Here is a 54743-nt window from a genome sequence, read left to right as displayed (position 1 = left end):
GGCACGGTGCTGGTCACCGGCGGCACCGGTGCCCTCGGCGCGCTGACCGCCCGCCACCTGGTCACCCGGTACGGGGCCCGGCACCTGCTGCTGACCAGCCGGCGCGGCGCCGACGCGGACGGCGCAGCCGACCTGGTCAGGCGTGTTCGCAGTCGACGTAACCGAACCGGGCTCGCGATCAACCGGGGAAAGTACTGGTGGAGCCCAGGGGACTCGAACCCCTAACCCCTGCCTTGCAAAGGCAGTGCTCTGCCAGTTGAGCTAGGGCCCCGTGTCGGCGCTCAGCGCAGGTCGGGCGCGGTGGTCGCCTCGTGCCACAGGGCGCGCTCGTCGTTCGACGCCTTGACCTTCTTGGCCACGACGGCTGCCACACCGACGATGCCGGCCAGGATCAGGAGCTTCTTGAACATGTGCTTGACCCCTCGTGCTCGACTGCCGTCGGACGATGTGCGGTGGGGCTAGCTGGAATCGAACCAGCGACCTCAGAGTTATCAGCTCTGCGCTCTAACCGACTGAGCTATAGCCCCGCGTGGCGACGAGCAAGGTTAACCCATCGCCTCCACCGCGCCCAAATCGGGGGTCCGTGGCGGAAGCACCCGTGCCACCCCGAACCTACCCGGACGCACGACGCCGGGGCGACCGCTTTACGCGGTGCCCCGGCGTCGAGTGGATCAGTCCCGCTCGGCGAGCGTCAGCTCGATCCCGCCGACCAGGTCGGCGCAGACGTTGTAGACGAACGCGCTGAGCGTGGCCAGCGCGGTGAACAGCACGACGTTGACCAGGCCGATCAGCGCCGACGTCAGGATCACGCCCTTGGCGGTGATGCGGAAGCCGCCGCCGCCCTGGCCCCCGCCGGCGTTCACCAGGTCGGTCAGGCTGTCGTTGACGCTCTTGAACACGCCCATCGCGTCCAGCGCGAGGTAGAGCACCGAGGTCGCCACGACGACCACGATGAAGAGCACCACGGACACCGCGAACGCGAACTTCATCACGGACCAGGGGTCGATCCGCTTCAGGTTCAGCCGGGCCCGTCGCGGCCCGCGGGACGCGGCCGAGCTGACCGAGGTACGCGCGGCGCGTACCGCCTCACCCACGCGCGCGGCGCCGACAGCCGCCGCGCCGCTGATGCCCGGTGGCAGACCCCCGCCGTTCGCGGGCCGGGACTGGCCGGTGGCGCCGCCTGTGGTCGGGCGGGCACCGTCGGGCGATGCCTTGGGCGCCGTGCCCAGGCCGCCGCCGATGCGCGGCTGCGTGCCGGTCGTCCCTGTAGAGGCCCGGCCGGCGGCCGCCGACGGCGTCTTCATCGGCTGTGCGCTCGTGGCGTTCGCGGGCTTGGCGGCCGGCGCGGCCAGACCGTTGGCCGACGTCGGCGCGTCGACCTTGGTCTCGGCCGACGAGTCCCGGGAACCCGAGTCCTCGGACGGCTTGTCCGGAGGCGGCGTCATGCCGGGGGCCCGGGTGAACTTCGGGGCAGGCGCGTCGGCGGGAACCGTGGCCCGGCCCACAGCCGCGCGGCCGGTCGCTGGTGTACCGCCCTGCGCGGCCTCCTCCTCGACCGGAGTGGCCGAGGTCACCTTGTTCCCCGACTTCGCCTGTGTCTCCGTCATCAACTAGTCCTGTTCGTCAGGCTCGTCGGCATTGCGAGCAATCGCCACGATAGTCACGCCGTCCGGGAGGTCCATCAGCTTGACCCCCATTGTGTTCCGGTCACGCGTACGGCGTACAGGCTTCACCGGAGTCCGGATGACGCCGCCGTTGCTCGTGATGGCGAACAGCTCGTCCTCCGGATCGATCACGACCGCGCCGACCAGGCCACCGCGTCGCTCGGTGATCTTCGCGGTCAGCACGCCCTTACCTCCCCGGCCCTGGACCGGGTATTCCTCGATCGGGGTACGTTTCGCGTAACCCCCGTTCGTCGCGACCAGAACGTCCAGACCCTCCCGGACCACCTCGACGGCGAGCAACTCGTCCTCGCCGCTGAAGCGCATGCCGATCACGCCGGACGTGGCGCGGCCCATCGGACGCAGCGCCTCGTCGGTGGCGTTGAAGCGGATCGCCTGGGCGTTCTTCGACACCAGCAACAGGTCGTCCTCCGGAGCGGCAAGGACCGCACCGACCAGCTCGTCCTCATCGCGCAGGTTGATCGCGATGATGCCGCCGGAACGGTTGGAGTCGAACTCCTCAAGCCGCGTCTTCTTCACCAGGCCGTTCTTCGTGGCCAGTACCAGGTAGGGCGCCACCTGGTAGTTCGGAATTTCGATGATCTGCGCGATCTGCTCGTCGGGCTGGAACGCGAGCAGGTTGGCCACGTGCTGGCCCTTGGCCACCCTACTGGCCTCGGGAAGCTCGTACGCCTTCGCCCGGTAGACCCGGCCCTTGTTCGTGAAGAACAGGATCCAGTCGTGGGTAGAGCATACGAAGAAGTGGCTGACAATGTCGTCCTGGCGGAGCGTCGCCCCGCTGACGCCCTTGCCGCCGCGCCGCTGCGACCGGTAGAGGTCGACCTTCGTCCGCTTCGCGTACCCGGTGCGGGTGATCGTCACGACCACGTCCTCGCGGGCGATGAGGTCCTCCATCGAGACCTCGCCGTCGAACGGGACGATCTTCGTACGCCGGTCGTCGCCCCACTTCGCGACGATCTCGCCCAGCTCCTCCGAGACGATCCGCCGCTGCCGCTCCGGCTTGGCCAGGATGTCCTTGAGGTCGGCGATCTCCAGTTCGAGCTTCGCCAGGTCGTCCAGGATGCGCTGCCGCTCCAGGGCGGCCAGCCGGCGCAGCTGCATGTCCAGGATCGCCGTCGCCTGGACCTCGTCGATCTCCAGCAGCCGGATCAGACCCTGCCGGGCGTCCTCCACAGTGGGCGAACGCCGGATCAGGGCGATGACCTCGTCCAGCGCGTCCAGCGCCTTGGACAGACCGCGCAGGATGTGCGCCCGCTCCTCGGCCTTGCGCAGCCGGAACGCGGTCCGCCGCCGGATCACCTCGATCTGGTGCTCGACGTAGTAGCGGAGGAACTGGGCCAGGTTGAGCGTGCGCGGCACACCGTCGACGAGCGCCAGCATGTTGGCGCCGAACGTCTCCTGGAGCTGGGTGTGCTTGTAGAGGTTGTTCAGCACCACCTTGGCGACCGCGTCGCGCTTGAGGACGAGCACGATCCGCATGCCGGTACGCCCGGAGGACTCGTCGCGGATGTCGGCGATGCCGGCGAGCTTGCCCTCCTTGATCAGCTCGGCGATGCGCTCGGCGAGGTTGTCCGGGTTGACCTGGTACGGCAGCTCGCTGACCACGAGCGCCGGCCGGCCGCGCTTGTCCTCCTCGACCTCGACCACGGCCCGCATCCGGATCGAGCCGCGCCCGGTCCGGTACGCGTCCTGGATGCCCGCCTGCCCGACGATCAGGCCGTGGGTCGGGAAGTCCGGACCCTTGACGATCTCCAGCAGGGCTTCCAGCGTGGTCGCCTCGTCGGTCTCCGGGTTCTCCAGGCACCACTGGACCGCCGCGCCGATCTCCCGCAGGTTGTGCGGCGGGATCTTGGTGGCCATGCCGACCGCGATGCCCTCGGAACCGTTGACGAGCAGGTTCGGGATCCGCGACGGCAGGATGGTGGGCTCCTTGGCCCGGCCGTCGTAGTTGTCCTGCAGGTCGACGGTGTCCTCGTCGATGTCCCGCAGCATCTCCATCGCCAGCGGGTCGAGCTTGCACTCTGTGTTGTGGCTGACGAAGCCGTCGGAGACGAACGAGTGGTCCTCGGTGTCCACCCGGATGCTGTAGACCGGCCGCACACCGGCGTCGGTGATCTCGGTCACCTGGGCGTAGTAGAAGCGCCCGTCGACCAGCGGCTCGACCACGTCGAGGATGCCCGGCTCGGTGATCCGGGCCGCGATCTCGTCGCGGTCCCGCTCCCAGCGCTCGATCCGGTCCACGTTGTGCCGGCGCAGCCAGTCGCGCTCGGTCCAGCGGCTCGCGCCGTGCTCGCGGACGAAGTCGCCGACGAAGGGCACGTGATCGCCGGAGAGCGCGGTGCTGCTCGCCGGGACCTGGGCCAGCTCGGATTCCAGCTTGGCCTGCTTGCGGCCGAGGAAGCCGACGTGGGCGGCGAAGATCCGCGCGTCCCGCCGGTTGGTGACGACAACCTTGATCTCGCCGTTGTCGTACCGGCACTGCCGGCTGACCACGCCGAACTCCAGCAGCAGCTGCTGCACCTCGCGGGCCAGCCGCTCGCTGCGGGTCGAGTAGGAGACCTGGATCGTGTGGCGGGGCAGCAGCGACGACGAACCGTCGCCCTCGAACAGCGCCTGGAGGAAGGCCCGCTTGACCGCGGCCGGGCCGCGCCAGACGAACTCCGGCACGAACTTGTCGGCGCTGCGCGCGCCCACCATCTCGCCGAGCACGCTCGCCCGGAGCGCGGTGAGATCCTGTACGTCGAGCTCGTGCAGCGTGCTGCCGGAGGCGATGACCCGCTCGGCGACGTACCGAGGGCCGCCGACCGCGAGGTCGTAGGCGGTGAGGACCTGGACGAAGAACTCCCGGTCCACGTTGTTGAAGCCCGCCCGGTTCTCCGACACCCAGCCCTCGGAGACGAACGCCCCGGCGAGCACGGCTGCCTCGACGTGCTCCAGCATCGGGTAGCCGATCTCGTCCGGCACGCTGCGCTGCAGGACCACCCGGTCGCCCGGGGCGATCTCGGCGAGCAGCTTCCACAGCAGGGTCGGCACGCCGGCCACGTTCACCAGGCAGAGCACCGGGTGGTTGTGGGTGCCGGTCAGCTCGTACCCCTCGCGGGTGCGCAGCCGCAGCGTGGGGTGCTCGCCGGAGTGGAAGAACCTGCTGGCGCGGACCAGGTCACCGTTGCGGTCACGGACCTTCAGGTCGACGTCGGTCTCGCTGCTCGGCGCGGCGTCCGGCACGACGTCGCCGATCCGGACGGTGCCGTCGACGGTACGAATCCGGACATCTGCCGTGACGCAGTACCTCATGGCGGCAGCGGGATCATTACCCGGCGAGCCGAAGTTGCCGTTGCCGTCGACCAGCGGGTAGCGCAGCGACCACGGCTGCGCCATCCGGACCAGGGCGTCGTAGATGGCCGAGTCGCCGTGCGGGTGGAACTGGCCCATCACGTCACCGACGACGCGGGAGCACTTCACGTACCCGCGGTCCGGCCGGTAGCCGGAGTCGAACATGGCGTAGAGGATCTTGCGGTGGACCGGCTTGAGCCCGTCCCGGACGTCCGGCAGGGCCCGCCCGACGATGACGCTCATCGCGTAGTCGAGGTACGAGCGCTGCATCTCGACCTCGAGGCCGACCGGCTCGATCCGGTCGTGCTGGACGACCGCGGCCAGTGTCTCCGGGGTCTCCGGCTCGTTCGGGGTGGACTCGGGAGTATCGGTCACTGTTAACCCTTATCAGACTCTTCAGTCGTGGTCTCGCTGTGGATAACGGCTGTGGAAAGCGTTCAGGCTGTGGATAACTCTGTGGACTCCCGGGCCGGCCGGTGGATCTCCGGCCGGCCCGGCGCGTCCGTCAGATGTCCAGGAACCGCACGTCCTTGGCGTTGCGCTGGATGAACGACCGGCGTGCCTCGACGTCCTCACCCATCAGGACGCTGAACAGCTCGTCCGCGGTTGCGGCGTCGTCGAGCGTGACCCGCCGCAACGTGCGCGTCCCCGGGTTCATCGTGGTCTCCCACAGCTCCGGGTAGTTCATCTCACCGAGACCCTTGAACCGCTGGATGTCGTCCGGGCGGGCGTTGGGCTTCTTCTGCTGGCGCAGGGCGATCAGCCCGTCGCGCTCCCGGTCCGAGTACGCGTACTGGGCGTCGTCGCCCTTCTTGTTCCACTTGATCTTGTAGAGCGGCGGGGCGGCCAGGTAGACGTGCCCCAGCTCCACGAGCGGCCGCATGAACCGGAACAGCAGCGTGAGCAGCAGCGTCTGGATGTGCTGGCCGTCGACGTCGGCGTCGGCCATCAGCACGATCTTGTGATAGCGCAGCTTCTCGATGTCGAAGTCGTCGTGGATGCCGGTGCCGAGCGCGGTGATCAGCGCCTGCACCTCGTTGTTCTTCAGCACCCGGTCGATGCGGGCCTTCTCCACGTTGAGGATCTTGCCGCGGATCGGCAGGATCGCCTGCGTACGCGGGTCGCGGCCCTGCTTGGCCGAGCCGCCGGCCGAGTCGCCCTCGACGATGAAGACCTCGGACTCGCGCGGGTCGGTGGACTGGCAGTCGGCCAGCTTGCCGGGCATCGAGCCGGACTCCAGCAGCGACTTGCGCCGGGCGAGCTTGCGCGCCTGCTGGGCGGCGATGCGGGCCCGGGCCGCCTGGGAGGCCTTCTGAATGATGATCTTCGCCTCGGCCGGGTTGCGGTCGAACCAGTCGACCAGCGACTCGTTGCAGACGCGCTGCACGAAGCCCTTGACCGGGGTGTTGCCCAGCTTGGTCTTGGTCTGGCCCTCGAACTGCGGGTCGGTGAGCTTGACCGAGATGATCGCGGCCAGGCCCTCGCGGATGTCCTCGCCGGAGAGCCGCTCGTCGCCCTTGAGCAGCTTCTTCTCGGCGCCGTAGCGGTTGACGACGCTCGTCAGCGCGGCCCGGAAGCCCTCCTCGTGGGTGCCGCCCTCGTGGGTGTTGATGTTGTTGGCGAACGTGTAGACCGACTCGCCGTACGACTCGTTCCACTGCATGGCGATCTCGACCGACATGCCGGTCTCCTCGGCGCCGAACTCGACCACCGTCTTGTGGATCGGGTTCTTCGAGGCGTTGAGGTGCCGGACGAAGTCGGCGATGCCGCCGTCGTACCGGAAGGTGACCTCGCGGGTCTTGCCCTCCTCGTCCTCCGGCACCCGCTCGTCGAGCAGGTGGATGGTGAGCCCCCGGGTGAGGAAGGCCATCTCCTGCAGGCGGCGGTAGATCGTCTGGAAGTCGAAGTCGACGGTCTCGAACACGTCGGGGTCGGGCCAGAAGGAGACCGCGGAACCGGTCCGGTCGGTCGTCTCACCCTTCTCCAGCGGGGTCGGCTTGGAGTGGTCGTAGCGCTGCCGCCAGACGAAGCCGTCCTTGTGGATCTCCACGGCCATCCTGGTGGAGAGCGCGTTGACCACGGAGACGCCCACGCCGTGCAGGCCGCCGGAGACCGCGTACGCCTTGCCGTCGAACTTGCCGCCCGCGTGCAGCACGGTCAGGGCGACCTCGACACCCGGCTTCTTCAGCTTGGGGTGCAGGTCGACCGGGAAGCCACGGCCGTTGTCGGTCACCCGGACGCCGCCGTCGGCCAGCAGCACCACGTCGATGGTGTCGCAGTGCCCGGCCAGCGCCTCGTCCACCGCGTTGTCGACGACCTCCCACACCAGGTGGTGCAGACCGCGCTCGCCGGTGGACCCGATGTACATACCGGGCCGCTTCCGGACCGCCTCCAGGCCCTCGAGAACGGTGATGGACTCGGCACCGTACTTCTTGTTGTCCTCCGCTGCCACGCTCGGCCACTTTCTCGCACCGGCCGCGCGTGGGCGCGGGGCGCGGGTTCGGCGGACAGGACGCGACGTCGGCGCGCACGGACCGCCCCTGGGGTCGCCAGGCACGGATCGTGTACGCCGGGCGCCGCGGTTGCCCGCGGATCGCGATCGGCTCGGACCCGAGGCGGGACTATGATCGAGGGCCCGGAGGCCCCTGCCCGTCGCTCCGTCTCGGGTCTTTCGTCTCGCTCCCAATCTTACTGTGCGGAGCCGACCAAACCGCCACTCGGCACCCTCTCCGAGGCGGCTGAGAATGCCGTAGCCGGACGAACCGCGCCTCCCGCGACTCCCCCTACACGCCAACGGGGCACTGCCGCGCCACCGGCCACCGTGAGCCACGACCGTCATCCGACCGGTGATCGGCGGCTGCCCCGACCGGGGGTCGCGGCCGGGCCCGGCGTGCCGTAGCTTTTGCGGCGCTGCCGTTGCGGTCTTGATCTTTTGCGCCCGGAACCGGGACGATCGTCGGAGAAGGCCCGAAAACGCTTGGTGAGAGGTGACGCCCGATGGGGCTGGACAACGTCGCGGTGCACTGGCCGCGGACCGGCCGCTTCTACGACCCGGTTGCGCCGGCCGAGTTCGTGGACTTCGGCGAGATCGTGGACGTGCCCCGGATCTCCGCGCCGACCGCCGCGCTCGCCGAGTTGATCGCCAAGACCGGCACGGTACGGGCGACCGCGTACACCGAACTGGTCGACCTGATCCTCGGGCTGGAAAATGTGCTCTACGCCACGGAGAACTCGGCCGAGGACGAGGACCCGGTGATCGACCCGGACGGCTGCTCCTGGATCGCCGAGGGCGTGGAGAAGTTCATCGCCCGGCACCGGCCGTACGGCGAGGCGGTCACGTTCGAGTCGGTCAGCGAGGTGCTGCGCGCGCTGCTGGGCGACGGACGGCTCGCCGAGCAGCAGCTCCGTTGGCTGGACAGCCGGCTGGACCGGCTGCGGGACGAGAGCGGCGACCCGCCGCAGTGGAACTTCACCTGCGCCGAGCTGAGCGTTCTGGCGGCCTTCTACCGGCGCTGCGCGGAGCGCGGCTTCGCGGTCTACGCCGACGTCTGACCGGGCCTCGACGCCTGACCGGGCCCTGACGCCTGATCGGGCGCCGCGCCGACAGCGGCGGCCCGGTTGGCTGCTGCGATCACCTCGGTCAGCGCCGTGTGCAGGTGCCGCAGGTCGGCCAGCGGCAGGCCGAGCCGCTGCACGATGGCCGGCGGAATCCGCTCGGCCTGTGCCCGGAGCGCCTGCCCGGCGGCGGTGAGCGTGACCGCCAGGCTGCGCTCGTCGGCGGCGTCCCGTTCCCGCCGCACGTAGCCGGCCGCCTCCAGCCGCTTCAGCAGCGGTGACAGCGTGCCCGGGTCGAGCTGGAGCAGCCGGCTCAGGTCCCGGACCGACAGCGGCGCGTGCTGCCAGAGCGCCAGCATGACCAGGTACTGCGGGTGGGTGAGCCCCATCGGCTCCAGCAGCGGACGGTAGACGGCGACCACGCCGCGGGCGGCGACGGAGAGCGCGAAGCAGACCTGCTGCTCCAACGCCAGGGGGTCCTCCTCGATCGGGTCGCTCACCCTCGTCCTCCTCGTCGTCGTTGCGAGCGTAGCAACGATTGGTGTACCAATTGTTTGTACACCAAGCAGGGAGAGGGCGGCGGATGAGCGACGACGAGCAGGTGGGCGACGCCTCCGGCAAGGGCGGCCGCCTGTTGGGCTGGGTGTTCCGCAACCTCGCCGGCCCCTCCCAGGTTCAGGGCGCGGTGCAGGGCGGCTCCCGGCTGGCCCGCGAGGCGTGGAAGCAGGACCTGGAACGCCGCAAGCAGTGGAGCCGCGAGCAGCGTGAACTCAAGCGCGCCCGGCGGGAGGCCCGGCGCTCGGGAGGCGACGGTCAGCCGTAGGTGTCGCGGGGCCCGCGCCCGCGTACCCGCCGGGGGCCGCGCGACCACGACGGCGCGGCCGGGCCGTGGATGTGCAGCTTGCGCACCACGTTGTGGCCGACCTCGCGGGCGATCTGCTTCAACAGCGAGCCCGCCAGCAGGCGCAACTGCGTCGCCCATGCCGTCGAGCGGGCCTCCACGGTCAGCTCGCCGTCCTCCAGCTTGACCGGGCGGCTGTGCTGGGCGACCTCCGCGCCGACCACCTTCTCCCACGCGCCGAACACCGTCGCCTCGGCCGCCGGCTGCTGCCAGCCCCGCGCCTTGACCAGCTTGTCCAGCACCGCGCCGAGCGGCTGCGGGTCGCGCGGGTCCGGCCCCGGGCCGGAGTAGCCGCGCAGCCGCTTCTCGCCGTCGCCGCGTACCGCGCCGCGCCGCCGGGGAGCCGCCGCCTGACGCCGGGCCTTCGCCGCGTCCAGCACCGCCCGGGCCAGTTCCGGCCCGGGCGCGCCCTCCGGCACGTTCGCGCCCGGCTCACCGTCCGCGGGCTTTCCCGGGGTACGCGCGTCGCGTCCCGGCCCGAGCCGCGCGGGCGGGAGCTGCACCTCGTCGTCAGACACGTCGCACCGTCCCGTCGCCCACCGCGTACCGGGTGCCGCGCAGGGTCGCCGGCACGTCGTCGTCCACCGCGCAGGTGACGAGCAGCTGGTTCGCGCCGCCCACCAGCTCGGCCAGCCGCTCCCGCCGACCGGTGTCCAGCTCCGCGAAGACGTCGTCGAGCACCAGCACCGGTTCGATCCCGTCGGCGCGCAGCAGGTCGTACCCGGCCAGCCGCAGCGCCAGCGCGTAGGACCACGACTCGCCGTGGCTCGCGTACCCCTTGGCGGGCAGCGGGCCGAGCGTCAGCGCCAGGTCGTCGCGGTGCGGACCGACGAGCGTCGTGCCGCGCTCGATCTCGGCGGCGCGGTTCGCGGTCAGCGCGGCCGCCAACGCCTCCGCCAGCGCCGCCCGGTCGGCGCCGGGCTCGGGCAGCTCGACCGAGGGCCGGTACGCGATGCCCGCCGCGCCGCGGCCGGCGGCCACCGCGTCGTACGCCTTCGCGACGTGCGGGGTGAGCGCCGCCACCAACTCCAGGCGCCCGGCCAGCAGTTCCGCCCCGTGCTGGGCCAGATGCGCGTCCCACACGGCCAACGTCGACAGGTCGCCGCCGCGCGAACCGCCGGTCTTGCGAGCCAGGTACGAGGTACGCAGCAGCGCGTTGCGTTGCTTGACCACCCGCTCGTAGTCGGCGCGTACCCCGGCGTAGCGGGGCTGGCGGGTAACCAGCAGGTCGTCCAGGTAACGGCGACGTTCCGAGGGGTCGCCGCGGACCAGTTCCAGGTCCTCCGGCGCGAACAGCACCAGGCGCAGCGCGCCGAGGACGTCCCGGGCGCGCCGGGCCGGGGACCGGCCGAGGCGTGCCCGGTTGGCCTTGCCCGGGACGATCTCCAGCTCGACGAGCAGTTCCCGGCCCTCGTGCACCACGGCGCAGCGGATCACCGCCGAGGTTGCGCCCATCCGGACCAGCGGGGCGTCGGTGGCGACCCGGTGCGAGTCCAGGGTCGCCACGTAACCGAGCGCCTCGACCAGGTTCGTCTTGCCGACGCCGTTGGCGCCGACGAGCACGTTCGGCCCCGGCTCAAGGTCGACGCCGACGCGCTCGTACGAGCGGAAGTCGACCAGTTCGAGCCGGCGGACGTACACAGGCTGTGGATACCGGTCAGCGCTTGTGGACGGCGTGGCCGCCGAACTGCTGGCGCAGCGCGGCGACGGCCTTCATGGCGGGCGAGTCGTCCTGCCGGGAGGCGAACCGGGCGAACAGCGACGCGGTGATGACGTTGAGCGGTACGGCGAGCCGGACCGCCTCGTCGACGGTCCAGCGGCCCTCGCCGGTGTCCTCGGTGTAGCCGCTCAGCTCGGCCAGCTCCGGGTCCTCGTCCAGCGCCCGGTCCAGCAGGTCGAGCAGCCAGGACCGGACCACGGTGCCCTCGCGCCACGACTTGAACACGCCGGGGACGTTCGTGACCAGATCGGAGGCGGTCAGCAGCTCGTAGCCCTCGGCGTAGGCGTGCATCAGGCCGTACTCGATGCCGTTGTGCACCATCTTGGCGTAGTGGCCGGCGCCGACCGGGCCGGCGTGCACGAAGCCGAACTCGCCAGCGGGCTTGAGCGCCTCGAAGATCGGCATCAGGCGCTCGACGTGCTCCTGCGCGCCGCCGACCATCAGCCCGTACCCGTTCTGCCGGCCCCAGACGCCGCCGGAGACGCCGACGTCGATGTAGCCGATGCCCTGCTCGTTCAGCCGCTCGGCGCGCGGCGCGTCGTCGCTGAACCGGGAGTTGCCGCCGTCGATGATGATGTCGCCCTCGCCGAGCACCTCGGCGAGCTCGTCGATGGTGGCGTCGGTGACGCCGGCGGGAACCATGACCCACACCGCGCGGGGCGACTGGAGCTTCTCGGCCAGCTGAGTCAGGCTCGCGGCGTCGCTGATGTCCGGGTTGTGGTCGAAGCCGACCACCTCGTGCCCGGCGGCGCGCAGCCGCTCCCGCATGTTGCCGCCCATCCGGCCGAGTCCTACCAGGCCGAGCTGCATCTGCTCCTACCTCCGTACGTCAGGGTCGTGCTGCCTGCGATCAGCGGGACACGCGGATCGGCATGATGAGGTACCGGTACCCCGGGATGACCTCGCCATCCTCGCCGGCCGGGGAAATGACCGCGGGCTTGAACGCGTCGACGAACCGGAGCAGGGCGTGCTGGGCGCCCAGGTTTGCCAGGCCGTCGATGAGGTACTGCGGGTTGAAGCCGATGGTGAGCGGCTCACCGGTGAAGGTGGCCTCCATCGCCTCGCTGGCCCGCGCCTCCTCGGTGCCGCCCGCCTCCACCACGAGGCCGTCGGCGCTGAAGCTGAGCAGGACGGGAGTGGTGCGCTCGGCGACGAGAGCGACCCGCTTGACCACCTCGATGAGCGTGGCGACGGCGATGCGGGCCTCGGCGTTGTGGTCGGCCGGGAACAGCGAGCGCACCGGCGGGTAGTTGGCGCCGTCGAGCAGGCGGCTGGTGGTCCGGCGGGTGCCGCCGGAGAAGCCGATCATGCCCTCGCCGGCGCCGCCGGAGGACAGCGCCATGGTGACGTGGCCGCCGAGCGGACCGAGCGCCTTGGCGGTGTCGTGCAGCGTACGGGCCGGCACCAGCGCGTTGAGGCTGATCTCCGGGTCGTCCGGGTTCCACTCCATTTCGCGCAGCGCGAGGCGGTAGCGGTCGGTCGCCAGCATGGCCATCGTGCTGCCGGTCAGCTCGATGCGTACACCGGTCATCATCGGCAGCGTCTCGTCGCGGCCGGCGGCCACCGCCACCTGGGCCACGGCGGCGGCGAAGGCGGCGGCGTCGACGGTGCCGGCGCTCTCCGGCATCTCCGGCAGCGTCGGGTAGTCCTCCACCGGCATGGTGGGCAGCGTGAAGCGGGCGCTGCCGCAGACCAGCTCCAGGTGGGCGCCGACGGCGGCGATGTCCACCGGCTTGGCCGGCAGAGCCTTGGTGATCTCGGCGAGCAGCCGGCCGGAGACCAGGGCCGCGCCGTCCGCGTCACCCTGCACCTCGACGGTCACCTGGCTGGAGACCTCGTAGTCGAAGCCGGAGACCTGGAGGTTGCCGTCGGTCACCCGGAGCATCACCCCGGCCAGCACCGGTACGGAGGGCCGGCTGGGCAGGCTCTTGGCGGTCCACGCGACCGCCTCGGCGAGCGCGTCGCGCTCCACTCGGAACTTCATCAATGCCTCCGCGTCGACGTCAGCGACAACTCTCTCATGCCGACCGCTGCCACCCGTCCCGCCCGACCGTGCGGGTACCCATCGCACCTTAGGGCGCGTGGGCATCGGCTGTGCGCCCGACCCCGTTGATCCAGGTGCCGGGGTGACTGCCGACGGCAGCGCTCCGGCCCGATCCACAGGAAGTCCAACGGTGATGATTGGTTTTTGTTGTTTAGAAGAGATAACTCATCGTCTTCATCGCACCTGTGCAAACTGTGGAGAACTCGCGAAGGCGCAGGTCAGACACGTTATCCACCGGTGGTTTCGCTGTGGAGAACCGGGGGTACAACTCGTGTCCCGGTCCACAGCCCTCGCCGGCCGCCGGGTTTTCCACGGCTGTCCACCGGTTGTCCACCGGTAATCCACCGGTTTTCTCCCCAGCTCTGTGGACAGCGCCGACAGCGTCGAACGCCGTCGTCCCCAGAACCTTCAACAGCCCGCCCACAGGTGGACCGTCGTCTGGGGACAACGTGAGCGTCATCCCCAGGCGTCCACAGCGTCGTCCCCAGGAGTTGTCCACAGTCTGTGGGTAACCGGCCGGGTGCGGACGGTGTTTGTCCACCGCCTGTGACACAGGGGCTGTGGACAACGGGTACGAGTTGTGGACGAACACAGCACCGATCCTGGGCCCTCCACCGGGTCGAGGGTCAACCGTGCCCCGCTGTCGGCTAGTTGCCACCCGCCACGACCGGCCCGTCGGCCGCCTCCGGGGTCGCCTTGATCACGCCGGCCGTCCCTCGGCACCGCCCGGTTCCTGTCTCAGCCCTCCGGTTCCTGTCCCGTCCCGACCCTGCTCCACTCGTGTCGATCATGAAGTTGACGGCAGTTGGTGTCCGGTTTGCCACCGCTAACCTCATGATCGACGGGAGGGGCCGGCGGGCGAGGGCGGACCGGGTCGCCCCGACCCGCCCGGCTAGCCCGATCGCCCCGACCGCCTGCGATCACGCCGTGCGGACGGCTTGACACTCGGCTCCGGAGAGATCTTGGTAGGAAACGCCCCTATGAGGGCGCCAAGCTTCCAAGATCTGCGGGAAGTCGCTGGCAGACGCTGGCCGAGGGCGGGGGCGCAATGGCGCTCGGCTCGACCGAACTCCTACCCGGAAGACGGACGAAGCGACCGAGCGCCCACGGCGACAGGGCGTCGATCATGGAGTGGCGCTCCAGCGGGGACGCCGCGCAGTTCGAGCCGGCGACGTCCGTAGCCGCCATCTCGTTGTTGACCAAGGAGTTTGGCGCAAGAATGACGTGCCTTTCCGACACAAACTCCTTGATCACCGCCGGGGCCGCGGGAGCGGCGGCGGCGGGCGGGGAGGGGCAGCGCGGGAGCGGAGGTCAGGTCGTCTGCTTGATGCGGTTGGTCAGCTCGGCGATCTGGTTGTAGAGCGAGCGCCGCTCCGCCATCTGCTGGCGGATCTTGCGGTCCGCGTGCATCACGGTGGTGTGGTCCCGGCCGCCGAACGCCTGCCCGATGCGGGGCAGCGACAGGTCGGTCAGCTCACGGCACAGGTACATGGCCACCTGGCGGGCGTTGACGAGCACCCGGGACCGGGAGTGGCCGCGCAGGTCCTCCAGGCTCACCCCGAAGTAGTCGGCGGTGGACACCATGATCTGGTCCGCGGTGATCTCCGGTCCGGCGCCGTCCGGGATGAAGTCCCGCAGCACCTCCTCGGCCAGCGACAGCTCGACCGAGGAGCGGGTGAGGCTGGCGAAGGCGGTGACGCGGATCAGCGCCCCCTCCAGTTCGCGGATCGAGTTCGACACCCGGGATGCGATGAACTCCAGCACGTCCGGCGGCGCGTACAGCCGCTCCTGGGCCGCCTTCTTCTGCAGGATCGCGATCCGCGTCTCCAGGTCCGGCGGCTGGATGTCGGCGAGCAGGCCCCACTCGAAGCGCGTACGCAGCCGGTCCTCCAGCGTCGCGAGCTGCTTCGGTGAGCGGTCCGAGGTGATGACGATCTGCTTGTTGGCGTTGTGCAGCGTGTTGAAGGTGTGGAAGAACTCCTCCTGCGTCCGTTCCCGGTTCTCCAGGAACTGGATGTCGTCGATCAGGAGGATGTCCACGTCCCGGTAGCGGCGCTGGAACGCGCTCGTCTTGTCGTCGCGCAGCGAGTTGATGAAGTCGTTCGTGAATTCCTCGGTCGAGACGTACCGGACCGAGCGGGCGTTGCCGAGCGTCGTCGCGTAGTGCCCGATGGCGTGCAGCAGATGGGTCTTGCCCAGCCCCGAGCTGCCGTAGATGAACAGCGGGTTGTACGCCTTGGCCGGCGACTCGGCCACCGCCACGCTCGCCGCGTGCGCGAACCGGTTGGACGAGCCGATGACGAACGTCTCGAACATGTACTTCGGGTTGAGCCGGTTGCCGCCGCTCTCCGTACCGCCCGGCAGCCGGCGGTCGGCCTGGCCGCCCGGGCGGTGGTGGTCGGCGCCGCCGCGGCCGGGGCCACCACGACCGGGGCCGCTGTCAGTGGCGCCGTCGCGGGGCAGGCCGCGCATCGGCGCGGGATCGGCGGAGCCGGGGCTCTCCCGGTAGCGGGGCTCGTACCCCCCGGAGTCAGGGGCGGAGGGTTCGACCCGGCGCTCGTCGAAAGGGCGGCGCTCGGGCGCGGCGCGCAGCGGCTCGGCGAACGCGGCGCTGAAGAGCGTGTCCTGCGCGTCCCGCCCGGACGGGATCAGATGGGGGCGGCCGCCGTCCGCGGTCCGCTGCCGCGGCGCCGGTTCGTCCGCCTGCTGCTCCATGCGGGGATCCGCGTAGCCGGAGTCGGCGTACCCAGGCTCGGGGTAGCCGGACTCGGCGTACCCGGACTCGGCATAGCCGGACTCCGGGCGAGGCGACGGGAAGGGCGGGTTGGCAGTGGGCGGGCCGGGCTGGTCGAAGCCGGGCAGCGGGGCCGCGCCGTCGTGCTCGGGGAGCGGTTCCGGAGCGCTGCGGTAGACAGTGCCGGCCGGGCGTCCTCCGGGGTCCTCGGTGACCCGTACGGTGACGGCCACCTGTATCGGCCGTCCGAGCCGGCGGCTCAGCGCCTCGGTGATGGCCGGGCGCAGCCGCGACTCGATCACGTCCCGGGTGAAGGCGTCCGGTACGGAGAGCAACGCGGTGTCCTCGACGATCGCCCGCAGCCGGGTGAGCCGGAGGTACGCCCGTTGCTGCGCGGAGATGATCTCGTCGGCGAGTTCGTCGGTGGTCGCCGTCCACACCGCGGCCAGGTCGGTCGCTCCGGTCACCGTCGTGCCACCCCCTCGCCTGCTCCTCACGCCCGCCCGGACGGCTGACCGGTCGTCATCCACAAGTTATCCACAGCCTGTGTACCGACCGATTGTGACCGCCCACCGGACGCGGGTCGGACCTGCCCCCCTCGATTCGCGGAGGCGCTGAAGCGGGTTCACCGTGCCGAACGATTCAACAGCGTGTCCGGTCTTGCCGATCGGCGACAAACCCCGGACCCCCGACGTCGACCGCAATCGGGCACGCTAACAGCGCGGACCCCACGCCATCAACCGGCGACACCCTGACGACCTTGGCAACATCAGTGAAAACCGCCCCTTCGGTCGGGGTTCCGACGCAGGTGGCACGCCGCAGTGTGATGTTTGACGGTCATTGCGCCCCTGCGTAGGCTGGAGCGGCTGCTCTCTCGCCCTCTGCTAGGGTGATTGATGCTTGCTGTCCGTGGCTGTCACCTCGCATCGCCGGGGAGCGCGTCACGGCAGCGCCGATCGGAGGTCACCGACAAGGTGACCTGGACCAGCACACGACCCCGGGCGATCCGCCGCGCGGGGCGTACGACAACGGAGAGCCTGACGTGAGCAAGCGCACCTACCAGCCGAACAACCGCCGGCGCGCGAAGACCCACGGCTTCCGGCTGCGCATGCGCACCCGTGCCGGCCGCGCCATCATCGCTACCCGTCGTTCCAAGGGCCGCGCCCGCCTGTCGGCCTGAGGCCGACAGGTCCGGTCCGGGGACGTGGGCAGTCGTGCTGGCCGCCGCGCAACGACTGCGGCGCAGTAGCGACTTCGCCGCAGCGGTTCGCGGTGGCCGACGCGTCGGCCGTGGCGCCGTCGTGGTCCACCTGACCACCCCCGAGCCGATCGGCACCACCGCGACACCTTCGCCGGAGCCGGCGCGGACCAGCGGTGCGGAGACCTCCGCACCACGCCGCGCCGGCTTCGTCGTGTCCAAGGCCGTCGGCGGCGCGGTGGTCCGGAACAAGGTCCGCCGGCGGCTCCGGCACCTGGTCCGCGAGCGGCTGGCCGAGCTGCCCGCCGGCACGACCCTCGTGGTACGCGCGCTGCCGGCAGCCGCCGACGCGACGTACGCCCGGCTCGGGGCCGACCTCGACGCCGCTCTCGCCGCCGCGCGGTCCCCAAAGGGACGGCGGTCGCGGTGACCGGCCCGAGCGCGACTTCGTCGCCCACAACCGGTGCCCGCATGCTGCTGGCGCCTATCATCGCGTACCGTCGGTGGATAAGTCCGGCACTGCCGGCCCGCTGCCGGTTCTACCCGTCGTGCAGTGCCTACGCCGTGGAGGCGGTGTCCCGGCACGGTGCGCTGCGGGGCGCCTGGCTGACGGTCCGTCGGCTGTCGCGCTGCCATCCCTTCCACCCAGGTGGACACGACCCGGTTCCGGAGCCGGGCGACCGCCGCCGTGCCGACGTGACTGGAGCCTGAGTGTTTAGTCTCGACTGGATCTACTACGCGATCTCGTGGATCCTGCTGACCTGGCACTCGGCCTGGGACGCCATCGGAGTTCCGGTCGGGGCCGTGATCGGTACGAACTGGGCCTGGATCCTCGCCATCATCTTCCTGGTGGTGACGGTCCGGGTGATCCTGTTCCCGGTCTTCGTCAAGCAGATCAAGTCGCAGCGTGCCATGCAGGCGCTCCAGCCGAAGGTGAAGGAGCTCCAGGAGAAGCACAAGGGTGACCGGGAGACGCTCCAGAAAGAGATGATGGAGCTCTACCGGAAGGAAAAGGCCAACCCGCTCATGGGCTGCCTTCCGATGTTCCTCCAGATCCCGGTCTTCCTGGGCCTGTTCCACACGTTGCGTCGCCTCAGCCCGGACAACCAGGGCAAGACCCTGTACGGCTGGACTGTCGACCAGTTCAACAGCGCCTCGAACGCGACGCTCTTCACCGCGCCGATCTCCGGCAAGTTCGGCTCCACCGCCGAGGAGCTCAGCCGGCTGGGCGCGAACACCGGCACGGTCAAGGTCGTCGCCGGCATCCTGGTGATCATCATGATCGCCACCACCTACCTGACCAGCCGTCAGATGATCCTCAAGACCGGATGGGCCGAGGATCCGCAGCAGCGCATGGTGCAGCGCCTGATGCTCTACGGCATCCCGCTGTCCCTGCTGATCTCGGGCGCGATCTTCCCCATCGGTGTGATCATCTACTGGGTCACCAACAACCTCTTCACGCTCGGTCAGCAGCAGTGGGTGCTGCGGAAGTTCCCGCCGCCGCCCACGGCGAAGAGCACCACCGCCGCCAAGAGCACCGGTGGCAAGAACCCGGTGCAGCCGGCCAAGGTCGGTGGCCTGTTCGGCCGCAAGGCGGCCCAGCCGGCGGCGAAGGCCCCGGCCGCGGCGCCGAAGGTGGCCGGACCGAAGCCGGGCGCCAAGCCGGTCAACCCGAAGAAGGGCGGCAGCCGGCCCGCCAAGCGACAGGGCTGAGTTTCACCGGGCCACCGCCGCGACACCGGCGGTGGCCCGTTCCGGCCACGTGCTGCCATCCGAGGAGTCGGCGCCGGGCCGGAATCGCCGCGCGAAGCGCGGCCGCGGGCGAAACTGGCCCGTACAGACGTGCCCGAGGGCAACCGGCGAACCTCCCGCCGGCCCCGGGAGACCAGCGGACCCCCGAACGGTCCGGCCGAGCGAGTACGGAGATGAGACCCGTGACCGAGACCAGCATCCCCAGCGCCGACCAGTCCCTGGACGAGGAGACCCCCGTTACCGCCGCCACCGAGACCGAGGACGCCTCGGGCGAGTCCCGGGAGAAGAAGGCCCCGGCCGACAGCGACCTGTTCCGGCAGAGCGAGATCGCCGCCGACTACGTCGAGGGCCTGCTGGACATCCTCGACTACGACGGCGACATCGACGAGCTGGTCTCCGGCGGCCGCCCGGTCGTCGAGGTGGTCGGCGGACGGCTGCAGAACCTGGTCGGCCAGCGCGGCGCGACCCTGGAGGCGCTCCAGGAGCTGGCCCGGCTGGCCGTGTTCCGCCAGACCGGCACGCCGAGCCGCCTGCTGCTGGACGTCGGCGGCTACCGGGCCGCGCGGCGCAAGGAACTGGCCGCCGTGGCGAAGAACGCGGTCGAGAAGGTCAAGGAGCACGGCGAGCCGGTGCGCCTGGAGCCGATGTCCGCGTTCGAGCGCAAGTGCGTGCACGACGTGGTGAACGCGATGAGCGGCGTGGAGAGCGAGTCCGAGGGCGTCGAGCCCGACCGCCGCATCGTCGTGCGTCCGGTGACGGACTGAGGTCCGTGATCTCCGACGAGACGACGGCAGGCGCCGTGGCCGGCCCGGGTGGTACGCCGCCCGGGCCGTCGGCTGTGCGCCCCGACAACACAATCGACCCGGTCTTCTCCGACGACGCCGGGCCGGCCGACCCGGCGTACCCGGGAACGGCCCCGACCGACCCGGGCGAGCCCGCCTTCTCGGCCGAGCCGGCGCTGGTGACCGGGATCGAGCCCGCCGACCCGGCTGCGGACGTGACACCCGCCTTCTCCGGTGAGCAGGCGGCGGATGTGACGCCGACCGACCCGGCCGCGGTGGCCGACCCGGTCTTCGCGGAGCCGTCGGAGGACGCACCGTCCCTCATGGACGGTGACGCCGCGCCCGACCCGGCGTCGGCGACGCTGCCGCCCGAACTGGCGGAGGCCGCCCGCGCGCTCTTCGGCGACCGGCTCGACCTGGCCGCCGCGTACGCGGAACTGCTTGCCACCGAAGGCGTGGTGCGCGGCCTGATCGGCCCGCGCGAGGCGCCGCGGCTCTGGGACCGGCACCTGCTCAACTGCGCTGTGGTGGCCGAGCGGATCCCGGAGGGGGCGAGCGTGATCGACGTCGGCTCCGGCGCCGGGCTGCCCGGTCTGGTCCTGGCGATCGCGCGTCCCGATCTCACGGTGACGCTCGTGGAGCCGCTCGCGCGGCGTACCTCCTTCCTGATCGAGGCGGTGCAACGCCTCGGCCTGACCCGCGACGTCCGCGTCTTCCGCGGGCGGGCCGAGGAGGCGGCAGCCGGGTCGCGGGACCGGGAAGCGCTGTCCGCCGACATCGTGACCGCCCGCGCGGTGGCCCCGCTGGACCGGCTCGCCGGTTGGTGCCTGCCGCTGCTGGTCTCCGGCGGTCGTTTGGTGGCGCTCAAGGGCGCCTCGGCAGCCGACGAGATCGCCGAGCACACCGAAGCGGTGGTACGCCTCGGTGGCGCTACGCCGGAGCTGCACCGTTGCGGGGAGGGGATGGTCGAGTCCCCGGCGACGGTGATCGAGGTGGTCCGGGAGCGCGTGGTGAGCCCGCGCCGGGCCAAGAAGCCGAAGCGGTCGCGTGGCGGCCGCCGTCGTGGCGACCGCTGACCGAAACGGCTGTCCGGACGCCCACCCGGTCGTTGGACCGGGTGGGCGTGACGCGATCGATCACAACCCGACATGGACCCACTGCGCCCGTCGGCCGTAGGCTGACCGCGCGTCGATAGTGTGGAACGGCGGTGCCGGGCGGCACCCGAACCCGACGGTTCCCGCCGAGCCGACCACGCCGGGCGAGGCGCGGACTCGATTCGACGGGTGCGGACCGACCATCCGGAGCGGGTAGGGATGACAGGTGCATGACGACGGCAGGTACGACGATCCACGGTTGACCGGGTCCGGAGGGAACTCCCCTGGCCCCGTTTCACGTGAAACCAACTACCGGGAGTGGACGGTGAACGAGCCCCGCGATCCGTCCGCCTCGTACCAGCCGACCGAGCCGCCGCCCTCCGGTGCCGTGCGGCCCGTGTCGTCGGTGCCCGCGAACGTCCCGCCGGCTAGGGACCCGCTCGACCCGGCCGACGGCCCGGCGAACGCCCCGACCCCGCGACCCCCGGCGGTGCGGGCGAACGCCGTGGTGCCCGCTCGCTTCGAACCCCAGCCGCCCGTCTCGGCCGTGCCGCACCAGGCCGCTCCCGAGGTCGCCGTGGCGCCGTCCGACACGCCACAGGCGAGCGGGTACGGCGAAGAGGTAGACGCCAGCACGTACGTTTCACGTGAAACCCCGACGCGCGAAGAGGATGATCCACCGTTGGCTATGGAGGCGATGCGCGCCGTGCAGATCCTGAATCCCAGTGGCGAGGTCACCATGCCCCGCCCGGACCGGACCCGGGTGATGTGCGTCGCCAACCAGAAGGGCGGCGTGGGCAAGACGACCACCACCGTGAACCTCGCAGTGGCGCTCGCGCTGCACGGCAACCGGGTGCTCGTGGTCGACCTTGATCCCCAGGGCAACGCCTCCACCGGTCTGAACGTCCCGCACCACACCGGCGTGCCCGACGTCTACGACTGCCTGATCGACAGCGTGCCGCTCGAAGAGGTGGCCCAGGCCGTCGAGGGCATCCCCAACCTGTGGTGCGTACCGGCCACTATCGACCTGGCCGGCGCCGAGATCGAACTGGTCTCGGTCGTCGCCCGGGAGTCCCGCCTGGCGCGGGCCATCGCCGCGTACCCGGGGCACTTCGACTACGTCTTCATAGACTGCCCGCCGTCGCTCGGCCTGCTCACCGTCAACGCGCTTGTCGCCGCGCAGGAGGTGCTGATCCCGATCCAGTGCGAGTACTACGCGCTGGAAGGGCTCAACCAGTTGATCAACAACATCAACCTGGTACGCCAGCACCTCAACCCGAAGCTCGAGGTCTCCACCATCCTGCTCACCATGTACGACAGGCGTACCCGGCTGGCGGACGCGGTGGAGCAGGACGTCCGGAACCACTTCGGCGACAAGGTGCTCCAGGCCGTCATCCCGCGCAACGTGCGTGTCTCCGAGGCACCGAGCTACGGCCAGTCGGTGATGACCTACGATCCCGGTTCGCGGGGAGCCACGAGTTACTTCGAGGCCGCCCAGGAGATCGCGGAGCGAGGCGTCAAGGAGCCGGTGAGCCGGAATGCGTAGTGCGGAGATGTCGCTGGGAGGCGTCGCATGAAGAACCGTCCCCGCGGCGGGCTGGGCCGAGGGCTCGGCGCCCTCATCCCCACCGGACCGGTACCGGGTGCCGACCCGGCGGCCATCGAGCCGGAGTCGCCGACGGCGGTGGGCCCCACGTCGGCTCCCGTAGCCGGCGCGACGGCCGCGATCACCGGCGCAGTAGGGAGCGTTCCGCCCTCGGCCGCCGAGCCCGAGTCGCACCTGAGCCCGGTGCCCGGCGCCCGCTTCGCCGAGATACCGGTCGACGCCATCGTGCCGAACCCGAAGCAGCCCCGGCACGTCTTCGACGAGGAGGCGCTGGAGGAGCTGAAGACCTCGATCCAGGAGGTCGGCTTCCTCCAGCCGATCGTGGTCCGCCAGCTCGACGCCGAGAAGTACGAACTCGTCATGGGTGAGCGGCGCTGGCGCGCCGCCCAGGCGGTCGGCCGGGAAACCATTCCCGCGATCGTCCGGGACACCAAGGACGACGCGATGCTCCGGGACGCGCTGCTGGAGAACATCCACCGCGCCAACCTGAACCCGCTGGAAGAGGCGGCGGCCTACCAGCAGCTGCTGGAGGAGTTCGGCGCCACGCACGAGGAGCTGGCCCGGCGGATCGGCCGCAGCCGCCCGCAGATCTCCAACACCATCCGGCTGATGAACCTGCCGGGGGCGGTGCAGCGCCGGGTCGCCGCCGGGGTGCTCTCCGCCGGTCACGCCCGGGCGCTGCTCAGCCTCGACGACGCCGAGGCACAGGAGCAGCTCGCCAAGCGGATCGTCGCCGAAGGCATCTCGGTACGCGGTGCCGAGGAACTCGTGCACCTGGCGCTCGCCGAGGAACCGGCGAAGGCGTCTGCCGCGAAGCGCCGGCCGAAGCCGCACGCCCCGGCGCTCACCGATCTCGCGGACCGGCTCTCGGACCGGTTCGACACCCGCGTGAAGGTCGACATCGGCCGGAGCAAGGGGAAGATCACGATCGAGTTCGCCACCGTTGACGACCTGGAACGGATTGTCGGGCTCATCGGCGTGGGCGAGGAGGAGCGGCCCGAGGCGTAGCCGCGAGGGCTTGTACGGCCGGCCGCACCGCCCGCGAGGGGGTGCGGCCGGTTCGTTTCTCCCGGCCGCTGTTCCCGGGGCGGTCCGGCTCCTGTGATTCGCGCTGCTGTGGCGGATGCGGGACCGTCGTCGGTCTGTCCGCCTTGTTTCACGTGAAACGAGGACGGCGGTGCGGGGCGGGCTGAGGCGGCGGGCGGAACTCAAGGAGTCGGCCGTTCTGCTCCCCGTCGCGGGGCTGGCCTCCGCGATCGAAGGGTGGGCGAGGCACCGGGTGCCGGATGTGCACCCGGGTAGCCCGCCGCGCTCGCGCCTACGAAACTCGGAGGCCGGTGGCCGTAGTGACTGACTGCCGAGGCCGGGTCGGGGTCATGACCCCGCGCCAACTTGTGGGGCCGGCCGTCGACGTCGGGGCTGCGTGTCTCCGTCGAGTTCGGCTGCTTGATGATCGGGCACTGCCGGGTGCCCCGTCTTCCGCTCCATGCTGACAGTGCGCTTCGGCGGGCAGAGGAGTGGGCGCTGTGACGACGTCGGCGTGGGTGACGGCGACAAGGAGGTGTGCCGGCACCCAGCCGATTCAGTTGCCAAGAAGATTGGCGGCTGCACGGCCTCCACGGGGTGAGCGATAGCCGGAAGGGGGCCAGCTGATCCGCGGCGGAGTGGGGAGAGAGCTTGCGCTTGAGAAGACATGCGCCGCCTGGAGCCGGGTGAAGGGTCGAGCCTCGCAGCGATAGGGCATCCCGTTTCACGTGAAACGGGATGGCCCCCGCCCAGCCCTGGAGGGCCTCGGTCCAGTCGATGAATGACGCCTTCGCGTCGAGGCTGGCCCGCGTCGCCGATGCTCCGAGACGAGCCCACCGCCGTCGTTAGATGTGCGCCGTCGCTGCGCGCTAACCGCCCACGCGGAAGTCCCTGAAGCGGTGCTGAAGCTGGGTGGAGCACCATGGGTGTCAAAACGCCTCGGAGGCACCCACGCCGTTCCACTCACGCCCGGTGGGGCAGCGGGTGCCGGCGACCGTGGACCGGGAGCGTCCGTCTAGGGGCCTGCTCCCGGATCTTCCGCCTCCTTGACGGTCACCAACGTCCGCGCCCGTCCCGCGCCGGATGAGGGCTAGCGCCGCGAGTCGCCCCGTTGCACAGCGATCCCACCAACGGCAGGATCCTCGCCGGAGCCCGGAGCCCGGAGCCCGGAGCCCGGAGCCCGGAGCCCGGAGCCCGGAGCCCGGAGCCCGGAGCCCGGAGCCCGGAGCCCGGAGCCCGGAGCCCGGAGCCCGGAGCCGCCAGACCAAGGCGACCAACTGGCTGCCCGGCCCGAGCCACCGGCCCAAGCCGCCGCCAGCATCACCGAAGACCAGCGGTCGCGACCGACCGGGATCGTCCGGGCCGCCGCCGTTTCACGTGGAACCGATCGCAAGAAGCGCGTCCCGAACCCGGTACGGATCGAGCGCCCGGATCGTTGGAAGAGCGGATCCACACGCCCTCCGAGTTATCCACAGCAGTTGTCCACAGGCTCGTCTCGTTTCACGTGAAACAAAGCGCGGAAACCCTTGCTGAGCAGTGGATGACGCACCGTACTGGTGATCTCGGCACCCTGTGGACAACGTGGTGGACAACCTGTGCGCGGGCAGTGGAACGGGTAGGGACAGGCGTCGCCAACTCGGTTAGGGTCAGCGTCGTGCCGGACACCCCTCCCTCAGTTCCAGACTTCACCCAGTGGCCGTCCTTTCCCTTCGAGGGCGATCTCCGCGTCAAGCCGCTCGACGAGCCCGTACCGTTCGAACCTCCCCGCCGTGGCGAGGCGGATCGGGAGTGCACCGCCTGCAACGCGCCCGACGAGGCGTACATCTGGGTCGGTGAGCGGTGGCGGGTCCGCGCCATGGACCGGCCCACCGGGCTGCCGATGGTCCTGATCCTGGAGTCCCGGTCCCACCTGGATCTGGGCGACCTGCCGAATCTGCTCGCCGCCGAGCTGGGCGTGATGACCGTGCGCCTGGAGCGGGCCATCCGGTCGCTCGACGGCGTGGCTCGGGTCCACGTGAACCGTTGGGGCGACGGCTCCGCGCACCTGCACCTGTGGTTCCTCGCCCGGCCGTACGGGCGACTGCAGCTGCGGGGCACGTTCCTGTCGCTGTGGGACTCGATCCTGCCCCCGATCTCCGAGGACAGGTGGCGGGAGAATCTGGCCATGGTGGCCGCATGGCTCGCCGAGTTCGGGGGCCGGCCGCTCGCCGAGCCGCCGCGCATCCAGTGGCAGGCCCCGTCGAGCTTCTCTCCGGCCTCGGCCGTGGACGCCGCTGAGGAGCCCGAGGAGGAGCCCGCATCCGTGATCGAGGCTGCGGATGAGATCCCGGAGTCCGAGGCGGCACAGGACGTCTCAGACCCCTCGGCGGGCCCGTCGGCCGACGACCCGGCGCCGGAGGGCGGACCCGAAGCGTCCGAGGAGCAGGAGGAGACCGAGGGCGCCGCTACCGCGGGCGAGGCCGAGGGCGACGAGCCGCGGGCGGCGCGTACCCGGGAGGGCTGACGTCAGCGACGGCGGGCGGCGGCCCGGGTCACCAGCGTGCCGAGCACCCGGCCGAAGTCCAGCCCGGCCGCCTGGATCGCCAGCGGCAGCAGCGAGGTCTCGGTCATCCCCGGGGAGACGTTGACCTCCAGCACGTGCGGCTGGCCCTCGGCGTCGACGATCAGGTCGACCCGGGACACGTCGCGCAGGCCGAGCGCGGTGTGCGCGGCGAGCGCCACCTCGGTCACCCGGGCGGTCGTCGCGGCGTCGAGCCGGGCGGGCGCGTGCCACGTGGTGCGGCCGGCGGTGTAGCGGGCCGCGTAGTCGTAGACGCCGTTGCGCGGCACGATCTCGACCGGGGGCAGGGCCTGCGGGCCCTTGCCGAGGTCGAGCACGGAGACCGCCACGTCCATCCCGGGCACGTAGCGCTCCACGAGCGCGGTCTGGTCGTACGCGAAACAGCCGACCATGGCGGCCGGCAGCGACGCCGCCTCCCGGACCACGGCGGCGCCCAGTCCGGAGCCGCCCTGCGCCGGCTTGACCATCAGCGGCAGCCCGAGCCGGTCCACGATCCGGTCCAGGACGGCGACCGCCCCCAGTTCGGAGAAGCGGTCGTGCGGCAGCGCCACCCAGTCGGGCGTCGGGATGCCCGCCTCGCGCAGCACCGCCTTGGCGGACGGCTTGTCCCACGCGAGCCGGGAGGACCGGGCGTCGCAGCCGACGTAGGGCACGTCCCAGAGGTCGAGCACGCCGCGCAGTGAGCCGTCCTCGCCGGTGGCGCCGTGCAGGGCGATCACCACCGCGTCCGGCGGGTCGGCGGTCAGGGCGGGCAGCAACGCCACGTCGGCGTCGCGCAGTTCCGCCTGTACGCCGACCGCGCGCAGCGCGTCGAGCACCCGGCGGCCCGATCGCAACGAGACGTCCCGCTCGTAGGAGAGGCCACCGGCGAGCACGAGCACGTGCAGCTCGTCGACGGCGGATCCGGTCACGGGAGGCGGTGCGGCAGGGCTGTCGGACATGCGGGCATCATGCCAAGTCGGGACCGGGCGCGTCCGCGCCGCCCTGGCGACGGCGAGGTCCGGCACCGCCGACCGCGCCGAAGACCTTGCGCATGGCGATCTCCTGCTCCATCACGCCGGCCAGCCGGCGGACGCCCTCGCGGATCCGCTCCGGCGACGGGAAGGAGAAGTTCAGCCGCATGTTCCCGGCGCCGGTGCCGTCGGCGTAGAAGCCGGTACCCGGCACGTAGGCGACGCGGGCGGCCACGGCCCGCGGCATCATCGCCTTGGAGTCGAGCCCGTCGGGCAGCGTCGCCCAGACGAACAGGCCACCGCGCGGTGTGGTCCAGGTGGTGCCCTCGGGCATCAGGTCGGCCATCGCGTCGAGCAGCGCGTCCCGGCGCTCGCGGTAGATCTCGCGGTAGACCTTGAGCTGCTGCCGCCAGGGCATGGTGCCGAGGTACGTCGAGACGGCCGACTGCGCGTACGCGCTCGGGCAGAGGATCTGAGCCTCGCTCGCGATGACCAGCTTGTCGCGGACCGCGTGCGGGGCGAGGATCCAGCCCACCCGCAGGCCCGGCGCGAAGGTCTTGGAGAACGTGCTCAGGTAGAAGACCCCGTCGCGCCGCCGGGCCCGCAGCGGCCTGGGCGCCTCACCCTCGAAACCGAGCTGACCGTACGGGTCGTCCTCCACCACCAGCAGCCCGGCGCGCTCGCAGATGTCGAGCACCCGCTCGCGCCGCTCCTCGCTCAGCGTCACGCCGGCGGGGTTCTGGTAGGTGGGGATGGTGTAGAGGAACTTCACTCGCCGGCCGGCCCGGGCCAGGTCGGCGATGGCCACCTCCAGCGCCTCCGGGATGAGGCCCTCGTCGTCCATCGGCACGTGGGCGACCTGGGCCTGGGCGGCCTGGAACACCCCGAGCGCGCCGACGTACGTCGGGCCCTCGGCGAGCACCACGTCACCCGGGTCCAGGAAGAGCCGGGCCACCAGGTCGAGGGCCTGCTGGCCGCCGACCGTGACGACCACGTCCTCCGGGGAGGCACCGCAGGAGGCGTCGATCCCGGAGAGGGACATCACCTCGCAGATCCGCTCGCGCAGCTCCGGGGTGCCCTGGCCGATGCCGTACTGGAGGGTGGTGGCCCCGTGCTCGGCGCCGAGCCGGCCGAGCATCTCGCCGACCGCGTCCAGTGGCAGCGCCGCGATGTAGGGTGCCCCACCGGCGAGCGAGACGACCTCCGGCCGGCTGGCCACCGCGAAGAGCGCCCGGATCTCCGAGGCGGTCATCCCGCGGACGCGCCGGGCGTACCTGTCGGTGTAGTCGTCGAGCGTCGTGCCGGTCATGACATCACCTCGATCGGGTGTCGGCGGGGCTGCCGCCCGGTGTGGTACCCGCGATGCCGACAGACATTGGCGGCTAGGGCCGGTTGGTCGATCGTAGTCCGTGGTGACGGTAGCGGTACCCGCCGTGTGGACACGTCCACATCCCGGACCGGACGTCCGCCTTCCGGGCAGGGGTTCGCGCGTCCACTCCCGTAGCGCCGGGCGGAAGCGTACGATCGCTCGTCGGGAGCAGGAGGGCGCGGGACACACCGGCGCTCCGAGCCTATTGGTGGGGTGCGCTCATGTCGCGACGTCTGGTCAGCCTGACCCTGGACACGCTGGAGGACCTGCCTCGATCGTGCCGGCGCTGCGTCTACTGGGAGCTGGATCCGGTCTCCGCGGAGCGGGCCTGCGCGGCCGGTGACCCGGGCCTGGAGAAGGAGGCGTGGGTCTCCCAGACGCTGCTGGAGTGGGGCTCCTGCGGCAAGCTCGTCTACGTCGACGGGATGCCGGCCGGGTTCGTCATGTACGCGCCGCCGGCGTACGTCCCGCGCTCGATGGCGTTTCCCACCTCGCCGGTCTCGGCGGACGCGGCGCTGCTGATGACGGCGCACGTGGTGCCCGCCTTCGCCGACGGCGGCCTGGGCCGGATGCTGGTCCAGGGCGTGGCCCGCGACCTGACCAAGCGCGGCATCAAGGCGATCGAGGCGTTCGGCGACGCGAAGTTCGGCGACGACGCGGACGACCCGGCCCGCGCCTGCGTGGCGCCGGCCGACTTCTTCCTGTCGGTGGGCTTCAAGACGGTCCGGCCGCACCCGCGCTACCCGCGCCTGCGGCTGGAGCTGCGTACGGCTCTGAGCTGGAAGTCGGACGTGGAGTACGCGCTGGAGAAGCTGCTCGGCTCGATGAGCCCGGAGACGCTGCTGCGGCCGGTCCGCCCGGCGCCGGCCACCCGTTCGACCAGCTGAGCGGGGGCAGCCGGCCAGCTGAGCGGGCTCAGTCGACGACGGTGCCGGCGGCGAGGACCGCCCGCAGTTCGGTCACGTCGATCGAGCCGGTCGGCACGTCCCGCTCGATCGGCAGGTACATCCGCTGCACCGCGGCGACGATGGCCTCGGCCACCCGGTCCCGGAACCGGGGGTCGACCAGCCGGGCCCGGTCCTCCGGCGAGGTCAGGTAGCCGACCTCGACGCGTACCGCGGGCATCCGGGTGAGCCGGAGCAGTTCCCACGCCTTGGCGTGGGTGTGGCAGTCGCGCAGCCCGGTACGGGCCACGATCTCCCGCTGCACCAGCCCGGCCAGGCGCTCGCCGGTCGCCGACGTGACGCCGTTATCGGTGCCGTAGTGGTAGGTGGCGACGCCTTCGGCGGCCGGGTTGGCGTGGTGGTCGGTGTGCAGCGAGATGAACACGTCGGCGCCGAGGGAGTTGGCGAGCTGGGCCCGGTCGGCGTCGGGCAGGCAGCTCGCGGGCGAGGGTCCCCGGGTCAGCTGCACGCGTACGCCGGCCGCGGCGAGCCGCCCCTCCAGCCGGCTGGCGAGGTCGTGCACGAGGTCCGCCTCGGTCCAGCGCAGCGTGCCGTCGGGCACCACCACGCCCGGGTCGGTGCCCCCGTGCCCCGGGTCGATCACCACGGTCCGCCCGACGAGTTCCGGTCCGGCCTGCCGGATGGCGTCGGACTCGCGCAGCCACTGGGGGCGCCCGCCGACCACCTTGCGGCCGAGGCGGCGCAGCGCGTTGACGGTGTGCGGCCCGCACGACCCGTCCGGTTTCAGCCCCATCTCCCGCTGGAACTGGGCCACCGCGCGGGAGGTGCGGATGCCGTAGATGGCGTCGGCGCGTCCCACGTCGTACCCCATCTCCAGCAAGCGTTCCTGGAGCGAGCGGACGTCCTCGCCGGTGATCGGCTCGGGTACGGCGTGGAAGAGCGCGCGGGCCCCGAACCGCCAGCGGGCCGCGTCCAGCGCCCGCCAGGTCTCGGCGCCGACGCGCCCGTCGACGCTGAGGCCGCGGGACTGCTGGAACGCCCGGACCGCGCGTTCGGTCTCGGCGTCGTAGTCGTCGCCCCCGCTGTCGGCGGGAAGAAGCTCCAGGCCGACGAGCACGGTACGGATCTCGGCCACCGCCGGTCCCTGGTCACCGGGTCGGATCGGATGCACGACGACCCCCTATGCACGGACGTTGGCAGGACCGGAACTCCGACGGACGCTTACGGAGCGTACCGTGACCGGTACCCAGCGGGTTCGTGTTCATGCAGGTCAGGAAAGCCGGAACCCCCGTCACCCGGGCTGGGTGACGGGGGTTCCGGCGCTGTCGGTACGGCTCAGAGCGCCGACTCGATGAGCTTGAGCAACTCGCCCTTCGGCTTGGCGCCGGCGATCGACTGCACGGGCTGGCCGTTCTTGAAGATCGTCAGCGTCGGCACCGACATCACCCGGTAGGCGCGTGCCGTCTCCGGGTTCTCGTCGATGTTGAGCTTGACGATGGTGACCTGGTCCTTCATTTCGCCGGCGATCTCCTCCAGCAGCGGCGAGACCTTGCGGCACGGGCCGCACCACTCCGCCCAGAAGTCGACCAGGACCGGCTTGTCCGACTGCAGCACGTCGCTGACGAAACTCGCGTCAGTGACCGCCTTGGTTGCTCCCACTATGAACTCTCCTCCTCCGAACCTTGCTCGTCGAACTCTCAGCCCTGGATGGTGGCGATGAAGCGCTCGGCGTCCAGCGCGGCGGCGCAGCCGGTGCCGGCCGCCGTGATGGCCTGCCGGTAGGTGTGGTCGACCACGTCACCGGCCGCGAACACGCCCGGCACGCTGGTACGGGTGCTCGGCGCCTCGACCTTCACGTACCCCTCGTCGTCCATCTCCACCTGGCCGCGGAACAGCTCGCTGCGCGGGTCGTGACCGATCGCCACGAAGACGCCGGTGACGTCGAGGACCTTGCTCTCGCCGGTGTGCACGTTGCGTACCCGTACGCCGTTGACCTTGCCGTCGTCGCCGAGGATCTCCTCGACCACGGAGTTCCACTCGACCTTGATCTTCTCGTTGCCCAGCGCCCGGTCCGCCATGATCTTGCTGGCGCGGAACGAGTCGCGGCGGTGGATGATGGTCACCGACTCGGCGAACCGGGTGAGGAAGCTGGCCTCCTCCATCGCCGAGTCGCCGCCGCCGACCACCACGATGTGCTGGTTGCGGAAGAAGAAGCCGTCACAGGTGGCGCAGGACGACACCCCGTGACCGAGGTACTCCTGCTCGCCGGGCACACCGAGCGGCCGCCAGGCGGAGCCGGTGGAGAGGATGACGGCGCGGGCGCGGTACGCGGTCTCGCCCACCCACACGGTGCTCACCGCGTCGGAGCCGATCTCGCCGGTGTCCTTCAGCTCGACGCGGGTCACGTCGTCGGTGAGGAACTCGGCGCCGAAACGCTCGGCCTGCTTGCGCATGTTGTCCATCAGCTCGGGGCCGAGGATGCCGTCCGCGAAACCGGGGAAGTTCTCCACCTCGGTGGTGGTCATCAGCGCGCCACCCGACTGCACGCCCTCGATCACCAGCGGCTTCAGGTTGGCGCGTGCGGCGTAGACCGCAGCCGTGTAGCCGGCCGGACCGGAGCCGATGATGATCAGGTTGCGGACCTCGTCCACTGCCGTCTCCCGATGTGTGTGTTCGTCACCGGCCGCACCGATGTCGATCCCGAGTGCCGACGGCTCAGCGGCGCCGGCGCCTGACTTGCAGAACGTCATCGTACGAAGCGGGGATTCCCGAGCCGGTCATCCGGTGGGTCAGGTCACGTGGCGGGACACGCGTGATGACCGCGTTTTCACCCTACCCGCGTACGGAAGCGCGTGTCCGCGCCGGACCCGGGTACGCCGCACTCCGGCCCGCTCGCCCAGCCCCAGCGGGCACCGCTCGCGTCCGCGAACGTCACCACGAGCGCCGGAGCGCCCTGGTACCGGGCGTAGTCGATCATGTTGACGGTGAGCGGGGTCGCGCCGTGCTCCGCGCCGATCGCGGTGAGGCACGCGGCGAGCGTCTCCGGCCGGGCCAGCCTGTCCAGTTCGAGCGCGCTGACGCGGTACTTGTCGCTGGACAGGGGCCTCTCCGGGCCGTTCTCCCGCCCCGCGCCGGACGGACCGGCCATGTCCTGCGGCATCGACTTCGCCCCGTTGGGCACCCGGTCGGCGGCGAGGCGTTCCGGCGTCCAGTCGGTGCCGCTGCGCAGGGCCGGTCCGGTGGTCCGGTACGGCGCGGCGGCCATCGGCGCCGCCTCCCCGGCCGCCCGGTCGGCCGTACCGCCGTCGCCCGGGTCGGCCAGCCGGCCGACGCCGAGCCCGACCGCCGCGACCGAGGCCGCGGCCAGGGCCACCGGGCCGGCGATCCGGGCCCAGCGCCGGGAACGACGACCGGGGCCGCTGTGCCGTTCGGGACGCGACGCGGTGCCGGGCGGGCGGGACGCGCCACCGGCCTGAGCCGGTACGACGGGCGTACCGTCGCGCAGCGCGGCCGGACCGGGCGCGGGCCCGGCCCCGGCGAGCGCCGCCGTGATCCGGTCGGCCACCGCCACGGGCATCTCCGGCGCGGGCGCCGCCGCCCAGCCGGCCAGGTCGGTGTGCACCAGGTCGAGGGCCTCGGCGAGATCGTCGTACGCGACCCGCCACGCCGGGTCCTGCTCGACCAGCCGGGCCACTGCCGCCTGCTCGGGGGTGCCGTCCAGCGCCCCGCCGAGGTAGTCGGCGAGCAGGTCGTGGTCGACCTCGCTGAACTCCCGGGAAGTCACGGCTCCTCCTGGCTGACGGCCTGACGGGACGCTCCCGACGAGGATCCGACGCCCTCGGGGCCCCGTCGGTTCCCGGAGGTGACCCGCGGCACGTCGGCCGCGGGGGAGTCGGAGCCGGTCCGCAGGTGCCCGAGCAGGACGGCGAGCCGCGCCCGGCCCCGGGCGCACCGGCTCTTCACAGTCCCCTCGGCGACGCCGAGCATCAGTGCCACCTCGGCCACCGGATAGCCCTGGACGTCCACCAGGACCAGCGCGGCCCGCTGTTCCGCCGGCAACGCCGCGAGGGCCTGCCGGACCACGAGCGCGGTGTCGTGGTCGCGGGACGGCGCGGCCGGTTCCCGCCCGCCGGTGTGCCGGCCCGGTTCGCCGTCCGTGTGCACCCCGTCCGGCAGCGGGACGGTGGCGTGGGTCTGCCGCCGCCGGATCCGGTCCAGGCAGGCGTTCACCACGATCCGGTGCAGCCAGGTGGTGACCGCCGAGTCGCCCCGGAACCGGGCGGCGGCGCGGTGGGCGGAGAGCATGGCGTCCTGGAGTGCGTCGGCGGCGTCCTCACGGTCGCCGATCGTGCGCAGCGCGACCGCCCAGAGCCGGTCCCGGTGCCGCTGGAACAGGTCCGTGAACGCGTCCCGGTCGCCTTCCACGTGTGCCCGGAGCAGGTCCAGGTCGGAGCGGCCGGGCTGCGGGCCGACGCCGGTCGCCGCGTCCGGGGTACGCCCGCCGCGATCCGCCATCACCACATCCGGCGGAGGTGGCGCGGCGGGTGCGGCCGACGGGTCACGAGCCCTGGACCACGATCTCCTGGACGCCGAGCTTCCAGGTGGTGCCGTTGTCCTTCACCGGCAGCTTGGTGATCCAGAAGAGGAGGTACTGATACTTGTCCCCCTCCTGGAAGCCGTCGAAGATCATCTTCGTGCCGCCGTTCTCGTTCGGCGTCCCGATCACCGTCGAGTAGGCGTTCACCAGCTGCTTGTCACCGGCGGAGCTGGACGGGAAGTCGCCGCGGGCGCCGGCGCGCAGCTCGACAGTGGCGCCGGTGGCCGACAGCGTCGCCTCCAGCTGCTTGATCGTGTGCGGGGCACCCAGGTCGATCCAGACGCCCATGCCCTTCTTGATGCCGCCGAACTTGGCGTTCGTCCGGTAAGTGTTGGTCTCCCAGCCCTCGTCGTCGTCGCCGTCGATGACCTTCTCGGCGTTGCGCACCTCCGCGCGGTCGCCGTCCGGGTCGATGATCCGTACGTCCTGGATGGTCAGCTTGCGGACCTGCGCGACGGGCTCGTCGCCACCACCGGGGCTGGCCGGGGCGCTGTTCGACGGCTGGGCGACCGGCTCCTTGTCGCCGTCGTCGCCGCCACCGAGCGCGTTGATGCCGATGAGCAGCCCGACCAGGGCCACAGCCAGCATGCCGGCGATGCCAATGGCGACCTTGCGCCCGCCGGCCGCGGCCAGCGGCGAGGGCTCCTCGCCGGGCTCGGCGGTGAAACGCAGCGGCCCGGCCTGCTCCAGGAACTGCTCGTCGGCCGGAATGTCGAGCCGGCTCAGCTCGGCGGCCAGCACGTCCGACGCCGGCGGGTCGATCTCCTGGTCGAGCAGGTCCATGGTCAGGTCGTCGAGGTACGCCGGAACCCCGGCACGTACCTGCCGGGGCGCGGCGATGGCGCCGGCGGCGTCCCGGACCGCGTCCGGCAGGGCGGCGCGGCCGTGCCCGGCGGTGGCGCCGTGCAGCGGGGCCTCGCCGTGCGGCCAGTGCCCGGTCAGCGCGAAGTAGAGCACCCCGCCGACCGCACGCAGGTCGTTCTGCTGGCTGTCCGCCCCGTCGGTACGCGCGTCGGCAAGGACCACCCGGCCGTCGTCGCTGATCATCACGGTGCCGGGGTGCACGTTGCCGTGCACCATGCCGGTGGCGTGCACGGCGGCGAGGGCGCTCGCGACGGCGTTGCCGATCGCCGTGGCCCGGGCCGGGTCGAACGGCCCGTCGGCGGCGACCAGCTCGCGCAGCGACTGCCCGTCGACCCACTCGCGGACCACGTAGGCACGGTCGTCCTCGTCGATCGCGTCGTAGACGCCGACCAGGTTGGGGTGGATGACGCGGCTCGCGGCGACCGCGGCCTGAAGCATCTCGGTGGCGGAGTCGCCACCCGGGTAGCGGAGGACCACCGCGACGGGACGGCGGAGCACCACGTCGACGCCGCGCCAGACCAGCCGGCCGGCGCTGTCGTTGTTGATGTGCTCGACCAGCTCGTACCGCTCGGCGAGCAGCTCACCGACAGTGGGAGCACCGAAGGTCACGACCGCAGGAGAGGTCTCCTCCGCTTCCTGACCCTCGCCGACCTGGGTCACCCGTCCTCCCTCGGTGATCGTGTCGATCGATGGACCCGTGCTGCTGGGCATGTGGCTTCCCGCTCTGCCTTCGGTGGAACGGCCGGCCGGCTCGACACCCGTGTCGACCGGTCGTACCCGTCGAGAGCGACCTTACCCGGGATGCCCGGTTCTCCGACATGTCATCTTCCCGCTGTGACCGGCCGGAAGGCCAGACAACCACGGGCCCCGGCCGGGCCGCCCGCCCACCCGGCGGGCGAGCCGGACACGCACCGCCAATCTAAAGGTTGACGGCAAGGAGGCGGCACAGGGGCGTACCGGTGTGCCGCCCGGGTGGTTTCCCCGCTCCGGCCTGCGCTCCCTCGTCCGTACGGTTGGTTGTCCACAGGCCGAGAGGCCCAGTGGACGGGGGAATTCCAAGTTATCCACAGCCGTATCCCCAGGCTGGTGATCCTCGTTCACCGTCGGTCACCGAGGGGGTCAACGCCCGAGGCGCCGCCGGACCATCCCGACCACCTCGGTGATCTCACCGATCCGCAGCACCATGGCGAGCCCGAGGTAGGTCGCGCCGATCGCCGCGCCGCCGATCACCAGCTGGACCGCGGCGGCGAGCCAGCTCAGGCTCGCCGGGTCGCCGGGGAGCACCGAGACCACCAGCAGGCCGACCAGCGCGGCGCCGAGCGCCGCCACGACCACCCGGCCAAGGGTCCGCATGATCCCGCCCAGCCCGATCCGGCCCACCCGGGGTCGCAGCAGCATCGCCGAGATGATCGCCGCCGCCAGGTACGACACGGCGTTGCCGAGCATCATCCCGGCCGCCGCGAACGTGTTCGAGAAGATCAGGAACAGGCCCACCTGGAGCAGGACACGCAGCGCCACCACCGGAATGTTGATCAGAGCCGGGGTACGGGTGTCCGGCAGCGCGTAGAACGCGAAGGTGAACAGCTGGCTGACCGCGAACGGCACCAGGCCGAGCGCCGCCACCAGCAACACCGTCGAGGTGGCCACCGCGTTGTCGCCGGTGAACGCGCCGTACCGGAACACCACCACCGAGATCGGGGCGGCCAGCACCGCGTAGCAGACCGCGATGGGCGCGAGCACCGCCGTGACCATCCGGGTGCCCCGGGACAGGTCGGCGGTGACGTCGTGGAACCGGTTCTCGGCCGCGGCCGCGCTCATCCGGGGCATCAGCGCGGTGATGATCGAGACCGCGATGATGCCGTGCGCCATCATCAGCAGCAGGAAGACGTTGTTGTAGATCAGCAGGCCGGCGTTCTGGCCGTCGCCGCCGGTGGCCCGGTTGAGCAGGTTGACCACCACGAACAGGCCGAGCTGGTTGACCGCGACGTAGCAGAACATCCAGGCGCCGAGCCGGGCCAGCTCGCGCAGCCCCAGCTCGCGGAAGTCGAACCGCGGCTTCCACCGGAAGCCGACCTTGCGCAGCGCGGGCAGCAGGCCGATCGCCTGCACCGCCACGCCCAGCAGCGTGCCGCCGCCGACCAGCAGGATCCGGTCCCAGCCCACCTCGCCGGGCGGCAGCGCCTTCGCGCTGTAGACGACGATGTACAGGCCGAACGTGCCGATGGACACGATGTTGTTGAGGATCGGCGCCCACATCGGGGCGGCGAAGTGCCCCCTGGTGTTCAGCACCGCGGCGATCAACGCGCTGATGCCGGTGAAGAACAGCATCGGCAGCATCAGGTAGGACAGCCGGGTGACGAGCGTGGTGTACGCCGGGTCGTCGCTGCCGGCCGCGTACAGGGCCGTGAGCACCGGGGCCAGCACCACAGCGATCAGCGCGGTCGCGGCCAGGGCCAGCACGGCGAGGGTGAGCAGGCGCTGGGCGTACGCCTCGCCCCGGTCCGCGTCGATCTTGCGACGGCGGACCAGCACCGGCACCAGGACGCTCGTCAGCACGCCGCCGAGCAGGAACTCGTACACCTGGTTGGGCAGGAACTGGGCGGTGGTGAACGCGTCGCCGACCATGGTGCCGAGCGCGGCGCCGATCATCAGGTTGCGGATGAAGCCCGTACCCCGGCTGACCAGGCTGCCGACGGCCATCACCGCGCTGTTCGCCGCGGCGCTGGTCTCGGCGACCACCTCCTGCGGGGGCGCGACGGCCTCGACGGCCGGCTGGTTCAGCGGCTCGGCGGAGATGAAGGTCGCGCCGTCGTCCGGCGGCAGGCCGCCGCCGTGCGCGTTCGCGCTGCGGTAGAGCCCGCCGCTCATCTGCCAGCCTCCAAGGGGTACGTCGCAACCGGGTCCGGCCGGCCCCGCCCAACCGGAACCTTAGTCAACCTCCGCCCGTTACCCGCGCCCGGCGCGGTCGATCCACCCCCGGCCCGATAGGCTGGCGATCCCATGTCCGAAGCCTCCGCCTCCCACGCCGCCGACAGCCGCGAGCTGACCGCCGCGCAGCGCAACGCCGTCGCCGAACTGCTCCGAGTCTCACCGGTCGCCGACGAGCTGGGCCGGCGCTTCGCCCAGGCCGGTCACGAACTGCACCTGGTGGGCGGATCCGTCCGCGACGCGCTGCTCGGCCGGCTCGGCAACGACCTCGACTTCTGCACCGACGCCCACCCGGACGAGACCGTCAAGGTGATCCGTGGCTGGGCGGAGTCGATCTGGGAGACCGGACGCGAGTTCGGCACCATCGCCTGCCAGCGCGACGGCCTCAACCTGGAGATCACCACCTTCCGGGCCGAGGTCTACGACCAGGTCAGCCGCAACCCGGTGGTGCAGTACGGCACCAGCCTGACCGAAGACCTGAAGCGCCGCGACTTCACAGTCAACGCGATGGCGGTCAGCCTGCCCGATCACCGGTTCACCGACCCGTACGGCGGGCTGGCCGACCTGGCTGCCAAGATCATTCGTACGCCCGGCACGCCGCAGGAGTCGTTCCGCGACGACCCCCTGCGGATGCTGCGCGCGGCCCGGTTCGCCGCCCAGCTCCGCTTCGCCGTCCACCCGGACGTCCGCGAGGCGATGACCGGGATGGCCGGCGACCTGGACCGGATCACCGCCGAGCGGATCCGGGACGAGTTCACCAAGCTGCTCTGCGGCGCCGACCCGATCACCGGGCTGCGGCTGCTCGTCGACACCGGCCTGGCCGAGCGCTTCCTGCCGGAGCTGACCGGCCTGAAGCTCACCATCGACGAGCACGCCCAGCACAAGGACGTCTACGAGCACACGCTCACGGTGGTCAGCAACGCCATGGCGCTGGAGTCCGACGGCTGCGACTTCGTGCTGCGGATGGCCGCGCTCATGCACGACATCGGCAAGCCGGCCACCAAGGCGGTCGGCGCGGACGGCCGGGTCAGTTTCCACCACCACGAGGTGGTCGGGGCCCGGCTGACCAAGGCCCGGATGAAGGCGATGCGCTACTCCAAGGAGATCACCTCCCAGGTGGTCAAGCTGGTCGGCCTGCACCTGCGCTTCTACGGGTACGGCCGGGGCGAGTGGACCGACTCGGCGGTGCGCCGGTACGTCACCGACGCCGGTGACCTGCTGTCCCGCCTGCACAAGCTGACCCGTTCCGACTGCACCACCCGCAACCGGCGCAAGGCCGCGCAGCTCGCGGCCGACTACGACGCGCTGGAGGAGCGGATCGCCCGGATCGCCGCCGAGGAGGACCTGGCCCGGGTGCGGCCCGACCTGGACGGCAACGCGATCATGGAGTTGCTCGGCGTACCGCCGGGGCCGGTGGTCGGCCGTGCCTGGCAGCACCTCAAGGAGCTGCGCCTGGAGCGCGGGCCGCTGGACCGCGACGAGGCCGAGGCGGAGCTGCTGCGCTGGGCCCGCGACGAGGGCATCACCGGCTGATCTCCCCCGGCGGGAGGCTCCACGACGATACGGCGGCGTGTCGACCGAAAGGTTGACGCGTGTCGGTCGATGTCTCGCGCATGATGATGGTCATCATCAGCCGCCCGGATCGACGGGTACGGCTGTCCTGATCACATCCGCCCGTCCCCAAGGGACGGCCGCTGGACACGGGGAGAACATTCAGTGTCACGTCATGGCGCGCTGCGCCGCTCCGCGCTGGTGGGGTTGGCCCTCACCTCCGCGACCTCCATCATCTGCGCCGCCACCGGCGGCGCCGCCTCGGCCGACCCGGCCGAACCGAAGCGTGCCCCGGTCCGGGGCGCCGACACCGCCGCTGCGGTACCCGGCCGCTACATCGTCGTCCTCAAGGACGGCAAGGCCGGCCCTGCCAAGGTGAAGTCCACCGCGTCGGCCCTCGCCGGCGAGCACGGCGGCTCCGTGCGGCGGGTGTTCGGCAAGGCGCTGTCCGGCTACTCCGCCGCCATGGACCGCCGGCAGGCGGAGCGCGTCGCCGCTGACCCGGACGTCGCCTACGTGCAGCAGGTCCAGCGCTACCAGGCCACCGGCACCCAGACCACCCCGCCGTGGGGGCTGGACCGGATCGACCAGTCCCGGACGAAGACCGACGGGAAGTACACCTACCCGGCGACCGGCGCCGGAGTGACCGCCTACGTCATCGACACCGGCATCGACATCGACCACGAGGACTTCGGCGGCCGGGCCAGCAACGGCTACGACGCGGTGGAGTCCGACGACGTGGCGCAGGACTGCGACGGGCACGGCACGCACGTGGCCGGCACGATCGGCGGCACGAAGTACGGGGTCGCCAAGGACGTCGCGCTCGTCGCCGTGCGGGTGCTCGACTGCGACGGCGGCGGCAGCAGCGAGCAGGTGCTCGCCGGCATCGACTGGGTCACCTCGCACGCCACCGGGCCGTCGGTGGCCAACATGAGCCTCGGCTTCGAGGGCGTCGACCAGGCGGTGAACGACGCGGTCGCCCGCTCCATCGCCTCCGGCATCACCTACGCCGTCGCGGCCGGCAACAGCATGCAGGATGCCTGCGGCGCCTCCCCGGCAGGTGTGCCGGCGGCCATCACCGTCGGCGCCACCGACCAGATCGACTTCCGGGCCTGGTTCTCCAACTACGGCACCTGCCTGGACACCTTCGCGCCGGGCACCGGCATCGTCTCGGCCAAGGCCGGCAGCGCCACCGGCACGGAAACGATGAACGGCACGTCGATGGCCTCCCCGCACGTCGCGGGCGCCGCGGCGCTGGCGCTGGAGGCGCACCCGGGCTGGACCCCGCAGCAGGTGCGCGACTCCGTGGTGAGCACGAGCGTCAGCGGCGCGGTGCACGACACCATGGGCTCGCCCGACCGGCTGCTGCACGTCGGCGACGCGGTGGTGGCGCGCGAGTCGTACGGCCTCAAGGCCCGCGGTAACGGCCTGTACGTGACGGCGGAGAGCGGCGGCAACCGTCCGCTGATCGCGCGGGGCACCGAGGTCGGCGCCTGGGAGCGGTACGACGTGGTGGACGCCGGCAACGGCTACTACGGCCTGCGTGCGGTGACGAACAACCTGTTCGTCACCGCCGAGAGCGGCGGCAACCGGCCGCTGATCGCGCGGTCCGCCGCGATCGGCGACTGGGAGAAGTTCCAGATCGTCACGAACACCGACGGCTCGGTCAGCCTGAAGGCCGTGACCAACGGCAAGTACGTCACCGCCTCGAACACCACCAACCCGCTGATCGCCAGCAAGACCACCATCGGCGCGGCGGAGAAGTTCGACTTCGACGCGGCGCCCTCGGTGGTCGCCATCAAGGCGGTGGCCAACGGCAACTACGTGACCACCGAGAGCGGCGGCACCCGGCCGCTGATCGCCCGGTCCGCGACCGTCGGGGCCTGGGAGAGGTACGAGGTCGTCAGCGTGGGCGACGGGTTCTTCGCCCTGCGCGCGCTGGCCAACAACCAGTTCGTCACGGCGGACGCCGGTGGCAACCGGGCGCTGATCGCCAAGGCCACCGTGATCGACGCCTGGGAGGTCTTCGACTTCCTCGACTACAACGCCGACGGCTCGGTCTACCTGCGGGCCAACGCCAACGGCAAGGCGGTCACCGCCGGCGCGACCGGGGGCAGCCAGCTCATCGCCAGCCGCGTCATCGACTGGGACAGCGAGACCCTGGGCCTGAGCACCGGCGAGAAGTTCGTCTTCACCGCGCTCTGACCCGCCACACCGAAACGGCGCCCGCCGGCTCCCCGAGGGGAGACCCGGCGGGCGCCGTCGTTCGTCACGCGCTGACGGTGCTGCCGTCCACCGTGTTCTTGCCGTTGTTCTGCGCGCTGCTGCCCAGCCGCGCCAGCAGCCCGGCCAGGTCGATGCCGGTGAGGTCGCTGCCGAGCTGGAGACCCTGCGCGACGTTCCCGGCCACCGACTTGGTCAGCGACGACGCGCCGTCGGTGGAGATCACCGTCATCTTGTCGATCGCGCCGATCGGGGCGCTGGCCGCGCCGACCACCTCGGGCAGCACCTTGACCAGCAGGTCCAGGACGGCCGCCTCGCCGTACGCGGCGAACGCCTCGGCCTTGCGGGCCATCGCGTCGGCCTCGGCCTGACCCTTTGCCAGGATGGCCGCGGCCTCGGCCTGGCCCTCCCGCTCGACCGCCTCGGCGATCGCGGAACGCCGACGCTGCTCCGCCTCGCCCTCCTTGGCGCCCTCGATCGCGTTCGCCTCGGCCAGCGCGGCCCGGCGGGCCCGCTCGCCCTCACCGGTGAGGCGGGCCTGCTCGGCGGCGGCCTGCGCGGCGGCGATCGTCGCCTGCCGCTGCGCGTCGGCGTTGAGCACCGCCGCGTTGCGGTTCGCCTCGGCTTCCTGCTCCACCTTGTACCGGGCCGCGTCGGCCGGCTTGCGCACCTCGGTGTCGAGCTGGCGCTGCTTCAGCTCGGCGTTGCGCTCGGCCACCTTCTGCTGCTCGGAGAGGATCGCCTGGTCCCGCTCGGCCTGGGCGAGCGGCCCGGCCGCCGCCGACTTCGCCTTGGCCGCGTCGATCTCGGCCTGGATGCCGGCCTGCTTGAGCGCCAGGTTCCGGTTCGCCTCGGCGATCGCCTCCTCGGCGAGCAGCCGCTCCTGCTCGGCCTGCTGGCGGGCCCGCGCCTCGGCGATGGCCGCGTCCTTGAGCACCCGGGCCGCCTCCGGGCGGCCCAGGTCCTGCAGGTAGGAGCCCTCGGCCAGGATGTCCTGGAGCTGGAACGTGTCCAGCACCAGGCCCTGGTTGGTCATCGAGTGCTCGGCCTCCTCGGCGACCGCGCTGGCGAACGCCGCCCGGTCCCGGATGATCTCCTCGACGGTGAGCCGCCCGACGATCGAGCGGAGCGCGCCGGCGAGCACCTCGCGGGTGAAGTTGTCGATCTCCTCCTGCTGGTTGAGGAAGCGCTGGGCGGCGGCGCGGATCGCGTCCTCGGTGCCGCCGACCTTGACGATCGCGACGCCGTGCAGCTCGGTGCGGATGCCCTGCTTGCTCACCGCGCCCCGGATGCTGACGTCGATCCGGCGGCTGGACAGGTCGAGCGACTGGAGCTTCTGCACCACCGGCAGGACAAACACCGAGGCGCCGAGCACGACCTTCTGCCCGGACATGTCGGTGGAGCGGGCTCCGTCGGCGGTCTGGGTGGTGCGGCCCTTGCGGCCGGTGACGATGAACGCCTGGTTCGGCCCGGCCACCTTGATCCGGGACAGCACGAACAGGACGAGGACGACGGCGAGGAGAACCGCGCCGCCGATGGCGACGAGCAGGGGCATGGGCATTCCCGTCTGTTGGGTGTCAGTAGGTTTCGACGTGCACGCTGGTCTCGCTCAGTGCTTCGACCACGAAGATCCGGGCGCCGACCGGGAGCGGCCCGTCGGCGCGGGCGTTGAGCTTCACCGGCTGGCCCGCGAGGCGTACCCGCACCTCGCCGTAGCCGCCGCTGGGGATCGGCGTCACCACCAGGCCGATCGCGCCGGCCAGGTGGTCGCGGGTGGGGGTGGCGTCGGTGCGCATGTTGCGGGCCGCGCGGCTCAGCCGGGCCGCCAGCCAGCCGGTGGGCACGGCGGCGAGCGCGCCGCCGGCCACCGCCGCCGCGATCATTCCGGGGGTACGCCCCCCGAGCAGCTCGTTGACGATCGCGCCGCCGAAGCCGAACGCGCCGGTGAACCCGGCGGCGGCCTCCAGCGACACCGGCCCGTCGACATCCGGCTGGCCGAGGTGGAGCACTCCCGAGCCGAGCAGGGCGAGCGTCAGCACGCCCACACCGACCCCGCCGATGATCAGGAAGATGAGCGTCCCGGTGGCCATGACCTGCACGGTATCGACGCCGTGCAACATCCACTTCGCTCAGCGGTCGTCCAGTCCGCCCTCAGAGAGAGAATGTCGGCGGGCGCGCGACAATGGGGGGCATGCGCTGGACTGTGCTCGCCTCGCCGATCGGGGAGTTCTCCGTCGGCACCGACGACGACGCGGTGCGCGGCGCGCACTTCGGCCGGGTGGACGGGGCGGCCGACGAGCCGGGCGACGAGGTGGCGCGGCTGGCGGTGGCGGAGCTGCGGGCGTACTTCGCCGGTGAGCTGACCGAGTTCACAGTGCCGGTGTCGGCCCCGCGCGGCTCGGAGTTCGAACGCGCGGTCTGGCGGGAGATGACCCGCATCCCGTACGGGGAGACGACTACCTACGGCGAGGTGGCGAAGGCGGTCGGCGACCCGGGCGGCGCGCGGGCGGTCGGGGTGGCCTGCAACCGCAATCCGGTGCCGGTGATCGTGCCCTGTCACCGGATCGTCGGCGCGGGCGGCAAGCTGGTCGGCTTCGGCGGCGGGCTGCCGCGCAAGGTGACGCTGCTGGAGCTGGAGGCATCAGTGGCGCTGCGGCGCGCCTGGTCCTGACGTACGCGAAGAAGGAAGGCCGGGTCCGTGCGGACCCGGCCTTCCTTACTGCTGCGTGTCAGCGCGTCAGCGCTCGATCTCGCCGGCGATGAACGCCTCGACGGCGGCGTGCGCGTCGTGGTCGGCGTACTGCTCCGGCGGGGACTTCATGAAGTACGAGGAGGCGGAGAGGATCGGGCCACCGATCTTCCGGTCCAGCGCGATCTTCGCGGCCCGGACGGCGTCGATGATGACACCGGCCGAGTTCGGCGAGTCCCACACCTCGAGCTTCAGCTCCGCGTTGAGCGGGGTGTCGCCGAAGGAGCGGCCCTCCAGGCGGATGTACGCCCACTTGCGGTCGTCCAGCCACGGCACGTGGTCGGACGGGCCGATGTGCACGTCGCTCTTGCTCATCTCGTGCGGGATCTGGGAGGTCACCGACTGGGTCTTCGAGATCTTCTTCGAGACCAGGCGGTTGCGCTCCAGCATGTTCATGAAGTCCATGTTGCCGCCGAAGTTGAGCTGGTACGTGCGCAGCAGCTCGACCCCGCGGTCCTCGAAGAGCTTCGCCAGGGCGCGGTGCACGATCGTGGCGCCGACCTGGCTCTTGATGTCGTCGCCGACGATCGGCAGGCCGGCGTCGGTGAACTTCTTCGCCCACTCCGGGTCGGAGGCGATGAAGACCGGCAGGGCGTTCACGAACGCGCAGCCGGCGTCGATCGCGGCCTGGGCGTAGAACTTGTCGGCCTCCTCGGAGCCCACCGGGAGGTAGGAGACGACCACGTCGACCTGGGCGTCGCGCAGCGCCTGCGCCACGTCGACCGGCTTGGCGTCCGACTCCTCGACGATCTCGCGGTAGTACTGGCCGAGACCGTCGAAGGTCGGGCCGCGCTGCACGGTGACGCCGGTCGGCGGCACGTCGCACAGCTTGATCGTGTTGTTCTCGCTGGCGACGATCGCCTCCGCGAGGTCCATGCCCACCTTCTTGGCGTCCACGTCGAACGCCGCGACGAACTTCACGTCGGATACGTGGTAGTCGCCGAAGGTGACGTGCATGAGACCCGGGACGCGGTCGTTCGGGTCGGCGTTCCGGTAGTACTCCACGCCCTGGACCAGGGACGAGGCGCAGTTACCCACACCGACGATGGCGACGCGGACGGAGCCCATAGCGTCTGCCTCCTTCTTCTTCATCACGGCCGCTCTGTCCTGGACGTTCCAGGCGTGGGCGGGCTGTCGTTGTCTCGTCGGCCGTCGGCCGACCCGGTTCGCGGGTCGGCCGGGGCCCGGCCGGAGCGCTCGTTGGCGATGAGCTCCTCCAGCCAGCGGACTTCGCGCTCACAGGCGTCGAGCCCGTGGCGTTGCAGTTCCAGGGTGTACGCGTCGAGTCGCTCGGCTGCCCGGCCGAGCACGTCACGAAGACCTTCGCGACGTTCCTCGATCTTGCGACGACGACCTTCCAGGATCCGGAGCCGGGTGGCCTGGTCGGTCCGGGCGAAGAACGCGAAGTGCACGCCGAAGCCCGTGTCGTCGTACGTCTCGGGTCCAGCCTGCGCTATCAGCTGGGCGAAGCGTTCCTTGCCCTCCGCGGTAATGGTGTAGACCACCCGACCACGTCGGCTGGTCAGCGCGGGAACCTCCTCGGCGGTCGCGGGTGTCTCAGCGGCTTCGGTGATCCATCCCGCCGCCTGCAACCGGCGCAGGGTCGGGTAGAGCGAGCCGTAGCTGATCGCCGCCCGGATGGCGCCGAGTTTGGCGGTCAGCTCCTTGCGCAGTTCGTAGCCGTGCATCGGCGCCTCCTGCAGGAGGCCGAGGATGGCGAGCTCGAGCACGGGCCATCCCCTCTTTCCCCCTGCGCGGAGCACTAACCACCGCGATGTATCGGACCGATACATCGCACGTTAGCGGAGACCGATGTACGGGGCAAACCCCCGCTTTGGCGACGCGATCATCACTGATCGTGACCATGGTCGCCTGGGTTCGCCGGAGCGCGTACCCTTTGCCGCATGCGTACGCAGCGCCAGGTCGTCGACTACTCGCTCCAGAAGCGGGCGGTGCTGCGTGAACTGCTCGCCGGGCGGATCGGCACGTACGACGTCTGCGACGCCTCGCCGTACCTGAAGAACGCTGCTCGCTTCCACGGCGAGCCGACCGATCACCGCTGCCCGATCTGCCGCAGCGAGAACCTGATCCACGTCCACTACATTTACGGTGACGAACTCAAGCAGTCGGCCGGCCAGGCGCGTACCCGGGCCGAGTTGCCCGTCCTGGCCATGACGCTGCGTGAGTTCCAGGTGTTCGTGGTGGAGGTCTGCCCCGGCTGCGACTGGAACCATCTCGTCGAGCAGTTCCTGCTCGGCCGGGACGGTCTCGTGGGCGAGGCGGAGGGCGCGGAGGATTCCGTCGCGGCCAACGGCTCCACCCCTCGGCGAAGGCGAGAGGCGCAACGGTGAACGTGGCTGTCCCGATCTCTGCCGGCCCATACCCCGGGTGGCGGGATCGACAGCCTTTAGGCGTAATTAGTCCGAATAGATCGGATTTGACGGGCAACCGCTGGCACGGCCGGCGGGTAACGTCCCGTGTTCCAGCTCACGGCAACCCGGTGGCGGCGCCCCCGCGCCCCACCGCGACCGGCAGGGTGTGAGGAATGAACTACGGCGATCCCAGTTCTTCGCGTGGGCGGGCCCAGATCCCGGGCCCGGACGGCGACCCCGGTTCCGACTGGAGCCGGGGCGGGAACGGTTGGTCCGGCTCCCCGGACGGCAGCGCCTCGGCGCGCGCCTCCGCGACACCGTACGGCTCGGGCGGCCGGGCCTCGGTCGGCGGCGCTGCTCCGGCGCCGCGCCCCGCGTCGGGCTCGGCCTCGGTGGGCCGGGCCGGCTCGGGCGGCCGGGCCTCGGTGCCCGTCTCGCCGGCGCCCGGCGCGACCGGGCGCGCGGGCGCCGGGCGGGCGTCGGTTCCGGTCTCCCCGGCCGCTCCGGCCGGACGGGCCGCGGTCGGCGCGGCGAGCGTGGGTGCGGCGAGCGTGGGCGGGCGCGCGAGCGTCGGCGCACGGGCGAGTGTCGGCGCGGCAGCGGTAGGCGGCCGCGCCCGGGTGCCCGGCCCCGCCGGCGGCGGTCCCGGTGGTCCCGGCGGCCCGCTCGGCCCCGGCCGGGCCGGTCGCGGCGAGGACCCGGCGCGCGCGAAGAAGCGCCGCCGGATCAACATGCTGATCGCCGGCTTCGCCGTGTTCATCATGCTCGCCGGCATCGGCGTGGTGAGCTTCACCTGGTACTCCACCAAGGTGGTGCTGCCGGAGGACACCATCCCGCCGCTGTCCACCACGATCTACGACTCGAGCGGCAAGGCCTTCGCGCGGATCGGTGACCAGAACCGCCAGCTCGTCACGATCGACCAGATTCCGGAGCACGTCCAGCACGCGGTGGCCGCGGCGGAGGACCGGAACTTCTACAAGCACTCCGGTGTGGACTACAAGGGCATCACCCGGGCCGCGTGGAACAACCTCACCGGCGGCGACAAGCAGGGCGCCTCGACCATCACCCAGCAGTACGCGCGCAACGCGTTCGACAACCTGAACCAGGACACGTACGGCCGCAAGGTGAAGGAGGCGGTCCTCGCCTCCAAGCTGAACGACAAGTACGACAAGCGCGTGATCATGCAGCACTACCTGAACGTCATCTACTTCGGCCGGGGCGCGTACGGCATCCAGGCGGCGTCGCTGACGTACTTCAACAAGAACGTCAAGGACCTGAACGTGGCCGAGGCCGCCGTGCTGGCCGCCCTGATCAAGCAGCCGGAGCCGAGCGCCACCCACAAGGGCTACGACCCGGCGATCAACGCGCAGGCCGCTGTCGACCGGTGGAACTACGTGATCAACGGCATGATCACGGAGAAGTGGCTGGACGCGCCGAACACGCCTCAGCACCCCACCGAGTACCCGAAGAACATCCAGAAGCCGTCGAAGAGCAGCGCTGGTGGCTACGGCATCGACACCCCGTACGGCAACGTCGTCAACTACGTCTCGCAGGAACTGCGCGAGATGAAGCTCTGCACCGACAACGAGGCCGAGGTGACCGAGAAGAAGCCGCTGTGCGCCAAGGCGCTGAGTCGCGGCGGCTACAAGATCACCACCACCATCAACCGGAAGATGCAGGAGGCGGCGCTCGACGCGGCCCAGCGGGCCAGGAAGGGCTCCGAACTCGCCGGCCAGCGGTCGAACCTGATGGCCGCCGTGGTGGCGATCGACCCGAAGACCGGGCGCGTGCTCGCCTACTACGGCGGCGACAACGGCACCGGCACCGACTACGCCGGGAAGAACGTCGACAACGGCGTGGTGAGCGGCGGCCACTCGCCGGGTTCGAGTTTCAAGATCTACACGCTCGCCGCGGCGCTCAAGGAAGGCATCTCGCTCAAGTCCCGGTGGAAGGGCTCGGCGTTCACCCCGAAGGGCACCAAGTTCAAGGTCAGCAACGCCGGCGCGGACAAGGTCTCCTGCGGTGACTCCTGCACGCTCGAACTGTCGACGCTCAAGTCGCTGAACGTGCCGTTCTACTACATCACCGAGAAGATCGGCCCGGACAAGGTGCTCGACATGGCCAAGCAGGCCGGCGTCACCACCATGTGGCAGACCGACACCAACCCGGCCAAGGCGCACGACCTGACCAAGGCCGACCCGAAGGACCTGGCGCCGTCGCCGTTCTTCCACGTCCTCGGTTACGGCCAGTACCCGATTACGGTGCTCGACCACGCCAACGGCGTCGCCACCTTCGCCAACCAGGGCATGTACCACAAGGCGCACTTCATCCGGAAGGTGGAGAAGCAGAACCCGGACACCGGTAAGTGGGACCTGGTCGGCGCGGAGAAGCTCAAGGGGCAGCAGCGGATCGAGAAGGACATCGTCGCCGACGTCACCTCCGTGCTGAAGCAGTACCCGGGCCAGATCAACAAGCGCCTCGACGAGGGCCGCCAGGTCGCCGAGAAGACCGGCACCTGGGAACTCGGCGACAAGACCACCCGCAACGGCGACGCCTGGATGATCGGCTACACGCCACAACTCGCCACCGCGGTCTGGGTCGGCAACGTCAAGGACCGCAAGCCGATCCAGTACAAGGACGGGCGGGACATCAGCGGTGCCCGGATGCCGGGTGACATCTTCCAGCGCTTCATGAACGACGCGCTCAAGGGCAAGGACAAGGAAGAGTTCCCGCCCGCGGCGAACGTCGGCAAGGACGACACCGGCAACGGCGAGATCCCGCCGCCGGCGAACGAGCCGGGCCAGCCGGGCGGGCCGGGCTGCGACCCACTGGGCCTGTTCTGCCCCGGCGGCACGCCCGGTGGAGGCACCCCCGGTGGTGGCGGCGACCAGGGCGGCACCCCCGGCGGGGGCGGGCTACCCGGTGGCGGCGGACGCCCCGGCGGTGGTGGCGGCGGTGGCGGGCTGCTACCGACCACACCACCGACACGACAGAACTGACGCGCACAACCCCACGGCGGCGGCCGGACCCGAACGGTCCGGCCGCCGCCGGCGTTTCGCGTACCGGAATTTCTCCGCGCGCGACGGGACGGCGACCCCCTGTGTACGGCAGGATGCCTCTCCATGAGCACCCAGTCGCCCGCAGGCATCGATGAGCTTGGCGCGTCCGAGGCTGCGCCACGATCAGAGACGGTGGACCATCCGTCCCGCTCGGACTGGTTCGTCCGCGGCGCCTCCGGTCTGATCGGCGGGCCGCTCGGCGACCACGCCGCCGCCCTGGACCGGCCGGCCGACCGCGAGAGCCGGTTCTGGAACGCCGGCCGGATCGTGCTGGCACTCGTCTGCCTGACGCTGGCCCTGCACTGGGTGCAGAAATCCCCCTGCCAGGACGGCGCCTGGCAGAACAACATCCAGTACACCCGCATGTGCTACACCGACGTGCTGGCGCTCTACTACGCCGAAGGGCTCAACGAGGGCAAGGTGCCCTACGCCGACCACCCGGTGGAGTACCCGGTGCTGACCGGCTACTTCATGGGCGCGCTCGGCCTGCCGGTGCACGCCCTCGGCGTCGACAACCCCGCCATCAACCAGGGGCAGTGGTTCTACAACCTCAACGCGCTGGTGCTCGGTGCGCTCGCCGTCGCCACCGTCGCGGTGATCCTCAGCCTGCGCCGCCGACGACCCTGGGACGCCGCGTTGTTCGCGCTCTCCCCGGCCCTGGTGCTCACCGCCACCGTCAACTGGGACCTGCTCGCCATCGGCCTGGCCTCGTTCGGCCTGCTGGCCTGGGCACGCGCCCGCCCCGACCGGTACGCGATGCTGCTGCCCGCGGTGGCGGGCGTCCTGATCGGACTCGGCGGCGCGGCCAAGATGTGGCCGCTGTTCCTCCTCGGCCCGATCCTGGTGCTGACGTTGCGGGCCGGGAAGCTGGCGGCCGGGCTCGTCGCCACGGCCACCGCGCTGGTGTCCCTTGTGGCGGTCAACCTGCCGGTGGCGATCCCCTACCGGGAGAACTGGGAACGCTTCTTCGACCTGAACACCACACGACCGATCGACTGGGGCACGCTCTGGTACATCGGCCGCTACCTGGACGGCCGGATCAGCCCGTCCGCACCCGGCGAACTCGGGCCGTTCGAATGGCTCAACGCCAACATCCCCACCCTCAACTGGGTGTCGTACCTGCTCTTCGGGCTGGCCTGCCTCGGCGTGGCCGGACTGGCGTTGCTGGCGCCGCGCCGGCCCCGGCTGGCCCAGCTCGCCTTCCTGGTCGTCGCCGCGTTCCTCATCTTCAGCAAGGTCTGGTCCCAGCAGTTCGTGCTCTGGCTGCTGCCGCTCGCGGTGCTCGCCCGGCCGCGCTGGGGCGCGTTCCTGGCCTGGCAGATCGCCGAGGTCGGCTACTTCGCCGCGTTCTACGGCGAACTGCTCGGCACGGCCATGTCCCGGCCCGTCTTCCCCGAGGGCGTCTTCGTGCTGGCGTCGAGCCTGCGCCTGATCACCGTGGCGGTGCTCTGCGGGTTCATCATCCGGGACATCGTGCGGCCCGAACTCGACGCGGTCCGGCAGACCTACGCCGACGACCCCGACGGCGGGGTGCTCGACGGCGCGCCCGACGCGCCCTGGCACCAGCGCTGGCGGGCCCGCGCCGTCGAACAGCCCGCCGAACCCGTGCCCGTCTGAGCGTCGGGAGCAGGTCGGCCTAGAGCCGGAACACGACCGCCTCGCCGACCTGCTCCCGGGCCACGCCCAGCGCGTCGACCGGCCGGTCCAGCATCCCCTCCCACGGGGTGCCCTCCAGCTCGTCGCGCAACACGACGACGTTCTTCACGCCGATCTGCCGCAGGTAGTCGACGCTCGCGTAGTCGGGGAAGCTGACAGTGGCCTCCCGGATCCGGGCCTGCGACCGTGGCGTGAAGCCGCTGCCGCCGTTGACCATCGGCTGGAACCGGTCGGTGGACCAGAGCATCACCGGCTGATCCAGGTTCTGGCTGCTCGGCAGCACGAGCATCGGCCCGTCCACGGTCCGCAGCGCCGCCGGCTGCCGCGGCACCACCGGCTGCGGCGTGGCGTTCAGCCCTTCCACCAGCACAAGCGCCAACGGCAGCAGCGTCGCCAACCGCAGCCACGGACCCGGCCACGGCGGCACCCGCTCAGCGGCCAGCTCACGTACCCGCATGCAGAACGCGGTGACCGCGCCGGCCGCGAGCAGGCCCAGCAGCAGGGTGGTCCAGAGCATCATCCGGCCCGGCGTCCGCAGCCCGCTCCAGCCCGGCAGGTAGTCGAAGAGCGGCACGTAGGTGAACCGGCCGCCGAAGAACCGGGTGCCCATCGCCAGCGCCATCGTCACCAGCACCCCGGCGAGCAGGAAGATCCGGTGCCGGACCCGCCACACCGAGAAGAACAGGCCCCCGGCGGCGAGCGCGTAGAGCACGAAGCCCGGCAGCAACGTCATCTCCGGATGCCAGGGCAGCACGGCCCGGGCGCCCTCGTGCAGACCACCCCAGATGCGGGACTCGGCCGGCGCGGTGAAGAACCCGCTCGCCGGCGGCGAGTAGAGGCCGATGTCGCCGATCGTGCGCTCCGCGTTCGGGTGCAGCTCGGCGACCCGGAAATAGGGCCCCGCGAGCGCCGCGCCGACCGCCGCGAAGACGAGCCCGCCCAGTACGTCGGCCAGGACCAGCCGCCAGCCGAACGGACGCTTCACCCGGCGCCGCCGCACGAACCACAGCACCACCGAGACCAGGACCACTCCGGCCAGCATGTACGCGAACGGCAGCCCGATGCCGAAACCGAGGCTGAGCTGCCACGCGGCCACCAGCCAGCCGGCGAACGCCCACCCCGCGTGCCGGCGGCGCGGCCGGTACCCGTACCGCAGTGACCATCCGTGACCCCGGGCCAGCATCGCCAGCGCCAACGGGATGCCGCCGTTGGAGAGGATGTGCAGGTGGCCGGCCTGGGCCAGCAGCCACGGCGCGTAGGCGAAGCTCGCCCCGGCCACCGCGCCGCCGATCCGGCCCGCGCCGAGCTGCCGGGCCAGCGCGTACGCACCGAACGCGGCGAGCGCGTGCGCCAGCACGAACATGATGTTGTAGCGCAGCACGGCGTGCTCCGGGCCGACCCCGATCAGGCCGGCCGGGGCGTACCCGAGGAGCGTGTCGGAGAACGCGAAGCTCCAGTTCTCCGGATAGAACGTGTTCGAGTGCCACAGCTGCGCGGGATTCGTCCGCAGGATGTGCCCGGACCAGGCCATCTGCCACGCCTGCAGGCTCGGGTCCCAGTAGTCCTGCGGCAGCGTGTGCCACGGGTAGCGCAGCGTGGGCCAGGTCATCGCCGCCGCCAGCGCCAGCGCGGCGACGACGGCGAGCGTCCACTCGTGCACCAGGAACCGGCCCACCGCGCGGACGGCCCGGCGGGGGCGGCCGAGCACCGGCTCGGGTGCCGGACCGAACGCGGACCACGGGTCGGCCGGTTTGTCGCCGCCCGTACCGTCTTTCTTCGCGGCGTCGCTCTTCTCTGCGGCGTCGTCCTTCTTCCCGGCGTCGCTCTTCTCTACGGCGTCGTCCTTCTTCGCGGCGTCGCCGTTCTCCGTGGTGTCGTCCTTCTGGGCGGCGTCCGCTCTGTCCCGGGCCCCGGCCTTCGCCACGGTGACGCGGTCTTCCCCGGCGTCGCCGTTCCTCCCGGTCACGTCCCGCGCCTCGTCCTCGTTCCCGGTTTCGGCGCTGGCCCCCGCCTTGCCGGCGGGCCCCACCTTGCCGGCGGCGCTCGTCTTGTCGGCGGTGCTCGCCGCGCCTGCCGCCTTCGCCGTGCCGGTGCGGCGAGCCTTGCGGGTCCGCTTCGCCGTGCCGGCACCCGTCGCAGTGCCTGCGGCGTCGTCCTCACCGGATTTGTCCGCGCCGGACGCGCGCTCGTCGGGCGAGCCGTTCCCGGGCCGGACCCCGGCCGTGTCGTCCGGCCCGTTCTTCGCGCCGCTCCCGTCCGCCCGGGTCTCGGCGCCGGACCGGCGGCCGGTCGTGCCGGACTTCTCGGCGGTCACTCCGCCGCGCCCAACTGCCCGCGCAGGAACGCGATGTCGGCGGCCTGGCCCTCGACGCCGCCGGGAGTCTCCACGATCACCGGCGCGCCGGCCGCGCGGATCACCGCCACCAGCAGCTCCGGGTCGATGGTGCCACCGGTGAGGTTGTCGTGCCGGTCCTGGCCGGAGTTGAAGGCGCCCTTCGAGTTGTTCGCGTGGATCAGGTCGATCCGGCCAGTGATCGCCTTCACCCGGTCGACCAGGCCCAGTAGCTCCTCGCCGCCCGCGTGGGCGTGGCAGGTGTCGAGGCAGAAGCCGACCTCGTGCTCGCCGAGCGCGTCCCAGAGCCGGGCCAGCGAGTCGAGGTGCCGGGCACAGGCGTTCTCACCGCCGGCGGTGTTCTCGATCAGCACCGGCAGCGGGAACCCGCCGGACTCCGCCGCGTACGCGAAGGTCTTGCGCCAGTTGTCGAAGCCGACGGCGACGTCCTGGCCGGCGTTGACGTGGCCGCCGTGCACGATCAGGCCCTTGGCGCCGACGGCCGCCGCGGCGGTGGCGTGGGCGAGCAGCAGCTTGCGGCTGGGAATGCGGATCCGGTTGTTGAGCGTGGCCACGTTGATCACGTACGGCGCGTGCACGTAGAGGTCGACGTCGGCGGCGCGCAGGCGCTCGGCGTCCTCACGCGGCTTCGGGGCCTTCCAGCCCTGCGGGTCAGCCAGGAAGAACTGCACCGCCTCGGCCTGCCGGGCGGCCGCCTCGGCCAGCGGGTCGGTCGGATCGACGTGGGCTCCGATTCGCATGCAGGGCAGCCTACGTCGCGCCTGCGACGGTCGCCGCGCTCGCCGGAGGCGCCCGGCGGGTCGGAGGCGTCACCACCCGGCCCGGCGGTCGTTGTCCGAGGTGGGATCGATGGTCGACGCTCCGCCCGCACGTGGTCCACAGCACGTACTGGTGAAGGGGTCGACACCCGGTAACGGGACGCCCCGGCGTGCGGCCCGGCACGACGGGGCGGGATCCACTCGTCATCCGGCACCGCCGATCGAGAGTCCGGACTAAATCCTCCATTTGCCTCAAGTGGTGACGAGAGCCATTGTATGGTCAGCGCAGGTGACAACACCATAAAGCTCCGCGGGGCGTCTTCGATCCAACCTCATCGGTGTGGTCGTTCCTCCCCAGGTCCCACCCAAGGAATGCGGACGGGACGCCCCGCGGCCCCGTGGACAGGGGTCCGCCTGCC

42 protein-coding genes, 2 tRNA genes and 2 pseudogenes are annotated in these 54743 nt (G+C 71.4%); 19 read left to right on the top strand and 27 right to left on the bottom strand.

Going from position 1 to position 54743, the window contains the following annotated elements:
* On the top strand, positions 1-225 hold a 225-nt coding region (locus AMK25_RS26940), incomplete at its 5' end, for a KR domain-containing protein (protein WP_143194797.1).
* Here the strand turns inward: AMK25_RS26940 and AMK25_RS26935 are convergent.
* The 6 genes from AMK25_RS26935 to gyrB form a co-directional block, all read right to left on the bottom strand.
* Positions 196-271: transfer RNA gene (locus tag AMK25_RS26935), tRNA-Ala, on the bottom strand. The two genes, AMK25_RS26940 and AMK25_RS26935, sit on opposite strands and share 30 nt — an antisense overlap.
* Positions 272-281: 10 nt before the next feature.
* Complete coding sequence (locus AMK25_RS32845; RefSeq protein ID WP_013283222.1) at positions 282-410, bottom strand: DLW-39 family protein; 129 nt, start codon at positions 408-410, stop codon at positions 282-284.
* A gap of 43 nt (positions 411-453) precedes the next feature.
* Positions 454-527: transfer RNA gene (locus tag AMK25_RS26930), tRNA-Ile, on the bottom strand.
* Positions 528-671: 144 nt separating this feature from the next.
* On the bottom strand, positions 672-1607 hold the full coding sequence (locus AMK25_RS26925; protein WP_073831173.1) for a DUF3566 domain-containing protein: 936 nt from the start codon (positions 1605-1607) through the stop codon (positions 672-674).
* A gap of 3 nt (positions 1608-1610) precedes the next feature.
* On the bottom strand, positions 1611-5390 hold the full coding sequence (gyrA, locus tag AMK25_RS26920; RefSeq protein WP_143194796.1) for an intein-containing DNA gyrase subunit A: 3780 nt from the start codon (positions 5388-5390) through the stop codon (positions 1611-1613).
* 130 nt (positions 5391-5520) lie between these two features.
* On the bottom strand, positions 5521-7467 hold the full coding sequence (gyrB, locus tag AMK25_RS26915) for a DNA topoisomerase (ATP-hydrolyzing) subunit B (RefSeq protein WP_073831172.1): 1947 nt from the start codon (positions 7465-7467) through the stop codon (positions 5521-5523).
* Positions 7468-8012: 545 nt separating this feature from the next.
* Here gyrB and AMK25_RS26910 point away from each other — a divergent pair.
* A pseudogene (locus AMK25_RS26910) lies at positions 8013-8596 on the top strand (hypothetical protein).
* Between the two features lie 165 nt (positions 8597-8761).
* On the opposite strand, the pseudogene AMK25_RS33280 reads toward AMK25_RS26910, so the two are convergent.
* Positions 8762-8992, bottom strand: a pseudogene (locus AMK25_RS33280) (MarR family winged helix-turn-helix transcriptional regulator); the annotation flags it as partial.
* A gap of 161 nt (positions 8993-9153) precedes the next feature.
* Between AMK25_RS33280 and AMK25_RS26900 the strand changes: the two are divergent.
* Complete coding sequence (locus AMK25_RS26900) at positions 9154-9393, top strand: hypothetical protein (RefSeq protein WP_073831169.1); 240 nt, start codon at positions 9154-9156, stop codon at positions 9391-9393.
* Here AMK25_RS26900 and AMK25_RS26895 read toward each other — a convergent pair.
* The 5 genes from AMK25_RS26895 to dnaA form a co-directional block, all read right to left on the bottom strand.
* Positions 9384-9989 carry a DUF721 domain-containing protein gene (locus tag AMK25_RS26895; protein ID WP_073831168.1) on the bottom strand — a complete coding sequence of 202 codons (606 nt, stop codon included), beginning with the start codon at positions 9987-9989 and terminating at the stop codon, positions 9384-9386. The two genes, AMK25_RS26900 and AMK25_RS26895, sit on opposite strands and share 10 nt — an antisense overlap.
* Positions 9982-11112, bottom strand: a complete 1131-nt coding sequence (recF, locus tag AMK25_RS26890) for a DNA replication/repair protein RecF (RefSeq protein ID WP_073831167.1) — start codon at positions 11110-11112, stop codon at positions 9982-9984. The genes AMK25_RS26895 and recF overlap by 8 nt, the downstream gene beginning before the upstream one ends.
* Before the next feature lie 16 nt (positions 11113-11128).
* Complete coding sequence (gnd, locus tag AMK25_RS26885) at positions 11129-12001, bottom strand: phosphogluconate dehydrogenase (NAD(+)-dependent, decarboxylating) (protein WP_073831166.1); 873 nt, start codon at positions 11999-12001, stop codon at positions 11129-11131.
* 40 nt (positions 12002-12041) lie between these two features.
* The gene (gene dnaN / locus AMK25_RS26880; RefSeq protein ID WP_073831165.1) at positions 12042-13175 is read right to left on the bottom strand and encodes a DNA polymerase III subunit beta; all 1134 of its coding nucleotides are present in this window, start codon (positions 13173-13175) and stop codon (positions 12042-12044) included.
* A gap of 1371 nt (positions 13176-14546) precedes the next feature.
* Complete coding sequence (gene dnaA, locus AMK25_RS26875) at positions 14547-16436, bottom strand: chromosomal replication initiator protein DnaA (RefSeq protein ID WP_073831164.1); 1890 nt, start codon at positions 16434-16436, stop codon at positions 14547-14549.
* Between the two features lie 575 nt (positions 16437-17011).
* On the opposite strand from dnaA, the gene rpmH reads away from it, so the two are divergent.
* The 9 genes from rpmH to AMK25_RS26830 all read left to right on the top strand — a co-directional run bounded on the left by rpmH (position 17012) and on the right by AMK25_RS26830 (position 25930).
* Positions 17012-17149 (top strand): 50S ribosomal protein L34, encoded by a 138-nt coding sequence (gene rpmH / locus AMK25_RS26870; protein ID WP_018788530.1) that lies wholly within the window; start codon positions 17012-17014, stop codon positions 17147-17149.
* A gap of 34 nt (positions 17150-17183) precedes the next feature.
* Positions 17184-17597 carry a ribonuclease P protein component gene (gene rnpA / locus AMK25_RS26865; RefSeq protein ID WP_073831163.1) on the top strand — a complete coding sequence of 138 codons (414 nt, stop codon included), beginning with the start codon at positions 17184-17186 and terminating at the stop codon, positions 17595-17597.
* Between the two features lie 41 nt (positions 17598-17638).
* Positions 17639-17878: a membrane protein insertion efficiency factor YidD gene (gene yidD / locus AMK25_RS26860; RefSeq protein WP_091567651.1), complete on the top strand. Its 240-nt coding sequence runs from the start codon at positions 17639-17641 to the stop codon at positions 17876-17878.
* Positions 17879-18880: a membrane protein insertase YidC gene (gene yidC / locus AMK25_RS26855; RefSeq protein WP_073831161.1), complete on the top strand. Its 1002-nt coding sequence runs from the start codon at positions 17879-17881 to the stop codon at positions 18878-18880. It abuts the gene before it with no gap.
* Between the two features lie 212 nt (positions 18881-19092).
* On the top strand, positions 19093-19683 hold the full coding sequence (locus AMK25_RS26850; protein ID WP_073831160.1) for a Jag family protein: 591 nt from the start codon (positions 19093-19095) through the stop codon (positions 19681-19683).
* A gap of 341 nt (positions 19684-20024) precedes the next feature.
* On the top strand, positions 20025-20777 hold the full coding sequence (rsmG, locus tag AMK25_RS26845) for a 16S rRNA (guanine(527)-N(7))-methyltransferase RsmG (RefSeq protein WP_198937687.1): 753 nt from the start codon (positions 20025-20027) through the stop codon (positions 20775-20777).
* A 244-nt stretch (positions 20778-21021) separates the two neighbouring features.
* A complete protein-coding gene (locus tag AMK25_RS33005) occupies positions 21022-22341 on the top strand; it encodes a ParA family protein (protein WP_073831158.1) in 1320 nt (439 codons plus the stop codon).
* Between the two features lie 27 nt (positions 22342-22368).
* Positions 22369-23409: a ParB/RepB/Spo0J family partition protein gene (locus AMK25_RS26835; RefSeq protein ID WP_073831157.1), complete on the top strand. Its 1041-nt coding sequence runs from the start codon at positions 22369-22371 to the stop codon at positions 23407-23409.
* Positions 23410-25081: 1672 nt separating this feature from the next.
* Entirely contained in the window at positions 25082-25930 is an 849-nt protein-coding gene (locus AMK25_RS26830) for a hypothetical protein (RefSeq protein WP_073831188.1), read from the top strand.
* A 2-nt stretch (positions 25931-25932) separates the two neighbouring features.
* Here AMK25_RS26830 and AMK25_RS26825 read toward each other — a convergent pair whose 3' ends face one another.
* Together AMK25_RS26825 and AMK25_RS26820 are read right to left on the bottom strand one after the other, a co-directional pair.
* On the bottom strand, positions 25933-26928 hold the full coding sequence (locus AMK25_RS26825) for a D-alanine--D-alanine ligase family protein (protein ID WP_073831156.1): 996 nt from the start codon (positions 26926-26928) through the stop codon (positions 25933-25935).
* Between the two features lie 7 nt (positions 26929-26935).
* The gene (locus AMK25_RS26820; protein ID WP_073831155.1) at positions 26936-28249 is read right to left on the bottom strand and encodes an aminotransferase-like domain-containing protein; all 1314 of its coding nucleotides are present in this window, start codon (positions 28247-28249) and stop codon (positions 26936-26938) included.
* Between the two features lie 281 nt (positions 28250-28530).
* Here AMK25_RS26820 and AMK25_RS26815 point away from each other — a divergent pair, with 281 nt between their 5' ends.
* Complete coding sequence (locus AMK25_RS26815) at positions 28531-29196, top strand: hypothetical protein (protein WP_043327687.1); 666 nt, start codon at positions 28531-28533, stop codon at positions 29194-29196.
* Between the two features lie 28 nt (positions 29197-29224).
* Here the strand turns inward: AMK25_RS26815 and AMK25_RS26810 are convergent, their stop codons facing one another.
* The 7 genes from AMK25_RS26810 to murJ all read right to left on the bottom strand — a co-directional run bounded on the left by AMK25_RS26810 (position 29225) and on the right by murJ (position 37543).
* The gene (locus AMK25_RS26810; RefSeq protein ID WP_073831154.1) at positions 29225-30385 is read right to left on the bottom strand and encodes an N-acetylmuramoyl-L-alanine amidase; all 1161 of its coding nucleotides are present in this window, start codon (positions 30383-30385) and stop codon (positions 29225-29227) included.
* A 164-nt stretch (positions 30386-30549) separates the two neighbouring features.
* On the bottom strand, positions 30550-30873 hold the full coding sequence (gene trxA, locus AMK25_RS26805) for a thioredoxin (protein WP_030499495.1): 324 nt from the start codon (positions 30871-30873) through the stop codon (positions 30550-30552).
* A 38-nt stretch (positions 30874-30911) separates the two neighbouring features.
* A complete protein-coding gene (gene trxB / locus AMK25_RS26800; protein WP_073831187.1) occupies positions 30912-31865 on the bottom strand; it encodes a thioredoxin-disulfide reductase in 954 nt (317 codons plus the stop codon).
* Positions 31866-32041: 176 nt separating this feature from the next.
* Positions 32042-32998, bottom strand: a complete 957-nt coding sequence (locus AMK25_RS26795; protein WP_073831153.1) for a hypothetical protein — start codon at positions 32996-32998, stop codon at positions 32042-32044.
* Positions 32995-33729: an RNA polymerase sigma factor SigM gene (gene sigM / locus AMK25_RS26790; protein ID WP_073831152.1), complete on the bottom strand. Its 735-nt coding sequence runs from the start codon at positions 33727-33729 to the stop codon at positions 32995-32997. Before sigM ends, AMK25_RS26795 begins: the two co-directional genes overlap by 4 nt.
* Before the next feature lie 43 nt (positions 33730-33772).
* Positions 33773-35386 carry a protein kinase family protein gene (locus tag AMK25_RS26785; RefSeq protein WP_073831151.1) on the bottom strand — a complete coding sequence of 538 codons (1614 nt, stop codon included), beginning with the start codon at positions 35384-35386 and terminating at the stop codon, positions 33773-33775.
* A 408-nt stretch (positions 35387-35794) separates the two neighbouring features.
* Complete coding sequence (murJ, locus tag AMK25_RS26780) at positions 35795-37543, bottom strand: murein biosynthesis integral membrane protein MurJ (RefSeq protein ID WP_073831150.1); 1749 nt, start codon at positions 37541-37543, stop codon at positions 35795-35797.
* Between the two features lie 132 nt (positions 37544-37675).
* Between murJ and AMK25_RS26775 the strand changes: the two genes are divergently transcribed.
* Positions 37676-39136: a CCA tRNA nucleotidyltransferase gene (locus AMK25_RS26775; protein WP_073831149.1), complete on the top strand. Its 1461-nt coding sequence runs from the start codon at positions 37676-37678 to the stop codon at positions 39134-39136.
* Positions 39137-39319: 183 nt separating this feature from the next.
* Positions 39320-41359, top strand: a complete 2040-nt coding sequence (locus tag AMK25_RS26770) for a S8 family serine peptidase (RefSeq protein WP_073831148.1) — start codon at positions 39320-39322, stop codon at positions 41357-41359.
* A 64-nt stretch (positions 41360-41423) separates the two neighbouring features.
* On the opposite strand, the gene AMK25_RS26765 is transcribed toward AMK25_RS26770, so the two are convergent.
* Both AMK25_RS26765 and AMK25_RS26760 read right to left on the bottom strand, forming a co-directional pair.
* Entirely contained in the window at positions 41424-42932 is a 1509-nt protein-coding gene (locus AMK25_RS26765) for a flotillin family protein (RefSeq protein WP_073831147.1), read from the bottom strand.
* Between the two features lie 22 nt (positions 42933-42954).
* Positions 42955-43497, bottom strand: coding sequence for a hypothetical protein (locus AMK25_RS26760; protein ID WP_073831146.1), 543 nt, complete (start codon positions 43495-43497; stop codon positions 42955-42957).
* A 71-nt stretch (positions 43498-43568) separates the two neighbouring features.
* Between AMK25_RS26760 and AMK25_RS26755 the strand changes: the two genes are divergently transcribed.
* Positions 43569-44048: a methylated-DNA--[protein]-cysteine S-methyltransferase gene (locus AMK25_RS26755; protein WP_073831145.1), complete on the top strand. Its 480-nt coding sequence runs from the start codon at positions 43569-43571 to the stop codon at positions 44046-44048.
* Between the two features lie 66 nt (positions 44049-44114).
* Here AMK25_RS26755 and AMK25_RS26750 read toward each other — a convergent pair whose 3' ends face one another.
* The gene (locus AMK25_RS26750) at positions 44115-45194 is read right to left on the bottom strand and encodes an inositol-3-phosphate synthase (protein ID WP_013289364.1); all 1080 of its coding nucleotides are present in this window, start codon (positions 45192-45194) and stop codon (positions 44115-44117) included.
* 23 nt (positions 45195-45217) lie between these two features.
* Positions 45218-45856 carry a PadR family transcriptional regulator gene (locus tag AMK25_RS26745; RefSeq protein ID WP_073831144.1) on the bottom strand — a complete coding sequence of 213 codons (639 nt, stop codon included), beginning with the start codon at positions 45854-45856 and terminating at the stop codon, positions 45218-45220.
* A gap of 174 nt (positions 45857-46030) precedes the next feature.
* Here AMK25_RS26745 and AMK25_RS26740 point away from each other — a divergent pair, with 174 nt between their 5' ends.
* From AMK25_RS26740 to AMK25_RS26730, 3 genes are all read left to right on the top strand, one after another.
* A complete protein-coding gene (locus tag AMK25_RS26740; RefSeq protein ID WP_030499480.1) occupies positions 46031-46477 on the top strand; it encodes a DUF5318 domain-containing protein in 447 nt (148 codons plus the stop codon).
* Positions 46478-46671: 194 nt separating this feature from the next.
* Positions 46672-49497 carry a transglycosylase domain-containing protein gene (locus tag AMK25_RS26735; RefSeq protein ID WP_073831143.1) on the top strand — a complete coding sequence of 942 codons (2826 nt, stop codon included), beginning with the start codon at positions 46672-46674 and terminating at the stop codon, positions 49495-49497.
* A 123-nt stretch (positions 49498-49620) separates the two neighbouring features.
* Positions 49621-51174 (top strand): glycosyltransferase family 87 protein, encoded by a 1554-nt coding sequence (locus AMK25_RS26730; protein WP_073831142.1) that lies wholly within the window; start codon positions 49621-49623, stop codon positions 51172-51174.
* Positions 51175-51193: 19 nt separating this feature from the next.
* Here AMK25_RS26730 and AMK25_RS26725 read toward each other — a convergent pair whose 3' ends face one another.
* Together AMK25_RS26725 and AMK25_RS26720 are read right to left on the bottom strand one after the other, a co-directional pair.
* Entirely contained in the window at positions 51194-53179 is a 1986-nt protein-coding gene (locus AMK25_RS26725; protein ID WP_073831186.1) for an ABC transporter permease, read from the bottom strand.
* 344 nt (positions 53180-53523) lie between these two features.
* Positions 53524-54306, bottom strand: coding sequence for a deoxyribonuclease IV (locus AMK25_RS26720; protein ID WP_073831141.1), 783 nt, complete (start codon positions 54304-54306; stop codon positions 53524-53526).
* Positions 54307-54743: the final 437 nt, after the last annotated feature.

The sequence above is a fragment of the Micromonospora sp. TSRI0369 genome, from assembly GCF_001905625.1.
Lineage (GTDB): Bacteria > Actinomycetota > Actinomycetes > Mycobacteriales > Micromonosporaceae > Micromonospora > Micromonospora echinospora_A.
The sequence above is the reverse complement of the archived record's forward strand: the minus strand, read 5'-3'. Positions and strand labels throughout refer to the sequence as shown.

Excerpts from the sequence above, each read along its gene's own strand:
- AMK25_RS32845 (WP_013283222.1), bottom strand. The coding sequence starts at position 410 with ATGTTCAAGAAGCTCCTGATCCTGGCCGGCATCGTCGGTGTGGCAGCC.
- AMK25_RS26925 (WP_073831173.1), bottom strand. The coding sequence starts at position 1,607 with ATGACGGAGACACAGGCGAAGTCGGGGAACAAGGTGACCTCGGCCACT.
- AMK25_RS26900 (WP_073831169.1), top strand. The coding sequence starts at position 9,154 with ATGAGCGACGACGAGCAGGTGGGCGACGCCTCCGGCAAGGGCGGCCGC.
- gnd (WP_073831166.1), bottom strand. The coding sequence starts at position 12,001 with ATGCAGCTCGGCCTGGTAGGACTCGGCCGGATGGGCGGCAACATGCGG.
- dnaN (WP_073831165.1), bottom strand. The coding sequence starts at position 13,175 with ATGAAGTTCCGAGTGGAGCGCGACGCGCTCGCCGAGGCGGTCGCGTGG.
- yidD (WP_091567651.1), top strand. The coding sequence starts at position 17,639 with ATGCTGCTGGCGCCTATCATCGCGTACCGTCGGTGGATAAGTCCGGCA.
- AMK25_RS26850 (WP_073831160.1), top strand. The coding sequence starts at position 19,093 with ATGAGACCCGTGACCGAGACCAGCATCCCCAGCGCCGACCAGTCCCTG.
- rsmG (WP_198937687.1), top strand. The coding sequence starts at position 20,025 with ATGGACGGTGACGCCGCGCCCGACCCGGCGTCGGCGACGCTGCCGCCC.
- AMK25_RS26835 (WP_073831157.1), top strand. The coding sequence starts at position 22,369 with ATGAAGAACCGTCCCCGCGGCGGGCTGGGCCGAGGGCTCGGCGCCCTC.
- AMK25_RS26825 (WP_073831156.1), bottom strand. The coding sequence starts at position 26,928 with ATGTCCGACAGCCCTGCCGCACCGCCTCCCGTGACCGGATCCGCCGTC.
- AMK25_RS26820 (WP_073831155.1), bottom strand. The coding sequence starts at position 28,249 with ATGACCGGCACGACGCTCGACGACTACACCGACAGGTACGCCCGGCGC.
- AMK25_RS26815 (WP_043327687.1), top strand. The coding sequence starts at position 28,531 with ATGTCGCGACGTCTGGTCAGCCTGACCCTGGACACGCTGGAGGACCTG.
- sigM (WP_073831152.1), bottom strand. The coding sequence starts at position 33,729 with ATGGCGGATCGCGGCGGGCGTACCCCGGACGCGGCGACCGGCGTCGGC.
- AMK25_RS26785 (WP_073831151.1), bottom strand. The coding sequence starts at position 35,386 with ATGCCCAGCAGCACGGGTCCATCGATCGACACGATCACCGAGGGAGGA.
- murJ (WP_073831150.1), bottom strand. The coding sequence starts at position 37,543 with ATGAGCGGCGGGCTCTACCGCAGCGCGAACGCGCACGGCGGCGGCCTG.
- AMK25_RS26775 (WP_073831149.1), top strand. The coding sequence starts at position 37,676 with ATGTCCGAAGCCTCCGCCTCCCACGCCGCCGACAGCCGCGAGCTGACC.
- AMK25_RS26765 (WP_073831147.1), bottom strand. The coding sequence starts at position 42,932 with ATGCCCCTGCTCGTCGCCATCGGCGGCGCGGTTCTCCTCGCCGTCGTC.
- AMK25_RS26760 (WP_073831146.1), bottom strand. The coding sequence starts at position 43,497 with ATGTTGCACGGCGTCGATACCGTGCAGGTCATGGCCACCGGGACGCTC.
- AMK25_RS26755 (WP_073831145.1), top strand. The coding sequence starts at position 43,569 with ATGCGCTGGACTGTGCTCGCCTCGCCGATCGGGGAGTTCTCCGTCGGC.
- AMK25_RS26750 (WP_013289364.1), bottom strand. The coding sequence starts at position 45,194 with ATGGGCTCCGTCCGCGTCGCCATCGTCGGTGTGGGTAACTGCGCCTCG.
- AMK25_RS26740 (WP_030499480.1), top strand. The coding sequence starts at position 46,031 with ATGCGTACGCAGCGCCAGGTCGTCGACTACTCGCTCCAGAAGCGGGCG.
- AMK25_RS26735 (WP_073831143.1), top strand. The coding sequence starts at position 46,672 with ATGAACTACGGCGATCCCAGTTCTTCGCGTGGGCGGGCCCAGATCCCG.
- AMK25_RS26730 (WP_073831142.1), top strand. The coding sequence starts at position 49,621 with ATGAGCACCCAGTCGCCCGCAGGCATCGATGAGCTTGGCGCGTCCGAG.
- AMK25_RS26720 (WP_073831141.1), bottom strand. The coding sequence starts at position 54,306 with ATGCGAATCGGAGCCCACGTCGATCCGACCGACCCGCTGGCCGAGGCG.